The 55,852-nt window shown below is 65.2% G+C and carries 56 protein-coding genes, 1 tRNA gene and 1 pseudogene (1 of these 58 running past the window's edge); 24 read left to right on the top strand and 34 right to left on the bottom strand.

Translation table 11 applies throughout. The annotated features are described in order from the left end of the window. The 9 genes from pal to JQ633_RS28425 form a co-directional block, all read right to left on the bottom strand. Positions 1-344: the 5' portion of a peptidoglycan-associated lipoprotein Pal gene (gene pal / locus JQ633_RS28465; RefSeq protein ID WP_211988419.1), read on the bottom strand. The gene continues 139 nt to the left of window position 1, outside the view; 344 of the gene's 483 nt are visible here — the first part of the coding sequence; the start codon lies at positions 342-344; the stop codon falls past the left edge of the window. Positions 345-659: 315 nt separating this feature from the next. Then, entirely contained in the window at positions 660-1,391 is a 732-nt protein-coding gene (locus tag JQ633_RS28460) for an N-acyl amino acid synthase FeeM domain-containing protein (protein ID WP_211988418.1), read from the bottom strand. A 165-nt stretch (positions 1,392-1,556) separates the two neighbouring features. Further along, on the bottom strand, positions 1,557-3,896 hold the full coding sequence (locus JQ633_RS28455; protein ID WP_211988417.1) for a putative bifunctional diguanylate cyclase/phosphodiesterase: 2,340 nt from the start codon (positions 3,894-3,896) through the stop codon (positions 1,557-1,559). A gap of 179 nt (positions 3,897-4,075) precedes the next feature. Next, on the bottom strand, positions 4,076-5,401 hold the full coding sequence (gene tolB / locus JQ633_RS28450) for a Tol-Pal system beta propeller repeat protein TolB (RefSeq protein ID WP_211988416.1): 1,326 nt from the start codon (positions 5,399-5,401) through the stop codon (positions 4,076-4,078). 73 nt (positions 5,402-5,474) lie between these two features. After that, positions 5,475-6,407 (bottom strand): protein TolA, encoded by a 933-nt coding sequence (locus JQ633_RS28445; RefSeq protein WP_211988415.1) that lies wholly within the window; start codon positions 6,405-6,407, stop codon positions 5,475-5,477. Positions 6,408-6,441: 34 nt separating this feature from the next. Next, positions 6,442-6,909 (bottom strand): biopolymer transporter ExbD, encoded by a 468-nt coding sequence (locus JQ633_RS28440; RefSeq protein WP_211988414.1) that lies wholly within the window; start codon positions 6,907-6,909, stop codon positions 6,442-6,444. Between the two features lie 91 nt (positions 6,910-7,000). Further along, complete coding sequence (gene tolQ, locus JQ633_RS28435; RefSeq protein ID WP_211988413.1) at positions 7,001-7,714, bottom strand: protein TolQ; 714 nt, start codon at positions 7,712-7,714, stop codon at positions 7,001-7,003. A 543-nt stretch (positions 7,715-8,257) separates the two neighbouring features. Further along, a complete protein-coding gene (gene crcB, locus JQ633_RS28430) occupies positions 8,258-8,644 on the bottom strand; it encodes a fluoride efflux transporter CrcB (protein ID WP_211988412.1) in 387 nt (128 codons plus the stop codon). Between the two features lie 187 nt (positions 8,645-8,831). Continuing rightward, positions 8,832-9,431, bottom strand: coding sequence for a superoxide dismutase (locus JQ633_RS28425; protein WP_211988411.1), 600 nt, complete (start codon positions 9,429-9,431; stop codon positions 8,832-8,834). Positions 9,432-9,558: 127 nt separating this feature from the next. Here JQ633_RS28425 and JQ633_RS28420 point away from each other — a divergent pair, with 127 nt between their 5' ends. From JQ633_RS28420 to JQ633_RS28410, 3 genes are all read left to right on the top strand, one after another. Beyond that, positions 9,559-10,089: a GNAT family N-acetyltransferase gene (locus JQ633_RS28420; protein WP_211988410.1), complete on the top strand. Its 531-nt coding sequence runs from the start codon at positions 9,559-9,561 to the stop codon at positions 10,087-10,089. Between the two features lie 153 nt (positions 10,090-10,242). Beyond that, positions 10,243-11,625: an MATE family efflux transporter gene (locus tag JQ633_RS28415; RefSeq protein ID WP_211988409.1), complete on the top strand. Its 1,383-nt coding sequence runs from the start codon at positions 10,243-10,245 to the stop codon at positions 11,623-11,625. A 91-nt stretch (positions 11,626-11,716) separates the two neighbouring features. Continuing rightward, the gene (locus JQ633_RS28410; RefSeq protein ID WP_211988408.1) at positions 11,717-12,160 is read left to right on the top strand and encodes a DUF2147 domain-containing protein; all 444 of its coding nucleotides are present in this window, start codon (positions 11,717-11,719) and stop codon (positions 12,158-12,160) included. 185 nt (positions 12,161-12,345) lie between these two features. On the opposite strand, the gene JQ633_RS28405 is transcribed toward JQ633_RS28410, so the two are convergent. The 5 genes from JQ633_RS28405 to JQ633_RS28385 all read right to left on the bottom strand — a co-directional run bounded on the left by JQ633_RS28405 (position 12,346) and on the right by JQ633_RS28385 (position 19,175). Further along, positions 12,346-13,494: a DUF3095 domain-containing protein gene (locus JQ633_RS28405; RefSeq protein ID WP_211988407.1), complete on the bottom strand. Its 1,149-nt coding sequence runs from the start codon at positions 13,492-13,494 to the stop codon at positions 12,346-12,348. Positions 13,495-13,782: 288 nt separating this feature from the next. After that, positions 13,783-14,988: a zinc metallochaperone GTPase ZigA gene (zigA, locus tag JQ633_RS28400; protein WP_211988406.1), complete on the bottom strand. Its 1,206-nt coding sequence runs from the start codon at positions 14,986-14,988 to the stop codon at positions 13,783-13,785. Between the two features lie 362 nt (positions 14,989-15,350). After that, on the bottom strand, positions 15,351-17,210 hold the full coding sequence (htpG, locus tag JQ633_RS28395) for a molecular chaperone HtpG (protein ID WP_211988405.1): 1,860 nt from the start codon (positions 17,208-17,210) through the stop codon (positions 15,351-15,353). 110 nt (positions 17,211-17,320) lie between these two features. Next, a complete protein-coding gene (locus tag JQ633_RS28390) occupies positions 17,321-18,133 on the bottom strand; it encodes an MBL fold metallo-hydrolase (protein ID WP_211988404.1) in 813 nt (270 codons plus the stop codon). 61 nt (positions 18,134-18,194) lie between these two features. After that, the gene (locus tag JQ633_RS28385) at positions 18,195-19,175 is read right to left on the bottom strand and encodes an AraC family transcriptional regulator (protein WP_211988403.1); all 981 of its coding nucleotides are present in this window, start codon (positions 19,173-19,175) and stop codon (positions 18,195-18,197) included. A 171-nt stretch (positions 19,176-19,346) separates the two neighbouring features. Here JQ633_RS28385 and JQ633_RS28380 point away from each other — a divergent pair, with 171 nt between their 5' ends. The 3 genes from JQ633_RS28380 (at position 19,347) to JQ633_RS28370 (ending at position 22,136) form a co-directional block, all read left to right on the top strand. After that, positions 19,347-19,907, top strand: coding sequence for a sigma factor-like helix-turn-helix DNA-binding protein (locus JQ633_RS28380; RefSeq protein WP_211988402.1), 561 nt, complete (start codon positions 19,347-19,349; stop codon positions 19,905-19,907). Positions 19,908-20,133: 226 nt separating this feature from the next. Continuing rightward, positions 20,134-20,748: a TetR/AcrR family transcriptional regulator gene (locus JQ633_RS28375; RefSeq protein WP_211988401.1), complete on the top strand. Its 615-nt coding sequence runs from the start codon at positions 20,134-20,136 to the stop codon at positions 20,746-20,748. Positions 20,749-20,981: 233 nt separating this feature from the next. Continuing rightward, positions 20,982-22,136 carry an OpgC domain-containing protein gene (locus JQ633_RS28370; protein WP_211988400.1) on the top strand — a complete coding sequence of 385 codons (1,155 nt, stop codon included), beginning with the start codon at positions 20,982-20,984 and terminating at the stop codon, positions 22,134-22,136. A 138-nt stretch (positions 22,137-22,274) separates the two neighbouring features. Here the strand turns inward: JQ633_RS28370 and JQ633_RS28365 are convergent, their stop codons facing one another. The 11 genes from JQ633_RS28365 to JQ633_RS28315 all read right to left on the bottom strand — a co-directional run bounded on the left by JQ633_RS28365 (position 22,275) and on the right by JQ633_RS28315 (position 31,938). Continuing rightward, positions 22,275-22,478 carry a CsbD family protein gene (locus tag JQ633_RS28365; protein WP_097671907.1) on the bottom strand — a complete coding sequence of 68 codons (204 nt, stop codon included), beginning with the start codon at positions 22,476-22,478 and terminating at the stop codon, positions 22,275-22,277. Positions 22,479-22,593: 115 nt separating this feature from the next. After that, complete coding sequence (locus JQ633_RS28360) at positions 22,594-23,679, bottom strand: YihY/virulence factor BrkB family protein (RefSeq protein ID WP_211988399.1); 1,086 nt, start codon at positions 23,677-23,679, stop codon at positions 22,594-22,596. Further along, a complete protein-coding gene (locus JQ633_RS28355) occupies positions 23,676-24,185 on the bottom strand; it encodes a hypothetical protein (protein ID WP_211988398.1) in 510 nt (169 codons plus the stop codon). The genes JQ633_RS28360 and JQ633_RS28355 overlap by 4 nt, the downstream gene beginning before the upstream one ends. 60 nt (positions 24,186-24,245) lie before the next feature. Beyond that, positions 24,246-24,686 carry a hypothetical protein gene (locus JQ633_RS28350; protein ID WP_211988539.1) on the bottom strand — a complete coding sequence of 147 codons (441 nt, stop codon included), beginning with the start codon at positions 24,684-24,686 and terminating at the stop codon, positions 24,246-24,248. A 7-nt stretch (positions 24,687-24,693) separates the two neighbouring features. Continuing rightward, entirely contained in the window at positions 24,694-24,915 is a 222-nt protein-coding gene (locus JQ633_RS28345) for a hypothetical protein (RefSeq protein WP_211988397.1), read from the bottom strand. Positions 24,916-24,948: 33 nt separating this feature from the next. Continuing rightward, positions 24,949-25,797 carry a hypothetical protein gene (locus JQ633_RS28340; protein ID WP_211988396.1) on the bottom strand — a complete coding sequence of 283 codons (849 nt, stop codon included), beginning with the start codon at positions 25,795-25,797 and terminating at the stop codon, positions 24,949-24,951. 466 nt (positions 25,798-26,263) lie between these two features. After that, entirely contained in the window at positions 26,264-26,464 is a 201-nt protein-coding gene (locus tag JQ633_RS28335; RefSeq protein WP_211988395.1) for a hypothetical protein, read from the bottom strand. Between the two features lie 126 nt (positions 26,465-26,590). Beyond that, on the bottom strand, positions 26,591-27,337 hold the full coding sequence (locus JQ633_RS28330; protein WP_211988394.1) for a Crp/Fnr family transcriptional regulator: 747 nt from the start codon (positions 27,335-27,337) through the stop codon (positions 26,591-26,593). Further along, positions 27,338-30,508 carry a CheR family methyltransferase gene (locus JQ633_RS28325; RefSeq protein ID WP_211988393.1) on the bottom strand — a complete coding sequence of 1,057 codons (3,171 nt, stop codon included), beginning with the start codon at positions 30,506-30,508 and terminating at the stop codon, positions 27,338-27,340. It lies immediately after the preceding gene. A 150-nt stretch (positions 30,509-30,658) separates the two neighbouring features. Further along, positions 30,659-30,928, bottom strand: a complete 270-nt coding sequence (locus JQ633_RS28320) for a hypothetical protein (RefSeq protein WP_211988392.1) — start codon at positions 30,926-30,928, stop codon at positions 30,659-30,661. Continuing rightward, entirely contained in the window at positions 30,928-31,938 is a 1,011-nt protein-coding gene (locus JQ633_RS28315; RefSeq protein WP_211988391.1) for a chemotaxis protein CheB, read from the bottom strand. Before JQ633_RS28315 ends, JQ633_RS28320 begins: the two co-directional genes overlap by 1 nt. 98 nt (positions 31,939-32,036) lie before the next feature. Here JQ633_RS28315 and JQ633_RS28310 point away from each other — a divergent pair, with 98 nt between their 5' ends. Beyond that, on the top strand, positions 32,037-32,438 hold the full coding sequence (locus JQ633_RS28310; RefSeq protein WP_249159704.1) for a response regulator: 402 nt from the start codon (positions 32,037-32,039) through the stop codon (positions 32,436-32,438). 16 nt (positions 32,439-32,454) lie between these two features. Here the strand turns inward: JQ633_RS28310 and JQ633_RS28305 are convergent, their stop codons facing one another. Both JQ633_RS28305 and JQ633_RS28300 read right to left on the bottom strand, forming a co-directional pair. Continuing rightward, complete coding sequence (locus JQ633_RS28305) at positions 32,455-32,643, bottom strand: hypothetical protein (RefSeq protein WP_211988390.1); 189 nt, start codon at positions 32,641-32,643, stop codon at positions 32,455-32,457. 126 nt (positions 32,644-32,769) lie between these two features. Further along, on the bottom strand, positions 32,770-33,012 hold the full coding sequence (locus JQ633_RS28300) for a hypothetical protein (RefSeq protein WP_211988389.1): 243 nt from the start codon (positions 33,010-33,012) through the stop codon (positions 32,770-32,772). 391 nt (positions 33,013-33,403) lie between these two features. On the opposite strand from JQ633_RS28300, the gene JQ633_RS28295 reads away from it, so the two are divergent. Continuing rightward, positions 33,404-34,111: a Crp/Fnr family transcriptional regulator gene (locus tag JQ633_RS28295; protein ID WP_249159703.1), complete on the top strand. Its 708-nt coding sequence runs from the start codon at positions 33,404-33,406 to the stop codon at positions 34,109-34,111. 3 nt (positions 34,112-34,114) lie between these two features. Here JQ633_RS28295 and JQ633_RS28290 read toward each other — a convergent pair whose 3' ends face one another. Both JQ633_RS28290 and JQ633_RS28285 read right to left on the bottom strand, forming a co-directional pair. Then, complete coding sequence (locus JQ633_RS28290) at positions 34,115-34,462, bottom strand: response regulator (RefSeq protein WP_211988387.1); 348 nt, start codon at positions 34,460-34,462, stop codon at positions 34,115-34,117. Positions 34,463-34,666: 204 nt separating this feature from the next. Further along, positions 34,667-34,743, bottom strand: a tRNA-Met gene (locus JQ633_RS28285). A 294-nt stretch (positions 34,744-35,037) separates the two neighbouring features. Here JQ633_RS28285 and JQ633_RS28280 point away from each other — a divergent pair. Continuing rightward, a complete protein-coding gene (locus JQ633_RS28280) occupies positions 35,038-36,642 on the top strand; it encodes a GMC family oxidoreductase (RefSeq protein ID WP_211988386.1) in 1,605 nt (534 codons plus the stop codon). Positions 36,643-36,749: 107 nt separating this feature from the next. Here the strand turns inward: JQ633_RS28280 and JQ633_RS28275 are convergent, their stop codons facing one another. Further along, positions 36,750-37,511 (bottom strand): SDR family NAD(P)-dependent oxidoreductase, encoded by a 762-nt coding sequence (locus JQ633_RS28275; RefSeq protein ID WP_211988385.1) that lies wholly within the window; start codon positions 37,509-37,511, stop codon positions 36,750-36,752. Between the two features lie 112 nt (positions 37,512-37,623). On the opposite strand from JQ633_RS28275, the gene JQ633_RS28270 reads away from it, so the two are divergent. From JQ633_RS28270 to JQ633_RS28260, 3 genes are all read left to right on the top strand, one after another. Next, a complete protein-coding gene (locus tag JQ633_RS28270; protein ID WP_211988384.1) occupies positions 37,624-38,139 on the top strand; it encodes a CvpA family protein in 516 nt (171 codons plus the stop codon). 134 nt (positions 38,140-38,273) lie between these two features. Beyond that, positions 38,274-39,056 (top strand): SDR family oxidoreductase, encoded by a 783-nt coding sequence (locus JQ633_RS28265; protein WP_211988383.1) that lies wholly within the window; start codon positions 38,274-38,276, stop codon positions 39,054-39,056. 165 nt (positions 39,057-39,221) lie between these two features. Further along, positions 39,222-40,211, top strand: a complete 990-nt coding sequence (locus tag JQ633_RS28260) for an NADPH:quinone reductase (RefSeq protein WP_211988382.1) — start codon at positions 39,222-39,224, stop codon at positions 40,209-40,211. Between the two features lie 210 nt (positions 40,212-40,421). On the opposite strand, the gene JQ633_RS28255 is transcribed toward JQ633_RS28260, so the two are convergent. Beyond that, positions 40,422-40,835: a DUF3775 domain-containing protein gene (locus tag JQ633_RS28255; RefSeq protein ID WP_211988381.1), complete on the bottom strand. Its 414-nt coding sequence runs from the start codon at positions 40,833-40,835 to the stop codon at positions 40,422-40,424. 119 nt (positions 40,836-40,954) lie between these two features. Between JQ633_RS28255 and JQ633_RS28250 the strand changes: the two genes are divergently transcribed. From JQ633_RS28250 to JQ633_RS28230, 5 genes and pseudogenes are all read left to right on the top strand, one after another. Further along, positions 40,955-41,803 carry an MBL fold metallo-hydrolase gene (locus JQ633_RS28250; protein ID WP_211988380.1) on the top strand — a complete coding sequence of 283 codons (849 nt, stop codon included), beginning with the start codon at positions 40,955-40,957 and terminating at the stop codon, positions 41,801-41,803. 258 nt (positions 41,804-42,061) lie between these two features. Next, positions 42,062-42,904, top strand: a complete 843-nt coding sequence (locus JQ633_RS28245; protein WP_211988379.1) for a fumarylacetoacetate hydrolase family protein — start codon at positions 42,062-42,064, stop codon at positions 42,902-42,904. A gap of 204 nt (positions 42,905-43,108) precedes the next feature. Next, entirely contained in the window at positions 43,109-43,720 is a 612-nt protein-coding gene (locus tag JQ633_RS28240) for a glutathione S-transferase family protein (protein WP_211988378.1), read from the top strand. A gap of 24 nt (positions 43,721-43,744) precedes the next feature. Continuing rightward, positions 43,745-44,935, top strand: coding sequence for a serine hydrolase domain-containing protein (locus tag JQ633_RS28235; protein WP_211988377.1), 1,191 nt, complete (start codon positions 43,745-43,747; stop codon positions 44,933-44,935). A 9-nt stretch (positions 44,936-44,944) separates the two neighbouring features. Continuing rightward, positions 44,945-45,169: pseudogene (locus JQ633_RS28230) on the top strand (MBL fold metallo-hydrolase); the annotation flags it as partial. Between the two features lie 229 nt (positions 45,170-45,398). On the opposite strand, the gene JQ633_RS28225 reads toward JQ633_RS28230, so the two are convergent. Next, positions 45,399-45,941 (bottom strand): methylated-DNA--[protein]-cysteine S-methyltransferase, encoded by a 543-nt coding sequence (locus tag JQ633_RS28225; RefSeq protein WP_211988376.1) that lies wholly within the window; start codon positions 45,939-45,941, stop codon positions 45,399-45,401. A gap of 200 nt (positions 45,942-46,141) precedes the next feature. On the opposite strand from JQ633_RS28225, the gene JQ633_RS28220 reads away from it, so the two are divergent. Next, the gene (locus JQ633_RS28220) at positions 46,142-46,951 is read left to right on the top strand and encodes an alpha/beta fold hydrolase (protein WP_211988375.1); all 810 of its coding nucleotides are present in this window, start codon (positions 46,142-46,144) and stop codon (positions 46,949-46,951) included. A gap of 178 nt (positions 46,952-47,129) precedes the next feature. Here JQ633_RS28220 and JQ633_RS28215 read toward each other — a convergent pair whose 3' ends face one another. Beyond that, a complete protein-coding gene (locus JQ633_RS28215; protein WP_211988535.1) occupies positions 47,130-47,585 on the bottom strand; it encodes a carboxymuconolactone decarboxylase family protein in 456 nt (151 codons plus the stop codon). Positions 47,586-47,696: 111 nt separating this feature from the next. On the opposite strand from JQ633_RS28215, the gene JQ633_RS28210 reads away from it, so the two are divergent. From JQ633_RS28210 to JQ633_RS28190, 5 genes are all read left to right on the top strand, one after another. Next, positions 47,697-48,563: a sigma-70 family RNA polymerase sigma factor gene (locus JQ633_RS28210; RefSeq protein WP_211988374.1), complete on the top strand. Its 867-nt coding sequence runs from the start codon at positions 47,697-47,699 to the stop codon at positions 48,561-48,563. A gap of 63 nt (positions 48,564-48,626) precedes the next feature. Then, the gene (locus JQ633_RS28205; protein ID WP_211988373.1) at positions 48,627-49,883 is read left to right on the top strand and encodes a M20/M25/M40 family metallo-hydrolase; all 1,257 of its coding nucleotides are present in this window, start codon (positions 48,627-48,629) and stop codon (positions 49,881-49,883) included. 207 nt (positions 49,884-50,090) lie between these two features. Continuing rightward, complete coding sequence (locus JQ633_RS28200) at positions 50,091-50,765, top strand: GntR family transcriptional regulator (RefSeq protein WP_211988372.1); 675 nt, start codon at positions 50,091-50,093, stop codon at positions 50,763-50,765. 87 nt (positions 50,766-50,852) lie between these two features. Beyond that, positions 50,853-51,653, top strand: a complete 801-nt coding sequence (locus tag JQ633_RS28195; RefSeq protein WP_211988371.1) for a phytanoyl-CoA dioxygenase family protein — start codon at positions 50,853-50,855, stop codon at positions 51,651-51,653. A 164-nt stretch (positions 51,654-51,817) separates the two neighbouring features. Continuing rightward, on the top strand, positions 51,818-53,125 hold the full coding sequence (locus JQ633_RS28190; protein WP_211988370.1) for an NAD(P)H-dependent oxidoreductase: 1,308 nt from the start codon (positions 51,818-51,820) through the stop codon (positions 53,123-53,125). Between the two features lie 184 nt (positions 53,126-53,309). On the opposite strand, the gene JQ633_RS28185 is transcribed toward JQ633_RS28190, so the two are convergent. Next, positions 53,310-54,395: an NAD-dependent epimerase/dehydratase family protein gene (locus JQ633_RS28185; RefSeq protein WP_211988369.1), complete on the bottom strand. Its 1,086-nt coding sequence runs from the start codon at positions 54,393-54,395 to the stop codon at positions 53,310-53,312. A 300-nt stretch (positions 54,396-54,695) separates the two neighbouring features. On the opposite strand from JQ633_RS28185, the gene JQ633_RS28180 reads away from it, so the two are divergent. Beyond that, positions 54,696-55,784 carry a TRAP transporter substrate-binding protein gene (locus JQ633_RS28180; RefSeq protein WP_211988368.1) on the top strand — a complete coding sequence of 363 codons (1,089 nt, stop codon included), beginning with the start codon at positions 54,696-54,698 and terminating at the stop codon, positions 55,782-55,784. Positions 55,785-55,852 lie beyond the last annotated feature (68 nt).

The following is a 55,852-nucleotide window of genomic DNA, read 5'->3' as shown; positions in this document are numbered from 1 at the left end:
TAGGCGCGGACCGACTGGGCGCGACGAGCGCCGAGCGCGATGTTGTATTCGCGGGTGCCGCGCTCGTCGGCATGGCCTTCAATGGTGAAGGAGTAACGGCTGTAGGACTGCAGCCATTGCGCCTGCTTGTCGAGGGTCGCAGTCGCCTGCGGGGTGAGATCGGTCTGGTCGCTCTCGAAGAAGACGCGATCGCCGACATTCACCACGAAATCCTGCGGGCTGCCCGGGGCCGCGGCGCCCCCGATCGCGCCATTGGCGTCCAACGGGTTCTTGTTGGCACAGGCGCCCATCGACAGCGCCACCGCCAGAACCGCAACCAGCTTCATACCCTGGAGATAATTCATTCCCGGAGCCTCCACGCTCACGCTCTTCGTACTACCCAATCGGTCTACAGGGCGATGGTTAAGCGAACGTTCCGTCAACCTTGACGAGACCTTGCCGGAGCCCATCAAATGCCAGCCAATGGCGAAAAGCGCCCCCGATGGTTAATGGGTGGCAAATGTGGCGCGACGGTGAACAGAAGGCAAGGATCGCCGGAAGCGGGCCACAGGCGGAGGTAATTTCGAAGTTCCGGAGGGCGGGCGGACCGGCGACGGGTCGCGCTCCGGAGCCGAAGGCCCGGCAGCGACGCCGCCATGGGACCGGCTGATTCGCGGAGGTCAGGTGCTCGGGACGATCGAGGGCCGCGCGAAGCGGTCGACTGTCGCCTGCTGGGGGGCGTGGTGTTCCCGTTCGAACAGCATGCGGCGCTCGAACGCCGACGAGCGCATCATCGGGTAACGCGAGAACACCTTGTCGCGCATGGTCGGGAAATCCGCCGCCATCAGGCCGACCGGCTTGATCAGGCCGGGGAACAGGCGCGGCTCGGCAATGGTCTCGTGGAAGAAGACGCGACGGTAGAACGCCTGGTGCTCGGGACGAACGATCGCGAGCCCGAGATCGGCGCTGAAATATTCGCAGGCCATATAGGCGAGGCGGACGGTGACATAGGGCAGCTCGGGCGCGCGCCGGGCACGATCGGGATCGGCGACGAACCGCGCCGGATCGATGATGATCTCGTCGCGATCGAGCCTCGGGTGCAGGATCTCGCCGAACGCCTCCGCCGAGCAGGACTCGCGCCATTGCTGCGTCAGCACGCTGATGCGCACCGAGCTGGCGAGCTCGCCGTCGAGATAGACGCCGAAGGTCCAGGAGTTCGGCAGATCATCATACTGGTCGGTGACGCGCTGCTCGCGCGACTCCTTGACGGCGCCTTCGCGCAAATAGGCGCGGTAGCGCAGATTGTAGATCTCTTCCTTGTCAGCTGGCGATTGGACGAGGCGATAATCGACGTGATCAAGCAGCTCCGACCCCCGCGAAAACGCGGGAGACGCTGCGACGGGGGACCTCATACAAAACTCCGGGCTTCCACACACAACAACTTCTGCGAGCTTGCCGAGAATCTTAACAGTCCCCTAACGAATTTGCAAAACGTTGACTCCATTACAGTTAACCGGCGCCCGCGAAACAGCCGCGCCCGGTTTCCCGACGTTGCAACTTGTCGTTTAGGAAATGGATCAGGCGATCGAGCGCGACGGCAGCGAAATGAGCTTGTCGTCGGAGCCGCGGCGGCCGTGCGAGGCGTTCAAAAGCTGGCGAATCCGCACCGCCGGAACCGGCCTGCTGAACAGGTAGCCCTGCGCTTCGGTGACTGCGCCATCGGCGCTGATCAGCTCGAGCTGATCGTTGGTCTCGATGCCCTCGACCACCACGGACATGCCGAGATCGGCCGACAGCCGCGCCACGCCGCGCAGCAGGGTCAGTGGACGGTCGCTGTCGATGCCCTCGAGGAACGACCGGTCGATCTTGACCTTCTGCAACGGGAAGTTGTGGAGATAGCTCAGCGAGGAGTAGCCGGTACCGAAGTCGTCGAGCGAGATCCGCACCCCGAGCGTCCGCAGCTGGGACAGCACGTCGTGGGTCAGCTGGGTATTGTGCAGCAGCGAGGACTCGGTGATCTCGATCTCCAGCCGGTGCGCCGGCAGGCCGGAGACCTCGAGCGCGTAGCGGACTTCGCTCAGCACGTCGCGCTGGTGGAACTGCTGCGGCGAGAAGTTGACGGCGACGCTGACCGCCTCCGGCCACTTCATGCACTCCATGCAGGCCTTGCGCAGGATCCAGCGGCCGAGGTCGACGATAAGCCCCATGTCCTCGGCGACCGGGATGATGTCGACCGGCGAGACCGTGCCGCGCACCGGGTGGTTCCAGCGCAGCAGCGCCTCGCAGGTCGAGACCTTGCCGGACCGCAGATTGATCAGCGGCTGGTAGAACAGCTCGAACTCCTCGTTGGCCAGCGCCTTGCGCAGGTCGAGCTCGAGGATGCGCCGCGCCTCGACGGTTTGCGCCATCTCGTCGCGGAAGAAGCAGAAGGTGCCACGGCCGTCGGCCTTGGCGCGGTAGAGCGCCATGTCGGCGTTCTTGAGCAGGGTGTCGGCGCTGACGCCGGGCGCCGTCATCGCGATGCCGACGCTGGCGCCGATCTCGACCAGGTGGTTGTCGATCTTGTAGCGCTCGCTGAGTCGGTCGACGATGCGGCGGGCCAGCGCCGCGGCGTCCTCGTGGGAATGGATGTTCTGCTGGAACACGACGAACTCGTCGCCGCCGAACCGCGCCACGAAATCCTCCGGCCGCAGCATCTCGCGCATCCGCTCGGCGACCGCGCACAGCAGCTGGTCGCCGCAGGGATGGCCGAGCGTGTCGTTGACCTGCTTGAACTGGTCGAGGTCGACGAACAGCAGGGCGGAGCGATGCTCGCCTCCCTGCTGGGTGGCGAGCAGCCGGCCGATCTCGTCGCGGAAGTTGACGCGGTTGGGCAGCGCCGTCAGCTCGTCGTAGCGCGCCAGATGGCTGATCCTGGCCTCGGCGTCCTTGCGCTCGGTGATGTCCTCGACCAGCACCACCGTACCGCCGCCCGGCATCGGCTGGAACGTCCAGTCCAGCGAGCGGTTCTTGGCGGGATCCGGGTCGCTGGTGACGAGGTCGCCGGCCTGCGAACTCTCGATTTCCGACAGGATCTGCTGGGCGGTCGCCACCGAGATGGTGCCCGACAGCACGCAGGCATTGCAGATGTCGGACACGCTGGCACCGCGCTGCACGAAATCGTCCGGCAGCTTCATCATCGCGGTGAAGCGCTGGTTCATCACCGCCAGCCGGCCGTCGGCGCGGAACATGCACAGGCCGTGCGGCATGTTGTTGAGCGCGGTATCGAACTGGTTCGCCAGCGCCGATTCGCGGAAGCTCGCGGTCAGCGCCTTGACGAAGATCGCATGCAGGCTGAGGTTGATGCCCTTGAGGCCGTAGAAGAACAGCACCAGCAGGGTCGACAGGCCGATGTAATAAAAGTCGCCGTGCAGCGCCAAGGCCAGCGACATCGGCCCGCAGGCGACCAGCACGTGGAGCTGCAACAGCCGCGGCCGTCCGTAATTGCGGGCGGCGCCGCCGGCGGTATAGCCGACCGTCACCGCGACGCAGAGCATGTGGGCGACGGGGTCATCGCTGCCCATGATGGTGACGAAGCACCAGGCGCCCAGCACCACGGCATAGACGATGGCGCCGATCGAGTAGCGCGGCGCCCAGAGCTTGGCTTCCTCATAGGTCAGCCCGCCGCCCTGCCCCTCGTCGTATTTGCGCATCTGGAACGCGCGGGCGGTGCCGATGGCGATGATCAGGAAGGCGAACGGCCACAGCAGCACGTTGCCGGTCTTGAGCGCGGTCATCACGGCGGCTGAGGCGGTGGCGACGCTGCCGAGGAACATCGCCCAGAAATTCTGGCGCATCGAATCGACAAGCGCAGCGTAGAGCACCGGCTCCAGCTCGTCCTGGCTGCTGCCTCGTCTTTTCTGTTCTGCCAACTGCATCGGCCGGTTTACGCGTCCTATTCAGGTCGCAACTCTTACCGATCGCAGATGAAGTCTTTCTGAGGGAATATCGTTAGCGAGTCCTTGCCGCGTCCTCGAGAGACCGAAAATTCACCACGGAAATCAGTGCGCTAGGTGAGAACTGCCGCCTGACACCGTGGTTACCCGGACATACTGTCTCAGGACAGCAGCGGCGACCAGGCGGGATCGGAGGCAAAGCCCGGCGTCGGCACGCGGAGTTCGTTGCGGCCGGAAACATCGATCGTATAGAGCGACGGCCCGCTGTTCCCGCCGGGATCGCGGAAGAACATCACGACCCGCCCGTTCGGCGCGAAGGTCGGGCCCTCATTGTGGAAGCCCGAGGTCAGGATGCGCTCGCCACTGCCGTCGGTCTTCATGATGCCGATCGCGAACTGCCCGCCGCCCTGCTTGGTGAAGGCGATGTAGTCGCCGCGCGGCGACCACACCGGGGTCGAATAGCTGCCGTCACCGAACGAGATGCGCTGCGCCTGGCCACCGGTGGCCGGCATCACATAGATCTGCGGCTTGCCGCCGCGATCGGATTCGAAGCACAGCCGCGAGCCGTCCGGTGCGTAGGACGGCGAGGTGTCGATCGCCGGCGTGTCGGTCAGCCGCGTCATCGCCTTGGAGCGCAGGTCCATCACGAACAGGTTCGAGTTGCCGCCCTGCTGCAGGCTCATGATGATGCGCTGGCCGTCGGGCGAGAAGCGCGGCGAGAACGACATGCCGGGGAAGTTGCCGACGATCTCGCGCTGGCCGGTCTCGATGTTGAGCAGGTAGACCCGCGGGTCGCCCTGCCCGAACTCCATATAGGTGATCTCCTGGGTCGACGGCGAGAAACGCGGCGTCAGCACCAGATCCGAGCCGCGGGTCAGATAGCGCACATTGGCGCCGTCCTGGTCCATCAGCGTCAGCCGCTTGACGCGGCGCTGCGCGGAGCCGCTCTCGTCGACGAACACAACGCGGGTGTCGAAATAGCCCTTCTCGCCGGTCATCCGCTCATAAACCTGATCGGAGATGATGTGGGCGATACGCCGCCAGAACTCGGCCGAGGTATCGTATTGCTGGCCGGCAAGCTGCTGGCCGGTGTTGACGTCCCAGAGCCGGAACTCGGCCTTGACGCGGCCGCTGCCCTGCCGCGTCATGCGGCCCGTCAACAGTGCCTGCGCGTTGATGCTCTTCCAATTGTTGAAGTTCGGCGCCACGTCGAAGTTGATCGACTTCTCGAGATAGGCGGCCTGGTCGATCGGCGCGAACAATCCGCTGCGCTTGAGGTTGTTGGTGATCACCTGCGCGACGCCGGCACCGACTTCGGTATCGCCAGGCGTGCCGGCAGTGAAATTCGGGATCGCGATCGGCACCGGGGCGAAGTCGCCCTCCTGAACGATCACCTTTTTCTGCGCCAGAGCGCTGCGGCTTCCGATCAGCGCGCCAAGTGCAGCCATTCCGGAAATCATCTGTCGGCGGTTCGGGCGAAATCTCATCACTCGCAAATCATCGCTGTCGGTCATTGTCTGTCTGCAACTTTGTTGGATATCGGCCCAGCCGCAACTGTCCTCAGGACTTTCGCTCCGTGAACACCGGCGCGAAATACTTCCACTCGTCGAAAAAGGCGGCCGGCAAATTGTACGGCTGGCATGCGATGATCGCCCGCAGGGCGCTCTCCTGATAGACGCGCAGATAGGGCGTCCCGGCCGTGCCTTCCGGCACCGGCATGCCTTCGAGCGATCCGTCGCGCTTCAGCTTGATCGCGAACGAGACCTCGGTCTGTTGCGCTTCGATGCCGCCATAGGGCTTCTTCCAGCAGCGCTCGACCTGCTGCTTGAACATCGCGCCCCAGGTCGCGGAATTGTCGGCGGCCTTGCCTTTCGCGGTACCGAGCGCGGCGTTGGCGTTCAGCGCATCGCCGGTCACCGCGGCGTGCGTCGGATCGCGCTTGTCGAGCAGCGCTGCGATCTTGCTCTGGTCGAAGGTGCGCTCCTTCGGCTTCTGCTCCGGCGGCGGCTTGGCGGCCTGCTGCACCGGCTTCGGCGGCGGCTTCTTCTCTTCCTTCTTGATCGCTTCGGCGATCGGGTCGGGCTTCACCGGATCGGGCTTCTTCTCGACCGGCTTCGGCTCTTCCTTCGGCTTGTTCTCGACCTTCTTCGGCGGGTCCGGCTTCTTCTCTTCCGGCTTCTCGACCTTCGGGCTCGGCGCGGGCGCGGTGTCGGTCACGACCGGCGGCTTCTTGTCCTCGATCTTGCCGACGGTGTCGTCGACCGGCTTGGCCTCGGCGACCTTCTCGACCAGCGGCTTGGGATTTTCCTTCTTGCCGTCCTTCTGGCCGGCCATGACATGGGAGAGCTGGTCGGAGGAGATCACGTCGACCGCGACCGTCTCCTCTTCCGGCATCACGAAGGCCTTGGTCGAAAACGACACGAGGCCCCACCCGATCACGAGGACGTGCAGGACAATCGATGCCGCCAGCGTCTTGTCGACCTTGACCTTCAAGTCAGGCTTCCCCGTGCCTTGCCGAACATGGTGGTTAACCGCCTTCCGGGATGATGACGATATTCGCCTTGAATCCCGCGGCCCGGACCTCACCAAGCAATTTCATCATATCCGTGTAACAGACGTCCTTGTCGCCACGGAGATAGACCACTCTTTCAGCTTCCGACCGGGCATCCCCGATCGCCTTGATCTTGGCAGGAAAATCGGCCGCCGTAACCGGCGCGTCGCCGAGATAGAGATCGATGTTCGAGTTGCAACTGCCGTTGGTACGCTTCACCGAGAGCGTCAGCGGCGGCTGGTTCGACGATATCGACTTGCCGCCGCTGGCGACCGGCAGGTCGATATCGATGTTCGACGTCATCAGCGGCGCCGCCACCATGAAGATGATCAGCAGCACCAGCATCACGTCGACCATCGGCGTGACGTTGATCTCGGCCATCACCGGCTTGCGTCCGCCGCGGCGACGCCCGCCACCGCCGGACCCTGCCATGCTCATCGCCATGATCGTGCGCTCGCAGTACTGGCCATCACGCTCTTTTCCTGGAGCATGATCTTCTCGGAAAACCGGCTGCCACTTTTCCGGATCATGCTCGTCATGCCCGCTCGTCGATCTGACGCGACAGGATGGCGGAGAACTCGTCGGCGAACCCTTCCAGGCGCGCGGCCTGCCGGTTCACCTCCGAGGTGAACTTATTGTAGAAAATTGTCGCCGGAATTGCGGCGATCAGGCCGATTGCGGTGGCAAACAGCGCCTCGGCGATGCCGGGGGCCACCACCGCCAAGGAGGTGTTTTTCGAGGCCGCGATCGACTGGAAGCTCGACATGATGCCCCAGACGGTGCCGAACAGGCCCACGAAAGGCCCGGCCGAGCCGACGGTGGCCAGCACCAGCAGGCGCCGCTCCAGCCGCTCCACCTCGCGGGCGATCGAGACGTTCATGACCTTCTCGATCCGGGCCTGCAGGCCGGCAAAGGACCGCGTCTGGCTCTCGAAGGAGCGTTTCCACTCCCGCATTGCAGCAACGAAACAGGCGGCCATCGACTGCGTCGGCTTGGCCGACAGCGACCGGTACAGTTCCTCGATCGACTGTCCGGACCAGAACGCCTGCTCGAAGCGGTCCATGGCCCGCTTGGTGCGCCCGTACAGCAGGATCTTGTCGATCGCGATCGCCCAGACCCAGACCGAGCAGGACAAAAGTCCCAACATCACGCATTTGACGACCCAGTGAGCCTGCCAAAACAGCGCGATCAGCGACACATCGCTCGATGCCAGGGGCAGAGCTGACTGAGCCACGTCGGCGGGATTCATCGGCAATATCCTCTCAACGCAAGTGTCCCAAACAGGCGGGCCGCAATCGGCACCGGTTCCACGGCCGCGCCGGGCGCGGCAAAGACTGCGCAAGAGCCTTTTACATTTGTCGCATGGGGGGCCCGTCCAAAGCCGGGCCCTGCTTCCCCTGCCAACATGTCAAAACGAGGGCTTTTCACGCGTCATTCCGCCCCTAACCAAACGCTAATCATAGTTAAGGCGAGGTTACCAAAGGGAAATTCTGGGGCTGGAAATGCCGGTGGCGGAGGCGGTTGGCGGGTTCCCGGGCGGGGCGGTCGGCGAGACGGCAAGCACCCCCCGCCGTCGTCCTGGCGAAGGCCAGGGAGACAGCGAGTTTGTTGCCCGATCGCCCACCACACAAACGCGGTGTCATCGCCCGGCTTGACCGGGCGATCCAGTATTCCAGAGGCAGTCGTGCTTGAGCGGATAGGCCGCGGCGTACTGGATCGCCCGGTCAAGCCGGGCGATGACAGTTGAGAATGGGCTCGACGCTGCGCAACGGCGTCCGGAATGACGGCAAGCTCACGTCAGATGCCGCACGATCGCCAGGCCCGCGAACAGGCCGGCGATCGACAGCACCACCGAGCCCACCACATAGAGCGCCGCCAGCCCAAGTTCGCCGCGCTCGTACAGCAGCGCGGTATCGAGTGAGAAGGCTGAGAATGTCGTGTAGCCGCCGAGGATCCCGGTCATCAGGAACAGCCGCCAGGGCTGCGAGGCCTCGCCCTTGAAGGCGAGATAGCCGGCGATCAGGCCCATCACGGTCGAACCCGTGATGTTGATGATGAAGGTGCCCCAGGGAAACGCGGTGCCGATGCAGCGCGCGCAGGTGAGATTGATCAGATGGCGCAGCGTCGCGCCGAGACCGCCGCCGAAGAAGACGAGGAGATAGCCGGTGAGTTGCCCCATGCGGGGTTTGTGCCGCAAGGGCGGGACTATCGCAAGGCGCAGAGACAGAAAGGGCGGCAGTTGCAGCTGCCGCCCTTCTCCAAAACTCTCTCATCGTCATTCCGGGGCGATGCAAAGCATCGAACCCGGAATCTCGAGCTTCCGGGTTCAGCCCTGCGGGCTGCCCCGGAATGACAACGCCGCGCGATCAGCCGGCCTTGCCGAACATCTCGTCGACGTAGTCCCAGTTGATCAGGTTCTCGACGAACGCCTTGAGATAGTCGGGACGACGGTTGCGGTAGTCGATGTAGTAGGAGTGCTCCCAGACGTCGACGCCGAGGATCGGCACCGCGCCGTGGACCAGCGGGTTCTCGCCGTTCGGGGTCTTGGCGATCTCGAGCTTGCCGCCCTTGACCTGGAGCCAGGCCCAGCCCGAGCCGAACTGGCCGGCGCCGGCAGCGGCGAAATCGGTCTTGAACTTCTCGAAGCCGCCGAGGTCCTCGTTGATCTTCTTCTCGATCCGGCCCGGCAGCTTGGTGCCGCCGCCATTCGGCTTCATCCACTTCCAGAAATGGATGTGGTTGTAGTGCTGACCTGCATTGTTGAAGACGGCCGCGTTCTTGCCGAACGAACCCTTCACGATCTCCTCGAGGGACTTGCCTTCGAATTCGGTCCCCTTGATCGCGTTGTTGCCGTTGGTGACGTAGGCCTGGTGATGCTTGTCGTGGTGAAACTCCAGCGTTTCCTTGGACATGTAGGGCGCAAGGGCGTCGTGAGCGTAGGGCAGATCGGGTAGCGTGAAGGTCATGGGGTAATGTCCAACAGAGGGTGGGAGACTACACTTAACGGGTCCCCCTTATAGAAGGTTCCACGGCGGAGAAACACCGCATTTTCGGATCGTGTATGACGGAGCGGCAGAGCCGAGGACCGGGACGATGAGCATCGAAATCGACATTCTCAACGGAGACGCATCCTGGCCGCAGGCGAAGCCGCTGCTGGAGGCGGTGTGGCGGCGCGATCCGGCCAAGGCCCAGCCCTGGGCGAACATCGAATGGGCGCATGCCGATCTGCGCGTGCTGCTCGACGCGCCCGACGACGGCGGCCTCGCCTGTCACGTCGGTATCTACTTCCGGACCATCATTTGGAACGGCCACAAGGTGCATGTCGGCGGCATCGGCGGGGTCTCGACCCGCGCGGACTGCCGGCGGCGCGGCTATGCGTCGCTCGCGCTCGACGCCGCCGTACACACCATTCGTGCCAACGATGCGGTGAAATTCGCAATCTTATTCTGCGAGCCGCACAATTACGCATTCTACCAGGCGCGCGGCTGGCATCCCTTCACCGGCGAGGTGCGTTGCGAGCAGCCTTCCGGGCCGATGGTTTTCGAGGCGATGGCGCCGTACGTCTTCGACATCGTCCGCGCCCCGCGCCAGGGCAAGATCGACCTATGCGGCCTGCCGTGGTGACCCCTGCGCGGGGCGAGGTGGCCTGTACGCGATGCGGCCCGTAATATGTTAAGTATCATTTATTGACGGCGGGCTTCACGACGTGACTTTGAACCGCGGCGAGCAGAGTGCGCCCCCTCTCCCGCAGGCGGCAGAGGCGAAGGCACGCAGCGCATGACCATTGAAGCCTCGATGGACGCGCGACCCGCCGCGACCGCGCCCACGGTGCCGGTCAACGCGCTGCTGACCGCGCCGATCCTGCCGACGCTGCTGCGGCTTGCCGTCCCCAACACCATCGCGATGTTCGGCTCGACGCTGGTGGCGGTGGCCGAGACCTCCTATATCGGCCGGCTCGGCACCGAGCCGCTGGCCGGGATCGCGCTGGTGTTTCCGTTCGCGATGCTGACGCAGATGATGTCGGCGGGCGCGATGGGCGGCGGCGTCTCGTCCGCGATCAGCCGCGCGATCGGCGCCGGCGAGCGCGACCGCGCCGCCGACCTCGCGCTGCATGCGGCGATGATCGGCGCCGGCGCCGGGCTGTTCTTCACCGTGCTGATGCTGACCTTCGGCGAGAACTTCTATGCGCTGCTCGGCGGCCGCGGCGGCGTGCTCGAGCAATCCCTGCACTATTCGCAGGTGCTGTTCTCCGGCGCGATCTCGATCTGGCTGGTCAACACGCTCGCCTCCGTCGTCCGTGGCACCGGCGACATGCGGATTCCCTCGATGACGCTGATCGCGGTCTCACTGATCCAGATTGCAGTCGGCGGCGTGTTCGGGCTCGGCTTGCTCGGCATGCCCAGCCTCGGCATGCGCGGCGTCGCCGCCGGCCAGCTCACCGCCTTCACCTGCGGCGCGATCTTCCTCGCCTGGTATCTCGTCAGCGGCCGCAGCCGCCTGAAGCTCGATTTCAAGGCGTTCAGCTTCCAGCGCGCGATGTTCGTCGACATCCTCAAGGTCGGCGCGATCTCTTGCCTGTCGCCGCTGCAGAGCGTGCTGACCATCCTGATCTTCACGAAGATCCTGGCCGGCTTCGGCACCGAGACGCTGGCCGGCTACGGCATGGGCTCGCGGCTGGAATTCCTGCTGATCCCGATCGCATTCGCGGTCGGCGTCGCCTCGGTGCCGATGGTCGGCATGGCTGTTGGAGCGGGCCTCGTGACGCGGGCGCGCAAGGTGGCGTGGACCGCCGGCACCGTCGCGGGCCTCGTGGTCGGTCTGGTCGGACTCATCGTCGCGCTGAAGCCGACGCTGTGGATTTCGCTGTTCACCAGCGATCCCGGCGTGACCGCCGCGGCCTCGTCCTATTTCGCGCTCGCCGGTCCCGCCTTTGGCTTCTTCGGCGTCGGCGTATGTCTTTACTTCTCCTCGCAGGGCGCGGCGAAGGTCGGCGGGCCGGTGCTGGCCGGGACGATCCGCCTGCTGGTGGTCGGCATCGGCGGCTGGTGGCTCGCCTCCGCCGGCGCCCCGGCCTGGACGTTGTTCGCGCTGGTCGGCGGTGCGATGGTGGTGTTCGGCCTCGCGACGATCGTTTCGATCCGGCTGACGCGCTGGGGATAGCGTGCGGCCCGGCGCGCGTCTGTTCGCGCGATTATGACGTTGCAGAAATCGTTCGACTTGCTATGCAGGCCCGCTTTTTTGGGGAACGGTCATGGCTTGGCGATTCGGATACGTGGTGGCAATCCTTGCGGCGACACTCGCTGCGCCGCTCGCGCATGCGCAAAGCGCGCCCGAGCCGACCGGCGTGTGGCAGACCCAGGCAGGTGACGCGCGCGTCAAGATCAGCAAATGCGGCGGCGGCATCTGCGGCGTGATCGTGTCGTTGCGCGAGCCGATCGATCCGATGACCGGCAAACCGCAGGTCGACAACAAGAACCCCAACCCGTCGCTGGTGACGCGCCCGATGATCGGCCTGCCGCTGTTCTCCGGCATGCAGCCGGTCGCGGCCGGAAAATGGTCGGGCCAGATCTACAATGCCGATGACGGCGGCACCTATGCCAGCAGCATCACGGTGACCGGCGACAGCACGCTGCGCGTCGAAGGCTGCGTCGGTGCGCTGTGCGGCGGCGAGACCTGGACGCGCGTGGGGCGGTAAGGGAGGCTATGCTCTCTCCGCCCCCTCTCCCCGCTCTTTCGCGGGGAGAGGGTTGGGGTGAGGAGCTTCCATCCGGCGAGCACCTCGTCGCTTGTCGAGCAGTGTGCCCTGCCCCTCACCCGGATCGCATCTGCGATGCGATCCGACCTCTCCCCGCAAAGCGCGAGGAGAGGTGAAGGAAACGGCTACATCACCCGCGCCTTCAGCACGGTCGCGGCGGCGGCGTAGCCGCCGCTGGCGCCGTCGATGAAATGGACGTGATCGCTTCGCATCACCGACGGCGTGAAGCAGGTCATCATCGCGGCGTCCTGCTCATGCAGGCCGTAGCGCACGATGCCCTGCGCGGAAGCGGCGGCAAGGCGCTGCTCGAGTTCGGCCGCGAGCTCGGCGGTGCAGTCGAGGATCATGCGCAGGCCGTCGTCGAATTTGCGGAAGTCGGAGTTCTCCACCACCTGTTGGAGATAAAGCTTCGGCACGAACTTGCCGACCTTGAGGCCGAGGCGGAACACGACAAAGGCCCAGAACGCAAAGCCGAGCACGGCGGCGCGCCGCAGCGCCAGCGAGCCGCCGCGCCGCATCGCGCGCGCTTCATACTCGATGCCCTGCGGCGGAAAGCGCAGCGGCGGACCGCCTGACGGCACCGGCCGCCCGGCCTCCGGCGTGGTCTCGACGCGCGCGACGATGTCCTCGATCACCTTGCGGAACGCCGCGGGATCGGCGCCCTTCGCCGGCATCACCAGCAGCGAGAGGATGACGCCGCGCGCGGACGGCATCACCTCGAAGCGGCAGGACAGGCCGGACAGATCGGGCTGCGCGCCCTCCGGCGCCGGATCGATCGCAAACTCGCCGCGCTTCATCGCGGCATCGGCGAACGCCAGCCCGCCGCCGGAGAACATCGCATAGGCGAGATTGGCCGACGGCCCGAACCGCGCGACGCGAACGTCGGCGCCCGCCGCGCGGATCGCGGCGACCGGCACCAGCGCCACCCGCATCACGAGGTCGAGATCGTCGCGTACCCAGCGCGCGGTCGCAGCCAGCGCATCGCGCGTCCTGTCGAAATCATCGGGCGCGACCGCGAAGCTGGCGCCATCGCCGCCGAACACGAAGGGGAAGTCGCGGCCGTCGAGCGCGTTGGTCACGGCGGCGACCACCGCGGCGCCGGCCATGTTGACCGCCTTGTAGCGCTGCGCGGCGATCGCCTTGGTGGAATCGACGATGTCGGCGACGCCGACGCTCCAGTCGCCGGGCAGCGGCGCATAGAGCGCGGGGTCCATCAGCCGCGCGAAGCCGCGAAACACCGGAATGCCGCCGTAAAAAATCTCGCTGCCGCTCATCGCACCGCCGCGCAGTTTCGTCGCAAACCGTGTAGCAGATACGAAGCGATTTGGGTTCGGGTTTTGCGGAGGTGTCAGCGACCTTGTCGCGCCATGCTGTCAATCCCGTCATCCTGAGGCGCGAGCCTCTTGGCGAGCCTCGAAGGATCGACGGCCACCGGCCGGGCCGTGCATCCTTCGAGACGCGCTTCGCGCTCCTCAGGATGACGGGGCAGAGAGCCTAGCTCGTAGCCCGGATGCAGCTCCGCGGCGCACGCGCCCCGGAGCTGCATCCGGGCTACGAGAGTCTCACGCCGCCTCGCCGGCCCTTCGCCATGGCGGAAACGGATCGCGCAGTTTTGTCCACGCCTGCACGTCCATGCCTGGCCGGCCCGTGATCAGGCAGGCGTCGAGGCGGCGGCGGATGTCGGCTTCATCCATGCCGGAGCCGATGAAGACGAGTTCCTGGCGGCGGTCGCCGTAGTGATCGTTCCAGCTGCGCTGCATCATCAGCTGGAAATCGGCATGATCGGGCCAATGCTCGCGGGGGATCGCGGCCCACCAGGCGCCCAGGCCTTCGGTGCGCACGATCGCGCCGGCCTGGCTCAGCTCGCCGCACCAGTCCGGGCGCGTCGCGATCCAGAAATGACCTTTGGCGCGGATCACGCCGCGCCAACTCTCGCGCAGGAAGCCGTGAAGGCGCACCGGGTCGAACGGCCGCCGCGCACGGTAGACGAAGCTGGTAATGCCGTATTCCTCGGTCTCCGGCACGTGATCAGCAAAGCCGAACAGCTCCTTGTGCCAGAGCGGATGCGCTTGCGCCCGCTCATAGGCGAAGCGGCCGGTGTCAAGCACGCGGTCGAACGGCACTTGCGCAAAGTTCGCCTCGACCAGGTCGGCATCGGGATTGAGCGCGCGCACGATGGTGCGCGCCGCTTCGCGCTGCGCCGGCGTCGCGGCGTCGACCTTGTTGAGCACGACGACGTCGGCGAACTCGATCTGCTCGACCAGCAGGTCTACCAGCGTGCGTGTGTCACCGTCGAGCGCCTCGCCGCGCTGGCTGAGGAAATCGGTCGAGGCGTAGTCCTTCAGGAGATTGGCGGCGTCGACCACGGTGACCATCGTATCGAGCCGCGCGACGTCGGAGAGGCTATGGCCATCGGCGTCGCGAAATTCGAATGTCGCGGCCACCGGCAGCGGCTCGGAGATCCCGGTGGACTCGATCAAGAGATAATCGAACCGGCCGCTCTCGGCGAGCGCGCGCACCTCCTTCAAAAGGTCGTCGCGCAGCGTGCAGCAGATGCAGCCGTTGCTCATCTCGACCAGTCTTTCGTCAGTCCGGGACAGCTTCGCACCGCCATCGCGGACCAGGTCGGCGTCGATGTTCACCTCGCTCATGTCGTTCACAATCACCGCAACCTTCAGGCCGTGGCGATTGGTCAGCACGTGGTTCAGCAAAGTGGTCTTTCCAGCCCCGAGGAAGCCGGACAAGATCGTGACGGGGAGTTTTTGCATCGAGATCAAACAGTTGCTGGAGGGACGGACGGCGGGGCATGCGGCTCCGGAGTGAATGTTATGTTATAACATAACATCAACATGGTGTGGCCTTGTCAAGCGGGCGAATGCGCGGGGCTCCCGGGTCTTTATTGTTCGAGGTGCGTAGTCCCCCTCCCCGTCATGCTGAGGAGGCTGCGTAGCAGCCGTCTCGAAACATCGACGGCCACCAGCCGGGCCGTGCATGCTTCGAGACGCGCTGCGCGCTCCTCAGCATGACGGGAAATGAAGTACGTAGCCCGGATGGAGCGAAGCGTAATCCGGGTCAGTTCATCCGCATCGCGAGGTCCCGGATTGCGCTTCGCTCCATCCGGGCTACGAAGCTATTTCCCAACGCCGCGCAGCACGAGCTGGTTGAGGCGACCGGCGAAGGCGGCGGGGTCGTCGGGGATTTCGCCGTCGAGGATCTGGGCCTGCTCGAACAGCAGCAGGGACAGGTCCTTCGCCTGATCGGTATCAGCAGCGAGCGCGGCGACCAGCGGGTGGCGCAGGTTGATCTCGAGAATCGGTCTCGTGATCTCGCCGCGGTTCTGCTGGGCGAGCAGCCGCTCCAGCGCGCGGTCGCGGGCATCGCCGCCGGCGACGAGGCAGGAGGCGCTCGCGGTCAGCCGCTGCGAGGCGCGGACGTCGGAGACGCGCTCGCCGAGCGCATCCTTGACGATCGCGATCGTGGTCGCGGCATCGGCGGCGGGCTCGTCCTTTTTCTCATCGGTGTCGGTGAGCGGGATCAGGCCGAAATCGATATCGCCCTGGCTCAGCGACTTCAGCGGCTTGCCGCCGAAATCCAGCGGCGCCGAGGTCCAGAACGCGTCGACCGGATCGGTCAGCAGCAGCACCTCGATGCCGCGGGCGCGCGCCGATTCCAGCTTCGGGTTCGATTTCAGCCGCTCGATGCTGTCGCCGACCAGATAATAGATCTCGGTCTGGTTCGGCTTGAGATCGTCGACATACTGCTTCAGCGTGCGGTTCTCGCCCGACGTCGTGGTGAAGCGCGACAGCGCCAGCAGCTTTTCGCGGCGCTCGAAATCCTCGTACAGGCCTTCCTTGATGACCGGGCCGAACGCGTCCCAGATTTTTGCGAACGCGTCCTGATCCTTCTCGCCGAGCGTTTCCAATTCGCCGATGACGCGGCCGGTGACGGCCCTGCGGATCTGCGCCAGCTGCGGATTGTTTTGCAGCATCTCGCGCGAGATGTTGAGCGGCAGATCCTCGCTGTCGATCACGCCGCGGATGAAGCGCAAATAGGCCGGCAACAGCTCGGCGTCGTCAGCGATGAAGACGCGGCGGACATAGAGCTTGACCTTGCCCTTGCGCTCGACCTGGAACAGGTCGAACGGCTTTTGCGACGGCGCGAACAGCAGCACGGCGTAGGACTGGCGGCCCTCGGCACGGTAATGCAGCGTCATCGCGGGTTCGTCGAAGGCGCCGGCGATCTGCTTGTAGGCCTGCGCATAGTCCTCCGGCTTGAGCTCGGATTTGGACCGCTGCCACAGCGCGCTCGCCGAATTGATCTGGCGCGGCTCGCCCTCGCCCGGCACCAGGAGGATCGGAAACTGGATGTTGTCGGAATATTCGCGGACGATGCGCTCGATCTCGTAAGCCTCGAGATATTTCGCCGCGTCCGGCTTGAGATGCAGCACGATCTCGGTGCCGCGCGCGACGCGCGCTGCCGCCTCCTCGCTGGCGGGAGCAATCTCGAAGCCGCTGCCGCCGGCCGAGGTCCACACCCACACCTCGTCACTGCCGGCGCGGCGGCTGGTGACGACGATCTTCTCGGCCACCATGAAGGCGGCGTAGAAGCCGACGCCGAACTGGCCGATCAGATTGGCGCCGTCCTTGGCCTCGGTCAGCTTCGACAGGAACGACTTGGTGCCGGAGCGCGCGATGGTGCCGAGATTGTCGATCAGCTCCTGGCGGTCCATGCCGATGCCGGTGTCGGCGACGGTCAGCGTGTTCGCCGTCTTGTCGGGCGCGATCCTGATCTCGGGCGGCGCGCCGTCAGTGATCAACTCGGGATGGGCGATCGCCTGGTAGCGCAGCTTGTCGCAGGCGTCGGAGGCGTTCGAGATCAGCTCGCGCAGGAAGATGTCGGTCTCGGAATAGACCGAGTGCACCATCAGGTGCAGCAATTCGGCGACCTCGGCCTGGAACGGCTGGGTTTCGGCGGCAGCAGTGTCGGTCATGGGAACTCGGAAATCCGCGAGGGGTGGGAAAGCCCTGATATAGCGCGGCGCTGCCTGCTGGCAAGATTTCCGACGCACGCCTATGGCGGGGACGCCGGCCGCCGGGTCCGTCAGCCGCGGTCGGAGATCGCGGCGATGTAGCGCTGCACCGAACGATCGAATGCCGCCTTGCCGTCGGCGGCGATGTTCTTGCCCCACCAGGCGCCATAGATGCGGTCGAAGGCGAGCGGCGCCACCCTGTCCGCGATGGTGCGGACCGCGGCGGCGTTGAGCGGAATGTAGTTCGGATAGCTGTACATGAAGCTCAGCGAGCGGCGGTCCATCGCGACCATGGCGATGTCGCCGGTGAGCAGCGCGCCGCGGCCCTCCGCGCCGGCCCGCCAGTGCAGCACGGTGGCGCCGGCGAAGTGCCCGCCGGCCCGCACCAGGAGGATGTCGTCGGAGATGCGATGGCTGTCGCCCTGCCACGGCACGATCGATGGATAAGGCCGCGTCACCCATTGCGCATCGTCGCCGTGCAGATAGACCGGCGCGTTATTGAATGCCGCGCTCCAGTCGGCGACCGCGCCATAATAATGCGGATGCGAGATCGCGATCGCCTTCAGACCGCCGAGCGATCTGACATGCGCGATCGCCTCCGGCGTCGCCAGCGGCACGCAGTCCCACATCACGCAGCCGCCGCCGTCAGGCACCAGCAGTGCGCGCTGCCCGATCGCAAAGGACGGCTCGAGCGCCAGTCCAACAAGGCCGAGATCATCGCGCCAGACCAGCCGGTGCCGCTGCGCGAGGTCATCGCGCGTCAGCCACGTCTGCCCTTTCCAGTTCACATATTGCCGCTCGTCCTCGCATATCGGACAGGCCGCCGGCGGCGCGGCGGCTTCGGGAAATTGCGCGCCGCATTGTTCGCAGGTCCACAGGGGCATGGGGGACTACACACGTTCGGATGGAGCAGGTGTCCTGATCTACATCCGCGGCAGCAGGCGTTCAATGCCTGCGCCCCAATTCCATTTGCATCTCCGCCGGCGCGACGCCGAACTTCCTGCGGAACGCACGATGGAAATAGGAGAGGTCGTTGAAGCCGACCGTATAGGCGACGTCGCTGACCTTGCGGCCGGCGCCCTGCTCATGAAGCAGCAGCCGGCGCGCCAGCAGCAGCCGCTGCTCCAGCACGAACTCCGAGAACGTCGTCCCGGCGGACGCGAACAGGCGCTGCGCCTGCCGCGTGCTCAACGCGTTCGCGCCGGCGACGGCCTCGATCGTAAGGCTGCCATTGTCGAGGTTCTTCAGGATGTCGGCCTTCAGGAGATCGAGCCGCGCCTTCGACAAGCCGCTCCGCGCAGCCAATTCCCTTTTCACCGCGCCGGTGCCCAGAACAAGGCCGACGAGATCGGACAGATGCTGCGCCGCCGCCTGCTGACCCCCGACATCCAGATCGCCGGCCAACTCCGTGCACAGCGCCGAATAGCGCTCGATCATCGCACTCAACGCAAGATCGCCGCCGAGCGGCCGCGCCAGCTGAGTCTCCGCTGACGGCGCGACCTGCAGCAGCAGGCGCCGGGGAAACCGCGCCGTCGTGAACCCGCCGATTTGTGTGAGATCGGCTGTCCCGACGACGTTCATTTCAGTGAGGCACATCTGCCCGCGCGTCACTTCGATCGACTTGCTTCCTTGCGTGACGTGCACCTTGCCGCGCGTCGCCAGGATCATCACCAGATCGTCGCAGCCGTCATCGAGAAGCGCGCGCGTCCGGGCGAAGCGCGCGGAGTGGCCCTGGGGCGTTGCGATCGCAACGGAATGCAGTTGCGTGAACTCGTTGCGGCAGTCGATCCGATCGTCACCGACGGGCGCGACGTCGAGCCGGCAAAAGCCGCGGCAGATGCCCTCGCGCCACGCCTCGTAGGCGGGCCCTCTGGCCAGCCCGTGATGGAAGATCGAGAAGCGGTTCGGCACCTGTGTCGCGGACATGATCCGTGCTCCGAAAGCCCGATCGATCCAGCCAGACGATCATCGATCGTGTTTCCCGGGGTGCGCATGTCGTTGCTGTCCCTACGCTTGGCGCGACGGTCCACGACTCCGGCGGGGAGCCTGATACCACTCGGCCCATTGGCGGTAAAGTCATTCACGAGACGCAACCCAATGATGCGCAGTTCGAAGGTGGGGAATAAAACCGCGCAGGCGTTTCGAGACGCGACGGTGCCGTGGCTCGACGACGTCTATGGGTTTGCGCATGTCCTGATGCGGAACCAGAACGACGCCGAACAAGCCGCCGAGGAATGCTATCAACGCGCACTGCGCCTGTTCGACGGTTTCCGCGGGCCGGCCGTCAAACCGTGGCTGCTCGCCATCCTCAGAACCGTCTGCCAGGAAAGGCTCGCCTTGCGCGCTCCGCCGCAGGATGCTGCCGCGGCGGCAGCATCGGACCGGCGCGGCAAGGCGACGATCCGAGAACTCGTCGACGAACTGCCCGCACTACTCGGCGAGACCATCGCGCTGCGCGATTATCTCGATCTGTCCTACAGGGAGATAGGCGAGGTCACCGGCGTTCCGGTATCCACCGTGATGTCCCGCATCGCAGAGGCTCGCGCGCTGCTGCTCGCAGCCCGGCGCGCCGCGAACGAAGCCGCGCAAGCGCCGCCGGAAGGGCGGACCGCGGGCGGCGCATCGGGGCTGACGGTCTATCGGAGATGCGCCTGCTGAACCGCTGGGGTTCGCGACCGGCGGTTCCCGGCAGGACGCGCGCGAGAAATATTCGGATGCAAACTCGCTGGCCAAGCGTTCGCGCATTCTCCCCGCAACGCGTTCCGTGCTTGACCAACAACGGAACGCACCGCGCCGACACCTGATTACCTTCACTCAACCCGTAATTGAGCTTGGTATTCCCATTTTGCTGCCTTACTGTTTTGCAGGACGCGGGGGGACATCAGTGGCAGCGGGGACGACGCTCAAGCTCAAGCAACAACGCAGCCGCGAACGGCGCGAGCAGATCCTTGCAGCGGCGACCAGGCTGTTCGGCCAGAAAGGAATCGACCGCACCTCCCTCACCGACATCGCCGCCGCGGCGAAGGTGCCGCTCTCGAGCATCTATGATTACTTCGCCGACAAGCGCGCGCTGGTCCTCGAAGTGCCCGAGGGTAATTTCGAGGCGCTGTACCAGAAGACCGAGCCGCTGCTGGTGAAGGGCGACGATGCCGCCGAGCAGCTTCGCATCATCTTCATGACCAACTTCGAATACATCAGCGAGAACCCGAGCTGGGGCCGGGTGTTCTTCCTGGAGATCTGGCCGAGCGTCCTTGCCAGCGAACCGCGGGTCAAGAAGGCGGTCGACAAATATGCGCTGCGCTACGTGCAGCTGATCAAGCAGGCGATCCGCGCCGGCACCTACCGCAAGAGTCTCGATCCCTACACCGCGATGTCGCTGATGATGGGCGGCATGTGCCACCTCACCGCGGTCTGGCTGCTCTACGGCCGCAAATACGACCTGGTGAAGAAGGGCAAGGCGCTGTTCACCACGCTGCACAGCGGGTTCGTGCAGCGCTAGACCCCGGCGTTCGCCGTCGTTCGCAGGGTGGGCAAAGCGAAGCGTGCCCACCATCACGAGCACGCCGGGAATGGCGGGCACGTCGCTAACGCTCCTTTGCCCACCCTACGACGTCGCGGTTGAAGCGATGCTTCCCACCCCCACTACACACTTGTCTCGTTCATGCTCTAATATGACGCCGTGAAGACCTCGCGAGCCTGGTGTCGCGCGGATTGGGCAAGGGGAACGGACCCATGGACGTCAAGGCTGTGCTGCCGCCGCGTGGGCGCGACTATCGGCTCGACCTGCTGCGCGGCTTCGCCAACTGGGCGATCTACCTCGACCATATCCCGAACAACGCGGTCAACTGGGTCACGCAGAAGAACTTCGGCTTCAGCGACGCGGCCGACCTGTTCGTGTTCATCTCCGGCTACACCGCCTCGTTCGTCTATGCGCGGATCATGATGGAGCGCGGCTTCGTGATCGGCGCCACCCGCCTCGTCAAGCGGGCCTGGCAGATCTATGTCGCGCATGTGCTGCTGTTCGTGATCTACATCGCCGAGATCGGCTATCTCGCGCAGCGCTACCACGATCCGAACCTGGAGAACGAGTTCAACGTCGCCGGCTTCATGCACAACCCGGCCGAGACGCTCTATCAGGGCCTGTTGCTCGCATTCAAGCCGGTCAATATGGACGTGCTGCCGCTCTATATCGCGCTGATGGTGGTCTATCCGCTGGTGCTCGCGATGATGCTGCGGCGGCTCAATCTGACGCTCGTGCTGTCGTTCCTGCTCTATCTCGCCGCGCGCCATTTCGGCTGGAATCTGCCGGCCTATCCGGGCGGCACTTGGTATTTCAATCCGTTCTGCTGGCAGTTCCTGTTCGTGTTCGGCGGCTGGTTCGCACTCGGCGGCGCCAGCGAATCGATCAAGTTCATCCGCTCGCAAAGCTTCCTGGTGCTGGGCGCTGCGTATCTGTTGTTCGCGCTGGTGATGACGCTGGCCGGACGCTTCCCCGAGCTTGGGCAGGCGATGCCGGCCTGGCTCTATGACGCGTTCAATCCGAACGACAAGACCAACCTCGCGCCCTACCGCGTGCTGCACTTCGTGATCCTGGCCTTCTTCGTCACCCGCTACCTGCCGCGCGAGTGGGCCGGCTATGAATCACCGATCCTCCAGCCGATCATCAAATGCGGCCAGCAGTCGCTCGAGGTGTTCTGCTCCGGCGTATTCCTTGCCGTGATCGCCCACGTGCTGCTGGTCGAGGTGTCCGGCAGCCTGTCGATGCAGGTCCTGGTCAGCGTGGTCGGCATCGTGCTGATGACCCTGCTCGCCTACTACCGGTCATGGTCGAAGAAGGTCGACAAGGCACCGGTGAAAGCGCCGCCGCCACCGGCACCGGCGGAGTAGACCGCTATTCTCTTTGCCTCTCTCCGTAAGGACGGGGCGAGGGAGCGCACCGCCGACGCGGCAGCTATCCTTGTCAGAACAAGCAAAAGGCCCCGCCGAAGCGGGGCCCGTGCTGCGATCAGGCAGCTGCGATTAGGCTCACCATTTCTGGCGGCCGTACCAGTCGTTCACTTCCTTCGTAGCCTGGTCCTTCGCGTAGCCGTAGCGCTGCTGCAGGCGGCCTTCGAGCTGGTCCTGCTTGCCGGCGATCACATCGAGGTCGTCATCGGTGAGCTTGCCCCACTGCTCCTTGACCTTGCCCTTGACCTGTTTCCAGTTGCCTTCGACACGATTCCAATCCATTGCAATTCTCCCTTGTACAATGTGATCGATCAACGAGCCGGCCGAGGCATCGTTCCTCGCTACCATGCGGCAAGACTTCGCAAGCGGACCAAGACCTGCACGCGCGCGCCATCTGCTATGTCGCCTCGCCGACCGTGTCGGCCATGGTTGCGCCGCGCGCGCCAAGCGGCTCGCGGCGCCCTTCGGTCGAGTCGATCGCCGTCTGGTGCTCGATCTCCGAGTTCAATTCGGCTCCGCACAGCACGATGATCGCGGACATCCACATCCAGGTCATCAGGCCGATGGCCGCGCCGAGCGAGCCATAGGTTGCGTTGTAATCGCCGAAATTCGCGAGATACCACGAGAGCAGCGCCGAACCGATCAGCCACAGCGCGGCGGCCGCGACGGCGCCGACGCTCAGCCACTGCCAGCGCGGCTTGGTCCGGCTGGGACCATAGCGGTAAAGCACCGCGAGCGCGGTGAGGAGCAGCAGCGCCAGGATAGGCCACCGTCCGAACCGGACGATGAGCTCGGCTTTCGTGCCCAGTCCGACCTGCTGCAGCAGCAGCGGGACCACGATCACCGCCGCGACCATCAGCATGATCGAGATCAAGGCTGCGACGGTGAATGCGAGGGATATCAGGTTGAGCTTGAAGAAGCCGCGCTTCTCCTTCTCGTCATAGACGACGTTGAGCGCGTCGAAGATCGCCTTCATGCCGGCATTGGCGCTCCAGATCGCGATCAAGAGGCCGACCGCAAAGGTCAGCCCGAGCGCCGAGTTGCCCTTCGCGAGCACCCGACCGATCTGGTCCTGCACGATCGTGTACGAACCTTCCGGCAGCATCAGTGCGAGGCTCTGCAGATTGGATGAGATCGTGGACGGATCGGCGAACAGGCCGTAGCTCGAAACCAGTGCGGTGATCGCCGGAAAGATCGCCAGCAGGCCGTAGAACACGACGCCGGCGGCGGTCGCCAGCAGCCGGTCCTCGTCGATCTGCTGATAGGTGCGCAGCAGGATATCCTTCCAGCCGGGGCGCGGGATCTGCAGCGGCGTGTCGGCCAGCCGCCCGCGATCCTGCGTTTCGATCGCCGTGGTCGCGGCGCCGCGCTGCCGAGCGGGCGGCGTCTCCGCTCGCGCGACATGTCGATAGAGCGCGAGCGTAGCCAGCGCCGTCGCACCGGCGAGCATCAGGTCGTTGGGCCAAGGGGAGCGTGGCGTCATTGCTGGTCCCGGATGGCGTCGGGCCGACGCCTGAAGCGCGATGCGGCAAACCAGCCGGCCAGCAGGATGACCGCCCCCGCAGCCAGAGCCTTTGTCGTAGTATCTGCTCCCGACCTCGAGGTCGCGATCAGGCGTGCGGCGACCGGCACCGCGACCGCGCGCTTGAGCATGGCGGCCTGTCGGCTTCCGCGCGGTACGTGCGGCGCCGGACGCGCGAGCAGCACGCGGCCTATCACGAGCCCAAGTAGTCCGAGCAACGCAAAGGCGCCGCCGATCGCGGCATAGGCGGTCCAGATTCCGTAATGCAGCTCGATGGCGTGGAAGCCCGCGGCGACTCCGACGCCGATTGCGACCAGAATCGAGACCGCGCCGATCAGCATGAAGCCGCCGGCGAGTGCGTAGCCGCTCACCATCTTCCCGATCCATCGTCGCCAATCGGCCAGATAAGAACTGACGATCAGGCTGAGCGATGACGGCTGGCTGGTGGCGCGCATGGCGAGGTCCATCGTGAAACGGCATCCGACAACCCGGCAGGTTGATCGACGTTCCTGCGCCCGGCCGCGCGGCTAGCTGACTGGAGGGAGATGCGCACGCGGCGGCAGCGTGCTGGGGAATGGCCGCGCCACGATCAGTGTCGCACGCTCGTCGGTTTCCAATGCGATCTTCTGCGCGAGCATCACGTCGCCCGCGACCAGCGAGCCTGCGGGCCGGAAGCACCAGCCGACCACGACGCGGTCGTTGCCGTCCATCTCATAGACATTGGTCGAGGTGCCGTAGCAGATCCGGTATCGCTTGCCGGACTCCGAACCGATGACGTCGAAGCGATTGTACTTCGCGAATTGCGCGCGCTGCTCCGGCGATAGCCAGGCGGTCATCAGCGCGAGCGCGCGCAACTCGATCTTCTCATAGGCCCGCCAGCGCTCCCGGATCGCAGCCAGGGTGGCGCGCAAGGTACCGAAGGCGGCGTGGAGCGCAGACCGCAGCGACACCTCGCGCAGACGAGCCATCATGGCGTCAGCCGCCGACCAGCCTCGGATAGAACAGGGTCTCCTCGGCGGTCGGGTCCAGCGCGCGGACGCGTTCGGCCTCGCCGGAGGACCGCCGCACCGCGGCGGTGTAGCCGTCCGACGTCAGCTCGGCGAACCGGGCATTCGCCCAGGCCAGCTGTTCGCTGTCGTTCGGATCGAACGGCTGCCGCGTGTCACCGGAATGGTCCATCACCACAATCATTGCCATTGCCGTCTCCTTTGAAGGACATCACCAATTGCATCACACCACAGGCACGGCGGTCGTCGGCCTGCCGCCCATCCATTCCGGCAGCGCAGCACCGTCGCGATGCCGGCCGCCCGCGCAGGCGGCGGCCCAGGCCGCGACCGCGCCGAACAGCAACGCCGCTGCGATCGAGAACGCCAGGATCACCGCGCTGCGCCGCGAGCGCTGGATCGCGGTTCGTGCATCGCCCAGGACGCTGTCGACGCGCTTCTCCGCATCGGGAGCGGCGAGACCGGTCGCGGCTGCGACCTGCTGGATCAGATAGCTGTGATCGTCGTTGCTGACGCCGCTGCTGCCGGTGCTGGTCAGCAGGATGCGGCCCGCCTCCGCGCGATCATAGCCGATATCGATATTGGCCGGCCGTCGCACCGAGCGGTACAGCCGGTCGAGCTCGGCGCTGAGCAGCGGCTCGGCCGCCGTCGCGGACGGCCGGGTTTGAATCACCGGACGCGTGGTCGACAGGCCGATCAGCGCGATAAGTGCCGCGCCCATGATGACCGCGAGTGCCCACGCCATCAGTCCATGAAGCCCGTCACGGCTTTCAATCGCATCGGCCGGCATCGCGTCGACCACGCGTTGCACGCGGCCGGCGATGTAGCCGCCGACGCCGAAACTCACCAGCGCCTGCAGGATCAAATACAACCCGGACAGCAGCGCCAGCGACGCCGACGCGTCACGCCATGACGGCGAGGTCGAACTCACGCCCAGACCGACGGCCGCTGCGAAGCCGATCAGGATCACCGACAACGCCGTCGCGGCCAGCGCGCCGGCGAATATGGGGCTCCATTGCAGCCGAAGGCCGGTCCGGTTGGCGGCGGACACGGCAAGCCCATGCTCGCTATCCATGACGGGCCTACCGCAGACCGAAGAATGACAATATCGCCAAAATGACCACGATCAGCCCTACGAGATAAATCACCTGGTTCATGCAAGCCTCCTCCGTCCACGTCGTCCTGACAATCTGGCGGAGGAGCCAAAGTTCCTAGCGCATGAGCCGGCGCGATCCGTGACGGCCGGTGAAGGTTACGGCCGATAAAGAGGCCCTGCCGAGGCGAGGCCCACTCTTCTGCTCACGACCTGATCATCGCGATGTGCGTCGAGCACCGTCAGTCTTCCCCGATCGTGGTTGCGGATTTGGTGCTTGTACCGGCCGCGCGCAGAAGGACCCCGGCTGTGGGGCTTCGAGCCGGGGTCCTGGCGGCTTCTCCTGGTTGAGCCGGCACCCGGCGGGACGCCAGCTACGACAGCCTGCGCCGCTCAGCAAGTTCCGGCACTAACCTTTGCAAAGGTGCAGCGCAAACCGTGCGGGGCTTCAGCGCCACATGGTCGGCACAGTCCGGAGCGCGGCGCGGCCGGCAAGTCTGAGCTCTTCGATCGACGAACGCCCCTCGCGAATAGCCTGCAACAGTCCCGACGCCACGCTCGTCCGCCGCGTCGTGTCGGTTTGCGGTACATCCCCGCAAACCTCGTCAAGCACGGCACGAACCACCGCCGCGGTTTCACTGTCGAGCATTGCCGCCTCCAGCCCTCACGAATTGAGCTGCATCGTAACGCGCGGCGACGCGACGCGATTTCAAGTATGTTAAGTCGACGCGTGGAATTCGCGCCGTCACGCGACAAACGCTGCAAGACGCTGCGCCTAGCCCCGCCGCTTGGTATGCAGATAGTCGGCCGAAAACAACGCCGTGCCCTGCAGGACTTTCAGGTCGGTGATCGTCAGCGTGCGGTCGCGCAGCACGATCAGGCCGGCGCCGCGCAACTCCTGCAGGGTACGGTTGACGTGCACCACGGACAGGCCGGTGGCATCGGCCAGATCCATCTGCGTGATCGGAAACAGGCAGGAGCCATCCTCGATCATGCCGACCGGAAGCAGCCGCTCGTGGAGTTCGCACAACAGATGCGCGATCCGCTCCAGCGCTATGCGACGGCCGATATTGACGGTCCATTCGCGCTGGATCGCGCTGTTCACCATGGTTTCACACCACAGCGCCTCCGCCAGCGAACGGTCGCCGGCCAATAGCTTCTCGAAGGCGGCCCGCTCGATCTCGGCATAGGTAACCGGGGTGAGCGCGCCGATCGAGTGATCCATCACCGAGAGCAGATAGACGCAGGCATCGCAGCTATCGCCCGGCAGGACGAAGTTGACGATCTGGCGGCGGCCGTCCTCCAGCGTCTTGTAGCGGCAGAGCCAGCCCGACAGGATGATCCTGACGCCGTCGACCGGGTCGCCCTCGCTGACGATGTCTTCGCCCGCACGCGCCCGCTGCAGCCCGTCCTGGATTGCCTGTTGCAGCAGCGCGATCCCCCGGTCGGACAACTGGCGCAAGGCGTTGAGCCGCCGGATCACCGGCTGCGCCAGATTACCCTCGAGCATCGGGGGATGCATCTAGCTCCCCATGCTCGGCGTATGGATGGCCTGCGGGCTCATCGGGATCGCGATCGTGCAGTGGAGTCCTGACGGCTCGAAGGCAAGCGTGCTCTTGCCCTTGAATTCGAATGCCAGCGTCCGTTCGAGGAGCTCCGACCCGAATCCCCGGCGGCGCGGCGGCGTCACCGCAGGTCCGCTGCGCTCGCGCCAGTCGAACACGAGCTGCCGTCGATCGGCGGCATCATCGATGTGCCATGAGACTTCGATACGGCCCGCCGTGTTGCTCAGCGCGCCGTATTTCAGCGCGTTGGTGGCAAGCTCGTGGATCGCCAGCGCGAACGTCTCCGCGGCCTTGGGCTGCAGACGGATCTTCGGGCCGGACACCCGCAGTTGCTCGCCCTCTCGGGCGTTGTAGGCCAGCAGTTCCTCGACCACGAGGTATTCGAGGTCGACGCCGCCTTCCGGGTCGCGCGTCACCAGCGACTGGGTCCTGGCAAAGGCGTTGAGGCGGCCATCGAGGTGCGAGGAATATTCCTCGACGCTCGCGCTCGTCTCGGCCGAGCGCCGCGCGATCGAGCGGACCACGCCGAGCGTGTTGCGGACGCGGTGCTGCAACTCGGCGAGCAGCAGCCGCTGCCGCTCCTCGGCCCGGGTGATGGCGGTAACGTCGATGAAGGTGATCACGACGCCGGCGATGAAATTGTCGATGCTGCGGTAAGGCAGGATGCGCACGATGTAGCGCGTGCCGCTGTCGGGCGCCGTCAGCTCGCGCTCGGCGCTCGCCAGCGTCCGCAGCACGCGCCGAACATCGTCATAGAGCTCCTCGATCGGAATCCGCGCCTTGATATGCCCGATCGGGCGGCCGACATCGGTCTCGACCAAGTGCAGCAATTGCGTGATCGCCGGCGTGAAGTTCATCACCTTCAGATCGTTGTCCAGGAACACAGTCGCGATCTGGGTGCTCTCGAGGAAGTTCTTCAGGTCGCTGGTGGCACGGGTCAGCTCCTGCACGCGGTGCGCCAGCTCGCCGTTGACGGTGGTCAGTTCCTCGTTGACCGACTGCAATTCCTCGCGCGAGGTCTCCAGTTCCTCGTTGGCGGATTGCAGCTCCTCATTGAGCGACTGATACTCCTCGTTGGAGGACTTCAGCTCCTCATTGGTGCTCTCGAGCTCCTCGATGGTGGCCTGCAGCCGCTCGCGGGTAGCGCGCAGCTCGCTTTCCAGCCGCTCGACATGCTCGGTCCTGACCAGGATGTTGGGATTGTTCTCCGCGTTATCGACCGGGCGGATCGGGCCGTCCTTGAACAGCACGACGAAATTGCGATGACCAGCGGCGCCGTCCGGGATCGGCTCTGCGGTGATGTCGACCAGCACGCGATGGCCGTTGACGCCGAGTTGCACCTGCTCGGCATGTGCGGCTTCATTGGTCTCAGCGGCGCGGCTCAGCGCCGTCCGCAGCTCCAGCCGAAGGTCGCGATGCACGAGTTGCAGCAGGTCGAGCGTCGCCGTGCCCGCGGTCGGCTCGATATAGCGGCCGGTGCGCCCGGAGAAATGCAGGATGTGGAAACTGTCGTCGGTGATCACATAGGCCGGCGCGTAGCGTTCGGCGATGCGCTGCGCACGGCGCTCGAGGCCGACATCGGGGCCGATGGGGCGCACCGGCGGAATGTCGACCGTGGCCCGCCCTGCCGACGTCGTGATCGGGAATTCCGGGGGCAGCCGTGTTCCGGTCTCGAGCTTCTTGAAGATGCGCGCGCGGCGGTCGACCGGCGCGAACAGCTTCGGATGCCGCGTGACGTTCTCGGAATTGCCGAGAAACAGGAAGCGGTCCGGCAACAGCGCGAAGTGAAACAGCGGAATGACCCGGTTCTGCAGCTCGGCATTGAGATAGATCAGCAGGTTGCGGCACGAGACCAGGTCGAGCTTGGAGAACGGTGCGTCCTTGATAACGTTGTGCTGCGAGAAGATGCACATCTCGCGCAGCTCCTTGACCACGCAATAGGTGTCGCCCTCGCGGACGAACCAGCGCGCCAGCCGCTCCGGCGTCATGTCGCTTTCGATGCTGGTGCGGTAACGCCCGACCCGCGCGGTGGCTAGCGCGCGCCCGTCGATGTCGGTCGCAAAGATCTGCACCTGCGGCACCGAGTCGAGGCTGGCCATATGCTCGCGCAGCAGGATGCCGATCGAATAGGCCTCCTCGCCGGTGGCGCAGCCGAGCACCCAGACGCGGACCTGCTGACCCACGCCTTTTCCCTCGAAGATTTTCGGAATGACCTGGGTTTCCAGGACATCGAATTCCTTCTTGTCGCGGAAGAACTCGGTGACGCCGATCAGGAGGTCGTTGAAGAGATGTTGCGCCTCGTCCTTGTCGTTCCTCAGGAAATCGACATAGCCTGAGATATCGTCGATCTGCACCACCTGCATGCGGCGCTGGACACGGCGCAGGAACGTATTCTGCTTGTAGCCGTGAAAATCGTTGCCGGTCTTGTTGCGAAGGATATCCGCGATGCGGGCCAGCGAGTTGGCGGCCGCCGCCAGCACCTCGTCGAAGCCCTGCTTCTCATCGAGCCGGCGCAGGTGGCGGGCGTAGACGTCGATATGCTCCGGAATCTCCTCGGGCGGTAGCACGAAGTCCGCGATCGCCGCGGCCGAGCTGCCCTCATTGTGAGGATTGGGCGGCTCGGTTTCGGTCCGCTCGGCGATCGCCAGGCCGCCATGATCCTTCAGCGTGGCGACGCCGAGCGTGCCGTCGCCGCCGGTACCCGCCAGCACCACGCCGATCGATTGCTCGGCGCGCTCTTCGGCCAACGAAACCAGGAAGCTGTCGATGGTCGCGCGCTCGCCGCGCGCCTGCTCGGCACGCCGGACGGCGAAACGGTCGCCATGAATCGTGGTGATCATGTCGGACGGGCAAAGATGGATCGCGCCGCCTTCCACGGTCTGGCCGTCGCTGATCTCGGACAGTTTGGCGCCTTCCGAGCGCTGCAGCGCTGCGCGCAGCCGGGTATCCTCGATCGCATCGCGGTACTGCAGCACGAGCACCACGGCCTGGTCCGGATTGAGCCTCAGCCGGGAGAAGAACCGCTCGATGCTGTCGAGGGCGGCGGCGGACGCGCCAACTCCTACGATCAGCGGCGCCTTCGACTGACGCTCTTCGTCTCCACTCTTGGGTTGGCCGACATCATTCATGACTGCAGCGGCTCTCATTCTTTCGCGGGGCGTCTTGCCAGCGCCTGTTGATAGCAGAGTTTAGTCCTATCCCAATGAGATAAGTGGGAATTCTCCGGCTTCCCCGGAACTCGGCGCGGGGGCGATTGCCCTTCAGAGCTGAGACGGCCGCTAGTGGGACGTGACCCGATCCTCGAGGTATGCGACCCTCTGCACGATCAGAGTGCGATGCCGCTCCCATTCGATCAGCGTCTGCTTGAGCAGGCCGACCAGGCGTTCAGCCTGCGCGGTGTCGTGGCCCGCGCGCTGCAGCCAATCCAACAGATCCTGCTGGTCGCGGACGCGCCGCCAACCCTGCTCGATATCGACATCCGCCTTCACCAGCAGCGCACGCTCGGACCGCAACTGTTCGGCCCAGTTCGTGTGCTCAGCGCTGGCCATCACGGTTCCTTCCGCGCCGGTCGCTTCGGATCGAGCGATTGTAGCATGACTTGTCGAATCATATCGCCGTATTCGCGGTATTCGGCGGCACGCGCGTCATACATTTGAGCAACCGCAAGACGCCCGCGCTGACGACCGTCCTCCGCCATCCGGTGCACCAGCTCGGCGCGCTCCTCGATGATGCGCAGCGCGACGCGTAGCGCCTCGTCGACCCGCCCTTCCTGCTCCTTGGCGAGGGCGTCGGCGGTATAGGCGTGGCCGACCTGACAACGAAAGCGCAGCGGATGTCCCACCCCGAGCACGGACAGGACGCCGCCGCAGCCGGGACAGGTCAGCGGCGCTGGGTCGGCAATATCGACCAGGGTATCGCTGCCGATGCGTTCGCCCGCCGCGATCTTCACCTCCAGCACGATCTCCGGCGGGATCGGCAGCACGGCACCGGCGCGTTCGCGGGCCAGATCGGACAGCACGTCGCCAATCCGGGCTCCCGGGACGCAGAGATCGACCGTCGTCGCCTCCAGCGCCCGCAGCGGCATTTCGTCGGAAATGGCGTCCTGCGGATCCTGCACCAACGCGATCCCGCCGCAGCGCTTGATCGCGGTAAGGCCGGCCGCCCCGTCGGACAACAGCCCGCTCAGCACCACGCCGATTACCCGCGGTCCATAGTGCAATGCGGCCGAGCGAAACAACGGATCGATCGCCGGCCGCACCAGGTTCTCGCGCGGGCCGCGGCCCAGCATGAGGTGGCCGTCCTGGATCAGCAGATGGTGGTCCGGCGCCGCCAGATAGACGTGGCTGTTTTCGATCACCATGCCGCTTTCGGCTTGGCGGACCGGCAGCCTGCCGGCCGCGCTCGCGACCGTGGAGAGGATGCCGATGCCGTGAGCCGGTATGTGCAGTACGATGAATACCGCAGCCGGCAGGTCGGGCGGCAGCCGGCCGAGAATGTCCTTCAGCGGTGCCGTCGCTCCGGCCGAGCCGCCGATGACGATGATGTCGCGATTGGGCATGGAACCGGCCCTTTCAACGTTGTTTGCAACAAGGTGAGTTTTCGTCCTATGTTCCAATTTTACGGTGATTTCGCGCTTTGAGCGCGGCCGGAGCCGATATGTCCGAACTCGTTGCTGCTGGCATGCGCGACCGCCCTCTTTTGACCGGACGGCGCGTCCTGATCGTCGAAGACGAATATTTCCTCGCCGATGACATGGGCTGCGCGCTGCGGGCGCTCGGCGCCGACATCGCCGGCCCGGCCGGTGACCTCGACGACGCGCTTCGCATCCTGCACGACGGCGGCACCATCGACGGTGCGGTGCTCGATGTGAATATCCGCAAGCAGATGATCTATCCTGTCGCGCGCGAGTTGCAGATGCGCGGCGTGCCGATCGTGTTCACCTCGGGATACGACAAGATCGTGATCAGCAATGAGTTCGCGGATGTCCCATTGTGGGAAAAGCCGCTCGACCATCGCGCGATGGCGCAGAGCCTCGCCGGTCTGATCCTGCGCGCGTAGGTACATCCCTCCTCGATCAGGCAGGCTCACTGCCCGGTTTGAGCGCAATCACCAGCCTTGCACCTGCCCAGACCTCGACCACCTGGCCATCCAGATATTGCCGCGCCCGAAGCGCTGCTTCGTCATCGTCGGCGCAATCCAGGATGTGCGGCGGCCCGGCGACGCGCCCAGCTTCGTCAAGCACATAGACCCGATACACCGCCACGCACGACACTCCGCCCCAGCTCGCTACTTCGTAGCGGCGAACGGGAGCCTCAGCCATGACACAGGTTAATCGGCCGGCAGCATTGCCCGCGCGGGTGCGCGGATAATCCGCCGGTACTGCGTGATTTCAGGCCGGTCGGCCCGAGCCTTCCGGAATCGCCTCGGAAACCGGCTCAGGCGCGGCGACCGACGTCGCGCCATCGGCAAACTCTGCATGCCGCCGAACGCCCAGGAAGGTCCCGGGCTGGCTTTCCCTCAGAATGTCCAGCGATCGCGCGATGATCCCGCGGGCGCGATGGACGATGGCCGCGTCATGCACGGCCTGTTTGCTGTTGCGGACAATCGTATGAATCGGTTCGGCGTGCGTCACGACGCGCTCCCTCGGCTTTGCAGGCGGGAGCGCGATGGTCTCTCAGCCACCGACGCCTAGCGGACAGCGTGTGCCGGTGATGGTAGGTAACGGGGCAATGGGCGATATAGTTGCTCGTCCGGACGAAGAAAGCGGAATGAGATTGCGCGTCCGCGGTGCGGCCCCGAGTGCCCATTCGAGACCCGCGACCACCAAATCGTCACGTTGCGGCCGGAATTGCGCAGGCAGCGACCTGTCACAAGTTAATGACAAGCTGCACGTCATCACTACGCTCCGTCGCTGACCATTTGCGGGCGGCACCATGCAAGCAGGATCCACGTTCTCAAAACTTGCCGGTCGCCTGGCAAATCTCGTCGAGCTGTCGGCCGACGATCTCGATCTGCTGGCCAGGATGCCGGGCAGCATCGACCACCACCACTCGCGTCATTACCTTCTGCAGCACGGCGAGACGTCAACGCATTGTCATCTGCTGCTGCAAGGATATCTCTGCTGGCTCGATCCTGGGAGCCGTGACGGCAGGATCATCTCGATCCATGTGCCGGGCGATGTGCCGGATCTTCACACGATCCACGATGGCCGCCTCGACTACGATCTGGTCTCGGTCGGGCCGGCGGTCGTCGCATCGGTCCCGCATGATGTGTTTCGGGATTTATGCGGCGTGTCATCGTCGCTTGCGCGCGCACTTCTGCTGATGATGCTGGGCGACGCCGCCGGTTCGCGCAACTGGATCGTGAATCTCGGCAGCCGCGATGCGCTGGAACGCGTCGCGCATCTGCTCTGCGAGATCGCCATGCGGCTTCGCGCCGTCGGCCTGGCAAAGGACTTGCGGATTCCCTCGCCGTTCACGCCATCCGACGTCGCCGGGGCATGCAGCATATCCGCGATGCATGCCAACCGTACCATCGGGGAGCTTCGCCGCAGCAACCTGCTGCAATGGCATGCGAGGATGATCACGATCACCGACTGGAATGGGCTGGTGCATCTGGCCGGGTTCAATCCGGCCTATCTGCGATTGCCCGCGGACGCGACGATCGCGCCGGCGGAAGCGGTCGTCATGCCTACGCTCGACGGGCCCCCGCTTGCGCCGCGGCTGCGATGAGCTTCACCCGGCCGCGTCCATCTGCTTGCGCAGCATCGTGAGGGCCTCCGCACAGCCTCGCGGCTTGGTGACTACGGGAAGGTGCGCATACTTCGCCGGCAGAATGCTTGGATCGTAGCCGGTATACAGCGTAACCGGCGTCCCCATCTCGAGCAGGGCATCGATCAGCTTGTATGACGACGTGCCGTTGACGTTGATGTCGATCAGCGCCCCGGAGGCGCCGGACGCGTGCGGGCGTGCTTCATCGATTGAAGCGAACGGACCGACCACGTGATAGCCGGCCTGCCGTGCCAGCGCGGCGCAATCGTCGGCGATGAAATACTCGTCTTCCACGATCAAGATCGTCCGCATAGCAGTACCTCTGCCAGTTTGATCTTCGCGGATGCCACGAGTTAACGGTTTCCCGCCGGTCGGGTTTCCTGCCAGGCACCTCGCGCGACGCGCCACCATGCCTCAGGACAGCGGCCATGACCTGTTTCGCGCGATGACGGACCGTCCCGGACAAAACAAAACCCCGGCAATCCCATTCGGATTACCGGGGCTTCGTACCTTATTTGGTTGCGGGGATAGGATTTGAACCTATGACCTTCAGGTTATGAGCCTGACGAGCTACCGGGCTGCTCCACCCCGCGTTAAACCGTTGCATGCCTTGCAGAAAGGGAGCCTCAAACGACCGGCCAACGCGTCAACCCGGGCCGAAGCCGTCGGGTGCGGGGCGTATGTATCAATGCAACTTGGATTTGGAAAGCCCCGCGAGCGGTTTTTTGAGGATTTTGTGACGCCGGATTCACCGGTTTCTCCGGCCTGATGGCCGCGCGGAACCGGCGCTTGCCCGAAACCGCGAAAAAGCGGAGTTTCTGCGCCCAACGATCCGTCAAAGGACAGACATTCCCGGAATTGGCGTGACACCGGGAACAGGGGGACACGTGACTGACACATTCGATTTCGTGGTGGTGGGCGCGGGCTCGGGCGGCTGCGCGGTGGCCGGGCGCCTGTCGGAGGATGCGGCAAGCTCGGTGGCGCTGCTCGATGCCGGCGGTAAAAACGACAATTGGGTGGTCACCACGCCGGGCGCGCTGGTGCTGATGGTCGCCGGCACCATCAACAACTGGGCGTTCAGCACCGTGCCGCAGAAGGGGCTGAACGGCCGCATCGGCTATCAGCCGCGCGGCAAGGGGCTCGGCGGCTCCTCGGCGATCAACGCCATGGTCTATATCCGCGGCCACCGCGCCGATTACGACCATTGGGCCGCGCTCGGCAACCCCGGCTGGGCGTTCGCCGACGTGCTGCCCTATTTCAAGCGCGCCGAGCACAATGCCGATTTCGACGGCGAGTATCACGGCAAGGGCGGCCCGCTCGCCGTCAACAAGCTGCGCTCCGGCAATCCGATCCAGCAGACCTTCCTGCAGGCGGCGCAGGAAGCCCAATTCCGCATCCGCGAGGATTTCAACGCCGAGGACCATGAGGGCCTCGGCATCTACCAGGTGACGCAGAAGAACGGCGAGCGCTGGAGCGCGGCGCGCGCCTATGTGCATCCGCATATCGGCAGGCGCGCCAATCTGCGCGTCGAGACCGGCGCGCATGCGACGCGCATCCTGTTCGAAGGCAAGCGCGCAGTCGGCGTCGAATATCGCCAGGGCAAGGAAATCAAGCAGCTCCGCGCGCGGCGCGAAGTGATCCTGTCGGCCGGTGCATTCCAGTCGCCGCAGCTGTTGATGCTGTCCGGCGTCGGCGATGCCGCAGCGCTCGGCAGGCACGGCATCGCGAGCGTGCATCATCTGCCCGGCGTCGGGCAGAATCTGCAGGATCATCCGGACTTCATCTTCGGCTACATGTCCGACAACCCGAACTTCGCCGGCATCTCGCTGAAGGGCATGCCGCGGCTGCTCCGCGCCATCATGCAATACCGGAAAGAACGCCGCGGCCCGCTGACCTCGAACTTCGCCGAATGCGGCGGCTTCCTGAAGACGCGGCCCGACCTCGACATCCCCGACATCCAGCTGCATTTCGGCATGGCGATGGTCGACGACCACGGCCGCAAGCGCCATGGCGGCACCGGCTTCTCCTGCCATGTCTGCCTGCTGCGGCCGAAGAGCCGCGGCAGCGTCGCGCTGGCAAGCGGCGATGCAATGGCCGCGCCGCTGATCGATCCGAATTTCCTCGGCGAGGCCGATGATCTGGAAGCAATGGTCGCGGGCTACAAGACAACGCGGCGGCTGATGGAGACGCCGGCGCTGCGCGCCCTGCAGCAGAAAGACGTGTTCACGTCGGAGGTGCGCACCGACGACGATATAAGGAACATCCTGCGCGAGCGGGTCGACACGGTCTATCACCCGGTCGGCACCTGCAGGATGGGCGCGAATGATCCGCTCGCGGTGGTCGATCCGAAGCTGCGCGTGCACGGGCTCGAAGCCCTGCGCGTGGTCGACGCCTCGATCATGCCGACGCTGATCGGCGGCAACACCAATGCGCCGACCATCATGATCGGCGAGAAGGCCGCCGACATGATCAGGGGTGAGATGCGGGCATAAGCGCCGCGGCAAGACAGCGTAGCCCGGATGGAGCGAAGCGTAATCCGGGGTCCTGTGCGCGTGAATCCCGGATTACGCTGCGCTTCATCCGGGCCACGACGCAACGATCAATTCAGCAGGAACCCGCCGTCCACCGTCACCACCGTGCCCGTCATGTAGCGCGAGGCGTTCGAGGCCAGCAGCATGATTGCGCCATCGAGATCGGACTCCGCGCCGACCCGGCGCTGCGGAATCCGCTTCGCCAGCCGCTCGCCTGATGGCGTCGACCAGAAATCGTGGTTCATCTCGGTGTCGATATAGCCCGGCGCCAGCGCGTTGACGCGGATGTTGTTGCCGGCGAGCTCCAGCGCCATCGCCTTGGTGCCCTGGATCATGCCGGCCTTCGAAATCGCGTAGGGCGAGACCGCCTTCAAAACGCCCTGCCCCAGCACCGAGGCGACGTTGACGATATTGCCCGGCTGCTTGCGCGCAATCATGCGCCGCGCCAGCTCGGTGGCGAGGAAATACGCGCCCTTCAGATTGGCGCCGACCACGGCGTCCCAATCCGCCTCGGTCTGCTCGGTCGCGAGCTTCTCGATCGCGATGCCGGCATTGTTGATCAGGACCGTGACCGGGCCGAGCGCGGCCTCGGCGGCATCGAGCGCCTTGGGCAGTCCAGCGATGTCGGCGACATCCATCTGCACCGCCGCGGCACGGCCGCCCTTCGATTTGATCTCGTCCTCGAGGCTCTTCAGCTTCGCGGTCTGCCGCGCCGCCAACACCACGGCCGCGCCATGCGCGGCGAGCACGCGTGCGAATTGCCGCCCGAGGCCCTGCGAGGCGCCGGTGATGAGGATGATTTCTTTACTGACATCGAATAGGTCGGACATCGTCTGGTTTCCCGAATGAGACTGGGGCGATTGATAGCTACAATTGTCCCGAATGTAAGCCCGATTCATTCATGCGGGACCGCCAGAGAAATCGGGCGGGGAATTCCCTTCCATGAATCTGTTCGACGCTGCCGTCACCATCGGATTGCTGTTTGCTGTCGTGACCGGTTTCACGACCGGCCTGCTGCGCAGCGCGCTCACGATCCTCGCCTATCTCGTCGCCATGCCGCTCGCGGTCGCCGCAATAGCTATGATCGGGCCGCACATCGTGAACCTGCCGTCCTCGCCGTTTCCGCAGAACGGCGTGCTGCTGTTCGGCCTGTTCCTCGTGATCGGCGCCGTGCTCGGAAAGATGGCGCGGATGATGTTGGACGATGTGGTCGGCTCGGAGATCGGGATCTTCGACCGGCTCGGCGGGGCGCTGCTCGGCGGGGTCAGGGCGGCGCTCGTCGTCACCACCCTGGTGCTGATCTTCGACCAGCTGATCCCGCTTGCCAGGCAGCCGCAATTCCTCAACGGATCGCAATTGCGGCCGCTGTTCTCGGCGGTCGGGCAGAGCGGAATCCGCTCATTGCCGCCCGAAGCCACCATGGCGATCGAGCGGCTGCGGCGCGAGCGGCACATCTAGGGTCGCCTTCGCCCGGCCGTTCCTGCCCGGCATGCACTTATGCATTGCACATCCCTTATCGGCGGCGCCGAGCTTGGCTAGAATGGCGCTATCGTATCTGACAGAAACCACCCGACATCACAGGGAGCGAAATCGTGGATCTCGGAATAAAGGGCCGCCGCGCCATCGTCTGCGCATCGAGCAAGGGACTGGGCCGCGCCTGCGCGATCGCGCTCGCCAATGAGGGCGTGCATGTCACGCTGACCGCGCGCGGCGCCGAGGCGCTGAAGCAGACCGCGGACGAGATCCGCAAGGCGCATCCCGGCCTCACCGTCAACGAGATCGTCGGCGACATCACGACGCCGGCCGGCCGCGAGGCCGCGCTGAAGGCCTGCCCCGATCCGGACATCCTGATCAACAATGCCGGCGGCCCGCCGCCCGGCGATTTCCGCAACTGGACCCGCGACGACTGGATCAAGGCGATCGACGCCAACATGCTGACGCCGATCGAGCTGATCAAGGCCACCGTCGACGGCATGATGGCGCGCAAGTTCGGCCGCATCGTCAACATCACCTCGGCGGCGGTGAAGGCGCCGATCGAGATCCTCGGCCTGTCCAACGGCGCCCGCGCCGGCCTCACCGGCTTCGTCGCCGGCCTGTCGCGCAAGACCGTGATCAACAACGTCACCATCAATGGCCTGTTGCCCGGCCCGTTCGAGACCGACCGTCTGCGCAGCACCGGCAAGGCCGAAGCCGAGAAGCGCGGAATTCCGATCGAGCAGGTGATGGCCGAACGCGCCAAGCTCAACCCAGCCGGACGCTTCGGCCAACCCGACGAATTCGGCGAGGCTTGCGCCTTCCTGTGCAGCGCCAGGGCCGGCTTCATCACCGGGCAGAACATCCTGCTCGACGGCGGCGCCTTCCCGGGAACGCTCTAGTGCCGCCGATTTGAAGTTCCTGCACTGTACGCGGCGAGGGTGATTGGGAACTTCAAATCGATAAGCGGCACTAGAGACTCATGAGTCTTCCAGCGCCCTCTTGCTTTCCGAAGTTCGCGCGCGAGGTCGCTGTACGAGTTCACGAACTTCGGAAAGGGGCGCTGGATGAGGGCGGTCTGGTACGAAAGAACAGGCGCGGCGCCGACGGTGCTCACCGTCGGCGAGATGCCGACACCTGATGCGGGCCCCGGCGAGGTCCGCATCCGGCTGGAAGCATCCGGCGTCAATCCGGCCGATGTCGGCCGCCGCAGTGGCAATTATCGCGCGATGGAATTTCCGCGCGTGATCCCGAACAGCGACGGCGCCGGGATCGTCGACCAGTGTGGTGAAGGCGTCACGCGCTTTGCCGTCGGCGACCGGGTCTGGCTGTTCAACGGCCAGCGCAACGGCCGCGCCTTCGGCACCGCGGCCGAATACATCGCGCTCGCCGACTATCTGGTGACGCCGCTGCCGGCGGATGTGTCGTTCGCGGCCGGCGCGACGCTCGGCATTCCCTGCATGACCGCGTGGTGCGCGCTGTTCGCGGACGGACCGATCGCGGGCCAGACGGTGCTGGTCACCGGCGGCGCCGGCGCGGTCGGCCACTATGCCGTGCAACTGGCGAAATGGGGCGGCGCACGGGTGATCGCCACCGTGAGCTCGGAGGTCAAGGACATCGAGGCCCGGCTCGCCGGCGCCGACATGGTCGTCAACTACCGCACCGAGGACGTCGCCGCCAAGGTGATGGCGTTCACCGAGAACCGCGGCGTCGACCGCGTGATCGATGTCGATTTCGGCGGCAACCTCGCGACCACGCTGAAGCTGATGGCGCAGAACTCGATGATCGCGGTCTACGCCACCAACGGCAACCGCACGCCTGTCGTGCCGATGCGCGAGCTGATGGAGAAATGCATCACGGTGCGCTCGCTGGTGCTGTTCGCGCTGCCGCCGACGCTGCTCGCCGCCGCGCAGGCCGATATCACCCAATGGCTCGCGTCCGGCACCCGCGTCCACAACATCGCCGGCCAGTTCGCGCTGGCCGAGACGGCGGAGGCTCATCTCGCCGTCGAGAAGGGCGACAAGATCGGCACCGTGATCGTGGATTGCGCAAGGTGATGCGCGCCCAGCTCTCACCTCTCCCTCTCCCCGTTCTTACGGGGAGAGGGTTGGGGTGAGGGGCTGCATCCGGCGAGCACTTTGCGCCTTGTTGAGCACCGCGCCCCGCCCCTCACCCGGATCGCATTCCGCTACGCTGCATACGATCCGACCTCTCCCCGTAAAGGACGGGGAGAGGTGAAGTGGCTGCGGCCCTTGCTGCGCTTCCTTCTACTGCACCGGCGTTGTCCGCTCGGCGCTCGGCGCGATACCGAACTCGTCGAGCCCTTCGGCGAGGAGATCGCCGAGCATCGGTTCGCCCAGCAGATAGCTCGCGGTGCGGCCGTTGCGCCCGCGCGCCGCTTCGCGGCGCAGGTCGGTCCATTCGTCGATGGTGCCGTCACCGCGTCCGAGCCGCATCAAGGCGACGAGATCGACCTGCTCGTCCTCGCTGAGCGCGTTGATGAAGCCGGTGATCTCGCGCGCCACCGGATCGGTGCCGTCGTCCTCGAGCACGTCGACCATGTCGTCGTCGATGCCGTTCGAGCCGGAGGCAGGATCGACCGTGGCTTCCTTGACGTCGAATTCCCGTGCCTTCTCGATCAGGAAGCCGACCTTTTCGGGGGAGATCGTGAGTTCCGGCATGCATGCACTCCTTGGTCCAATGAGGCGCTAACGCCGGACGCGCCGACTTGATCCATTGCGCCGCCGCGCGGAAACCCGCATGGTCCGGACAGAGCAACAAGAAACGGAGGGCACGCCGCATGCACTGGACGGTAGGCAGGGTCAGGATCACCAAGGTCGTCGAGCTCGAGACCGTCGGCAGCACCCGCTTCATCCTGCCGCTGGCCGGCCGGGAGGAGATCCAGAGCCTGCCCTGGCTGATCCCGCATTTCGCCAATGAGGACGGCCGGCTGAAGATGTCGATCCACTCGCTGCTGGTGGAAACGCCCGAGCACCGCATCATCGTCGACACCGGGCTCGGCAACGACAAGCAGGGCCGCAACGTGCCGACCTGGAACAACCGCAACGATCCGTTCCTGGAGCGATTGACCGCGGCCGGCTTCGCCCCCGACAGCATCGACACCGTGCTGTGCACGCACCTGCATGTCGATCACGTCGGCTGGAACACGAAACTCGCCGGCGGCCAATGGGTGCCGACCTTCGCCAAGGCGCGCTACGTGTTCGGCCGGACCGAATTCGAGCACTGGCGCGACCACAGCATTGACCCCGTGCACGCCGCCGTGTTCGCCGATTCGGTGAAGCCGATCGCCGACGCCGGCAAGGCCGAGCTGGTGGCAAGCGATACCAGGCTGACCGAGGAGATCACGCTGATCCCGACGCCGGGCCACAGCCCGGGCCATATGAGCATCCATATCAAGTCCGGCGGCGAGGAAGGGCTGTTGACCGGCGACGTCGCCCATCATCCCTGCCAGATGTATCATCTCGACTGGTCGTCCACCGCGGACTCCGACCAGAAGCAATCGGCGGCGACGCGGCGCGAGCTGTTCTCGCGTTTCGCCGACACGCCGACGCTAGTGATCGGCGGGCATTTCAATGCCGGCCACATCAAGCGCGACGGCGACGCCTTCAGGTTCGTTGCATTGACCTGATAGGACCGAAACAGAAATGTAGCCCGGATGAGCGGAGCGACATCCGGGGCGGAGATCCCGCATATCGCTTCGCTCATGCGGGCTACGCCTTTACACCGCCCGCGAGCTCGCTGGCTTGATAGGTCCGAAACAGCCTTGAAATATAGGTTGGCAGCAATGCAGCGCGCTCATGGCGGTTGAATTTCCGCCCGCGCTGTTCCATGAAGCGTGTCGAGGTATACCAGCAACAATCCTCAGGACATCGTAGGGAGTGATCACATGAAGCTTGTTCGTTACGGCGAAAAGGGTGCGGAAAAGCCCGGTCTGATCGACAAATCCGGCCAGCTCCGCGACCTCTCGGCCCATATCAAGGACCTGACCGGCGACGCCTACACGCCGGATTCGTTGAAGAAGCTGGCCGGCCTCGATGCCGCCTCCCTGCCTGCCGTCTCCGGCAAGCCGCGCTTCGGCTCCCCGGTCACCGGCATCTCCAAGTTCGTCGCGATCGGCCTGAACTATTCCGACCACGCCAAGGAAACCGGCGCTGATATCCCGACCGAACCGATCATCTTCATGAAGGCGTCCACCTCGCTGTGCGGCCCGAACGATGCGGTCGAGAAGCCGCGCGGCTCGACCAAGCTGGACTGGGAAGTCGAGATCGCCGCGATCATCGGCACCCGCGCCAAGTACGTGTCGGAAGCCGATGCGCTGAACTACGTCGCCGGCTATTGCGTCTGCAACGACGTCTCCGAGCGCGCCTTCCAGACCGAGCGCCTCGGACAGTGGACCAAGGGCAAGTCGCACGACACGTTCGGCCCGGTCGGCCCCTGGCTCGCCACCAGGGACGAGATCGCCGACGTGCAGAACCTGTCGATGTGGCTCGACGTCAACGGCCAGCGCCGCCAGACCGGCTCGACCAAGACCATGATCTTCTCGATGGCGCAGTGCATCTCCTACGTCTCGCAGTTCATGACCCTGCTGCCCGGCGACATCGTCACGACAGGCACCCCGCCCGGCGTCGGCCTCGGCATGAAGCCGCAGCAGTTCCTCAACGTCGGCGACGTCGTGACACTCGGCATCGAGGGCCTCGGCGAGCAGCGCCAGGAAATCATCGCAGCGTGAGCTGAAGGTCGGCATTCCGAGGAGGGCAATGCGCGCTCCTCGGAGAGTGTGAATTCGTCGATTCCGGCATCTCCCCACACGTCGTCCCGACGAAAGCCGGGACGACGTGTGGGTGGTTCTCGCACACTCTGCTCTTCGTTCTGTCGGCAAAAGATTCACAGCTCCTCACGATAACGGCCGCGTCCCCGGAAAGAGGTTATCTCCATGAAACTCACCTTCTCTCCCGCCTCCCCGTTCGCCCGCAAGGTTCGTATCGCCGCGATCGAGCTCGGCCTGATCGACAAGATCGAGTTCGTGCCGGCGACCGTTGCGCCCGGCACGGCCAATGACGAATATTCGAAGATCTCGCCGCTGAAGAAGCTGCCGGTGCTGATCCTCGACCACGGCGATGTGATTCTCGATTCCTACGTCATCGTCGAATATCTCAACGAGCTCGGCGGCGGCCGGCTGATCCCGGGCTACGGCCCGCGGCGCTGGCAGGTGAAGAGCGACCATTCGTTGATCAACGGCATGCTCGATTCCATGCTGCTGTGCCGCTACGAGAAGATGGTGCGGCCGCAGGGGTCGCAGTGGCAGGCCTGGCATGACGATCACTGGAACCGGGCCTGGACCGGCATGGCGCGGTTCGAGAACCGGCCCGAGGTGCTGGACGGCCCGTTCGACATCGCACAGATCGGCCTCGTCTGCGTGCTCGGCTACGCCGACTTCCGCTTCGCCGATTGCGGCTGGCGCAAGGCCTATCCGAAGCTCGATAAGTTCTACCAGAAAATGCTGGAGCGGCCGTCGGTGAAGATCTCGGCGCCGCCGGCGGCGTAACGGCGACCGGCGGGAGAAACGGCGATGCGCGATCGCTTCCCCCGCCGCCTTGTTCTGGGCGCGAGCCTCACGCTCGCGCTGGCGGCCTCAACCACGAACGTGTGGGCCGATAGCATGACGCCTGGACAAAAAGACCAGCCCTGCGGAGCGCCGGCGGCGCTCGACGACGGCTGGACGATCGCCTCGCCCGACAGCGTCGGCATGGACGGTGCACGGCTGTGCGGCATCGCCGTGCGGCTGAGCTTGCGCAGCAGTCAGGTCCATTCGGTCGTCGTGGCGCGTCACGGCAGACTGGTGTTCGAGCAATATTTTGCCGGCATCGACCAGCCGTGGGGACAGCCCGAGGGCCGCACCGAATTCACGGCCACCACGAAACACGACATGCGTTCGGCAACCAAGAGCGTGACCTCGCTGCTGGTTGGCATCGCCATCGACCGCAAGCTGATCGCCGGCGTCGACGCATCGGCGGTGAAATTCTTTCCCGAGTATCAGTCGGTGAAATCAGCGGGATGGGACGCCATCACGCTGCGCCATCTGCTGACGATGTCGTCCGGCTTCAAATGGGACGAGACGCTGCCCTGGAGCGATCCGAACAACGACGAACCTCATCTAGCGTTCGATGCCGATCCGATCGGCTACGTCCTCGGCAAGCCGATCGCGGCGCCACCGGATACGTTATGGAACTACAGTGGCGGCGCAACGGATTTGCTCGGCAATATCGTCGAACGCACCGCCGGCAAGCCGCTCGAAGCATTCGCGCGCGAGACGCTGTTCGAGCCGCTCGGCATCACCGATCTCGAGTGGAAGACCTACAAGAACGGCAAGATCGCAGCCGCCGCCGGGCTCCGCCTGCGGCCACGCGATGCCGCCAAGATCGGCCAGCTCGTGCTCAATCGTGGCCAATGGAATGACAAGCAGATCGTCTCAGCGGACTGGATCGCGCAGTCGATCACGCCGCGGTTCCAGGCGGTCGGCTATTTCGGCGGCACGCTGTTCTACGGCTATCAATGGTGGGTCGGACGTTCCTTGTCAGAGGGCAAAGAGGTGAAGTGGGTCGGCGCCTTCGGCTGGGGCGGCCAGCGCATCATCGTCGTGCCCGATCTCGACCTTGTGATGATGACGACGGCCGCTCAGTACGGCCAGGCCAAGGAAGGCCTTGCGGCGATGGATATACTTGCCAACGTCGTGATCCCCGCCGTGCGCGACGCGCACTGATCTCCATGCGCGGTGTTCGCCGGCGACTTGATGCACTCGCCGATCCAGACGCTCTATCCGGAGCTGTCGCCGAAGTTCGACGTCGACCAGGCGCAGGCGGCGAAGACGCGCCGCAGCTTCCTGGAGCGCTATTGCGACACCGACGCGCTGTGCTGCACCGCGCATTTCCCCTCGCCGTCATCGGGCAGGATCAAGCGCAAGGGCAACGGGTTCGTGTGCGAGATGGCAAGATAGGGCCGACTGCCGGCTTCGTAGGGTGGGCAAAGGAGCGAAGCGACGTGCCCATCATTCTCGGCGTGCTCGCGATGGTGGGCACGCTTCGCTTTGCCCACCCTACGGTCCTGCGGCCCACTTCGGAATAATGGAATATTACCCCTGAGTTGCCCGACGTGTCAAGTTGCCATGTCGGATACCGGCCCGCCGGCTACTTTGCATGGGGTTGTTTTCGCCATTTCGGCGGCGCTCAATCGAACAGGCTCGGCGTGTGGTTCACCACCGCGCCTTCGATCTGCAGCATCTTCAGCTTGGTGACCACGCCGCCATTGGCGGAGAAGCCGCCGGGCTTGTTGCCGGCCGCCAGCACGCGGTGACAGGGCACGACGATCGGGCACGGGTTGCGGCCGAGCGCCTGGCCGACGTCGCGCGACAGTTCGACGCCGCCGAGCTGCTTGGCGATGTCGCCATAGGTGATGGTCTTGCCCGGCGGGATCTTGCGCGCGATGTCGTAGACGTTGCGGTTGAAGTCCGGCACGCCGTCGAAATCGAGCGCGATGTCGGCAAGGTCGTTCGGCTTGCCGGCGAGCAGCTCGATCATGCCGTCGATCGCATGCCGCACCTCGGCCGGCGGGGCCGCCTCGGTGACCTCGCCGTTGCGCTGGAAGATCCGCTTGCGGGTCTTCTCCTCATCGCCCATCGGCAGCTGCACGCCGGTGATGCCGTGCCCGCCCCACACGACGCCACAGGCGCCGATCGCGGTGTCGAAGATTGCATAATGCTGGCCGGTCATGGCTCGCTCCTGAAATTCCGTGGCTCCAAGCATTGTTTGAGCATGATCTTTTCGGAAAGCCGCTTCGCACTTTTCCGGATCATGCTCCAGAGCCTGCTGTTGACCCGGAATCTAGGCTTGGAGAATGTTGCTATCCACCCGAATCCTGTGGGAACTTGCCGAAAATCAACAAGATCCCTGCCCTACCGCGAGCCCTCCAGATGCAAATCCTCCACGTCAACGGTTTCGACATGCCCTATCTCGACGTGGGCGAAGGGCCGCCGCTGGTCTGCGTGCACGGCTCGCTGTGTGACTTCCGGATCTGGTCGGCCGTGCTCGGCCCGCTGACGCGCAAGCACCGCGTGATCGCGGTCAGCCTGCGGCATTTCTTCCCGGCGCATTGGGACGGCGTCGGGGACACCTATTCGATCGCCCAGCATGTCGACGATGTGATCGCCTTCCTCGCGGCGTTCGACACGCACCCGGTCAACCTGATGGGCCACTCCCGCGGCGGCCACATCTGCTTCCGCGTCGCCCAGCGCCGGCCGGACCTGCTGCGCAAGCTGGTCCTCGCCGAGCCCGGCGGCGAGCTCGACGGTTCGCTCGATCCGGATTATCGGCCTGGTCCCTCGCCGCTGGCGGCGCGGATCGCAGCCTCGGCCGACGTGATCGCCAAGGGCGATATCGACGGCGGCTTGCAGATCTTCATGGACACACTCGAAGGCCCTGGCGCCTGGAAGCGGCTTCCGGCCACCGCCAAGCAGCTGTTGCGCGACAACGCGACCACGCTGATCGGCCAGACCCGCGACCAGCGGCCGCCATTCTCGAAGTCGGATGCTGAATCAATCAAAACCCCGACGCTTTTCATCGGCGGCGCCAACACCAGAGGCGTGCTCCCGAAAGTGCTGCACGCGCTCGCCGCCAACGTCGCCGGCGCGCGCACCGAGCTGATCCCGGGCACCACGCATCCGATGTTCGAACAGGCCCCGCAGCGCTACTGCGAGATCGTGCTGGAGTTCCTGGCAAGCTGAGCGCCGGCTGCGGCTTTCTTACCTCGCCCCGCTTGCGGGGAGAGGTCGGATCACATGCAGCGAAGCGGAATGCGATCCGGGTGAGGGGGTACAGGTCTAACCACGATCATCACTCGCGGATAGAGCCCCTCACCCCGACCCTCTCCCCGTGAGGAACGGGGAGAGGGAGAACAGCAACTCACACCTTCCATGCACCGACCGGCTGGCGCACGGCGACGTTCAGCCGGTTCCAGACGTTGATCGCCGCGATCGACAGCAGCAGATTGGCGAGCTCATGCTCGTCGAAGTGCCTCGCGGCCTCGTCCCACACCGCGTCCGGCACCGGGTCGGCGCGGTCGCTGAGCCGGGTCATCGCCTCGGTCAGCGCCAGCGCGGCACGCTCGCCCTCGGTGAAATAAGGCGCGTCGCGCCAGGCGCCGACGGCGAACAGCCGCTCGTCGGTCTCGCCAGCGCGCTTGGCGAGTTTCGGGTGCATGTCGACGCAGACGCTGCAGCCGTTGATCTGGCTGGCGCGCAGATGCACCAGCTCGATCAGCTTCTCCGGCAGGCCCTGCTTGCTGGTCTCGCTCAGCGCCTGCAGCGCCTTCATGGCATCGGGAACAACCATCACCGGGTGGTTCATGCGGGCTTTCATCATGTCGCTTCTCCTGATTTGCCTTTTGACGCGGCCGTGCCGATTTGTTGTCACATCGGCTGGGTTTCGTTCGTCATGGCCATGACGGAGCGGACAAAGGGAATGTGACCGATGCACGAGAAAAAGTTTCTGGCCGAGCAGTTCGAGGCCAACCGGCAGCGCCTGCGGGCGGTGGCCTACCGCATGCTGGGCTCGACCGCCGAGGTCGACGATGCCGTGCAGGAAACCTGGCTGCGGTTGAGCCGCACCGGGGCTGCAACCGTCGACAATCTGGGCGGATGGCTGACCACGGTGATCGCCCGAATCTGCCTCGACATGCTGCGCTCGCGCAAATCGCGCCGCGAGGAGCCGATCGGCCCGCACGTGCCCGAGCCCATCGCTGACAACGCGCACGAGCGCGAGACCGAGATGGCCGACTCCGTCGGCGCCGCGCTGCTGGTGGTGCTGGAAACGCTGGCGCCGGCGGAGCGGCTTGCGTTCGTGCTGCACGACATGTTCGCGGTGCCGTTCGAGGAGATCGCGCCGATCGTCGGCCGCACGCCGTCTGCCGCGCGCCAGCTTGCAAGCCGCGCGCGGCGCCGCGTGCAGGGCACCGCGCCGGCGCCGGATGCCGATCTCAGCGAGAAGCGCGAGATCGTCGAAGCTTTCCTTGCGGCATCGCGCAATGGCGATTTCGAAGGGCTGCTCGCCGTGCTCGCGCCCGATGTGGTGGTACGCGCCGACGAGGCGGCGCAGCGGCTCGGCTCACTGCCGGAAATCCGAGGCGCAGCGGCGGTCGCCGAAACCTTCAAAGGCCGCGCGCAGGCGGCGAAGCCGGCGCTGGTCGACGGCGAGATCGGCGTTGCCGTCATCCTCGGCGGCCGGCTGCGCGTCGTGCTGCGGGTCACCACCGAAGGCGACCGGATCGCGGCGATCGACGCGATCGCCAATGCCTCGGACATCGAGATGATCGACGTCGAGGTGCTCGATCGCAATTGATGCGGCTGGAGACGCATCATCTGCAATGCTAGTGTCTTCCCACGCGCAGCAAGGGAGGACACTATGAAACCAGCAATCAAGCGGCTTGCGTCGGTCGGCCTGTTTTCGCTCACCCTCGCCGCCTCCCCCGCCTTCGCCGCGGCTGACGAGAAGCTGCGCACGGCGGCCGAGCAGGCCAAGCCGGCGGTGATCGAAAGCCTGCACGACATGGTGATGATCGAGTCCGGCTCCGCCGACGTCGAAGGCCTGAAGAGGATGGCCGACTTCACCGAAGCGCGGCTGAAGGCGCTCGGCGCGAAGACCGAGCGGCGCAAGACCACGCAGGGCGCCGGCGCCGACATCGTGATCGGCACCTTCGAGGGTACCGGTACGAAGAAGCTGATGCTGATCGCGCATATGGACACCGTCTATGAACACGGCATCCTCGCCTCGCAGCCCTACAAGGTCGACGGCAACAGGGTCTACGGACCCGGCATCGCCGACGACAAGGGCGGCATCGCCGTGATCCTGCATTCGCTGAAGATCCTGAATGACGCCGGCTGGCGCGACTACGCAAAACTCACCGTCGCGTTCAATCCGGATGAGGAGGTCGGCTCGATCGGATCCGGCGAGATCATTGCCGAGCTCGCCGACCAGCACGACGTGGTGCTGTCCTGCGAGCCGACAGTCGCGCCACCCGTCGCCAGGAACGAAAGCCTGCTGTTGGGTGCGAGCGGCACCGCGACCGGCACGATGGAAGTGAAGGGCAAGGCCTCGCATGCCGGCGCCGCGCCGCAGCTCGGCCGCAACGCGCTGCTCGAGCTCGCGCATCAACTGCTGCAGACCCAGGACATCGCGAAGACGATTCCGGGCACGCAGCTGAACTGGACCACCGCGAAGGCCGGCACCGTGCGCAACCAGATCCCCGAAAGCGCCACCGCCGGCGCTGACATTCGCCTCACGATTCCAGACGGCGTGCAGAAGCTGCAGGCCGCGCTCGACGAGAAGATCAAGACCAGGCTGATCCCGGACACCGAGGTGAGCGTGAAGGTCGTCGCGGGCCGTCCGCCATTCGTAGCCGACGATCGCGGCCGCGCGCTGGCCAAGGAGGGCCAGGCGATCTATGGCGAGATCGATCGCCAGCTTGCGATCGCCGAGATGACCGGCGGCGCCACCGACGCCGGCTACGCCGCGCGCAGCGGCAAGGCGATCGTGGTCGAGAGTTTTGGCCTCGCCGGCTGGGGCTATCACGCCCGCGACGAATACATCGACACCGACTCGATCGTGCCGCGGCTCTATCTGATGACGCGGATGCTGACCGAACTGGGGAAGAGGAAGTAGCGGCGTAGCTTGCTCCCAAGGCGATCGGCTAGCTGATTGAGCAGGCTTGATCCCTCACGCCGGCACCCGGACTTATGTCACGACTGGAATATCTCTTATTTCCAGACCTTAGCGGACGACCAATCAGAGGCTTGACGGTTGGTCGCCCGGGCAGTAGCTTGCGGCTCCGAACACGGAATTCCGTATTCCAAATAGGACGCCGCCGGTATGATCCCGTTGGACCCGCTTCCGAACCTGATCGACCAGGTCTATGCGCGGATTTCCGAGGCGATCATCGATCGCACGCTGCTGCCGGGACAGCGCATCACCCAGAACGAACTAGCGGAAAAGCTCGGCGTTTCGCGCCAGCCGATCTCACATGCGCTGCATCTGCTGCACCGGCAGGGCCTCGTCGCAGAGAGCGGCAAGCGCGGCTTCGAGGTGACGCAGCTCGATCCACAGCGCATCCGCGAGCTCTATGAGGTCCGCGGCGCGATCGACGCGCTGGCGGCGCGACTGGCGGCCAGCCGCGTGAAGGAAGATCCCGCGGGACGTGCGCAGCTCGAGGCCGCGCTGGAGGCCGGACGCGCAATCGACGACCGCACCCCGCTGGCGCGCCTGATCGCGCTCGACGTCGACTTTCATAGCGCGATCTATCGGCTCGCCGGCAATTCCGCGATCGAGGAGATGATCGCGCCGCAGTGGCCGCATATGCGCCGCTCGATGGCGACCGTGCTCGCCGAGCTCGATTATCGCGGCAGCGCCTGGACCGAACACGAGACCATCGCCGCCCATGTGCTCTCCGGCAACGCTACGGCCGCGGAGGCCGCGGCGCTGGCGCATGCACAGACGGCCGGGCGGATGACCGAGGAAAAATTGAGATCGATCGACGTGGCGGCGTGACTATAGCCGTCATTCCGGGAGCGCGCGCAACGTGAACCCGGAATCTCGATGACGACAACCGGCAACAACAAACACGGAGGAAGCACCATGAAACTGAGCCCGGATCAGGTTGAATTTTTCCATCGCGAAGGCTGGCTGTTCCTGCCCGAGCTGTTCAGCCAGGAAGAGGTCGACTTCCTCGCGCGCGAGGCCGTCTCGATCTATGACGCCAACCGGCCTGAGGTATGGCGCGAGAAGAGCGGCGCACCGCGCACGGCATTTGCCGCGCATCTCTATAACGAGGCGTTCGGCCTCCTTGGCGCGCATCCACGCATGATCGATCCGATCGAGCAGCTGTTCGGCGAGAAGGTCTACATGCACCAGTTCAAGATCAACGCGAAGGCGGCCTTCACAGGCGACGTCTGGCAGTGGCACCAGGATTACGGCACCTGGAAGCGCGACGACGGCATGCAGGAGCCGCGCGCGATGAACATCGCGATTTTCCTCGACGAGGTGATGCCGATCAACGGCCCGCTGATGCTGGTGCCGCAGAGCCAGACTGCCGGCGATCTCAAGGCCTCGCACGACCTCGAAACCACGTCGTACCCGCTGTGGACGCTCGATGAAGACACCGTGACGCGGCTCGTCAAGCAGGGCGGCATCGTCGCGCCGACCGGCAAGCCCGGCGGCATGCTGATGTTCCACGGCAATCTGGTGCACGGCTCGAGCGGCAACATCACGCCCTATCCGCGCAAGATCGTCTACCTGACGCTCAACGCGGTCTCGAACTATATCCGCACCCCGACCCGGCCGGACTACATCGCGCACCGCGACTTCACGCCAATCCAGACCGTGGCCGACGACGCGTTGCTGCGGCTGGCCCGCGCGCCACGCCAGGCGGCGGAGTAAGATTCGAGGACGCCGTCATTCGGGGACGACGCGCCAGCGTCGAGCCCGGAATCCATTTGCCGCACGTTACGTATACGATGGATTCCGGGCTCGCGACTTCGTCGCGCCCCGGAATGACGAGCTTTGAGTAATCGCGCGCCCACGCGCAAATAGGTAACCAGCACATGAACCTGCATCACCTCCTCCAAACTCGTGCGGCCGCCGGCAAGCCGGTCCGCGTTGCCTTGATCGGTGCCGGCAAATTCGGCTCGATGTTCCTGTCGCAGGTGCCGCATACGCCGGGGCTAGAGGTATCCGTCATCGTTGACCTCGATCGCGATCGTGCGCGCGAGGCATGCCGCACGGTCGGCTGGGACGACGAACGGATCAAGGCGACCGCGTTCACCGACGACGGCGCGCGGGCGATTGCCGGCGGCGCCTTCGACGTGGTGGTGGAAGCGACCGGCAATCCCGCCGTCGGCATCCGCCATGCCCGCGCGGCGATCGCAGCGGGCAAGCATGTCGTGATGGTCAATGTCGAGGCCGATGTGCTGGCGGGGCCGCTGCTGGCCGAGGAGGCGCGCAAGGCCGGCGTGGTCTATTCGCTCGCCTATGGCGACCAGCCTGCGCTGACGGCGGAGATGGTCGACTGGGCACGCGCGACCGGTTTTCGTGTCGTCGCCGCCGGCAAGGGCACGAAGTATCTGCCCGTCTATCACGACGTGACGCCGGAGGGCGTCTGGCAGCACTACGGGCTGACCGCGGGCGAGGCGCAATCCGCCGGCATGAATCCGCAGATGTTCAATTCCTTCCTCGACGGCACCAAATCCGCCATCGAGATGGCCGCGATCGCCAATGCCTGCACCCTCGACGTGCCGTCGGAGGGCCTGCTGTTTCCGCCCTGCGGCGTCGACGACCTGCCGCATATCATGCGGCCGCGCGAGGCAGGCGGCGTGCTGGAAAGGTCCGGCATCGTCGAAGTCGTGTCGTCGCTGGAGCGTGACGGCCGCCCGGTGTTCCGCGACCTGCGCTGGGGCGTCTATGTGGTGCTGGAAGCGCCGAACGATTACGCCGCCGACTGCTTCAGGCAGTACGGCCTCAAGACCGATGCGTCCGGCCGCTATGCGGCGATGTACAAGCCGTATCATCTGATCGGGCTGGAGCTGAACATCTCGGTCTTGTCTGCGGCGCTGCGCAGCGAGCCGACCGGCCAGCCGCGCGGCTTCCGCGGCGACGTCGCCTCGGTGGCGAAGCGCAACTTGCGTGCCGGCGAGATGCTCGACGGCGAAGGCGGCTACACGGTGTGGGGCAAGCTGATGCCCGCCGCCGCCAGCCTCGCCGCCGGCGCGCTGCCGATCGGCCTCGCGCATCGCGTCAAGCTGAAGAACGACGTCGCCCACGGCGCGGTGGTGCGCTGGAGCGATGTCGAGGTGGATGAGGCCAACGATACGATCAGGACGCGCAAGGCGATGGAAGCAGCGTTCTCGCGGTAGTGCAGTTTCACCTCTCCCCGCTCTTCTGCGGGGAGAGGTCGGATCGCATCGCAAGATGCGATCCGGGTGAGGGGCGAGGCAGTCTGCTCAACAATCGGCAAACTGCTCGCCGGATGGAGGCCCTCACCCCGCCCCCTCCCCGCAAGAGCGGGGCGAGGGAGACGAGAGAGCGGGGGTTTGATCACTACGGCAGCAGCCTGCTCGCCTGCGCGAGCTTGAACCACTTCCTGAACATCGCTTCGGTATCCATCATCTCGGTGAAACCGGCCTGGTTGATCTTGACCGTCGAGACGATCGAGGGCGGACCGGACTCGGTCTGCCCGTAGCGCATGCTGTAATCGGCATACTGGAACGAGAGGCCGACGAATTCTTCGAGGCCGGGCGCGATCAGATCGCGCTTCTTGCGCAGCTCGTCCCAGGGCGCGATCCATTTTGGATATTCCTGCGCCAGCGACAACGGCACGTGCTTGCCTGGCTTCATCTCCAGCGCGTCTGATATCGCCGGCCAGATGTTCTCCCAGGTGAAGACGTCGCCATTGGTGACGTTGAAGGCTTCGTTGCGTGCAGTCTCGGCTTCGCCCGACCAGGCGATCGCGCGCGCCAAGAGATCGACATCGACCGCTTGCGCGACGCGGGCGGCGCCGCCGGGGTAATCGAGCGGCCGCCCCTGCTCGCGCAGCATGGCGGCATAGACGCCGAGCGGCGGGATCAGATCCATCGCGCCGCCCATCGCTTCGCCGATGATCAGCACCGGACGCAGGATGCTCCAGTGCCAGCGCTTGCTCTTCTGCAACTCGCGCAGGAAGTTCTCCTGCGCCCAATAGAAGTTCGGCTGCTCGTACATTTCCGAGCGGCCCTCGCGCGCCGGCACCGTGAGCGGCCGGACGTGCACGCCATAGGCCTTGGTCCCCTGCAGCAGCGCGACATGTTTCAGATCGGGCGCGACCGGCTCGAGCGCAGCCATCAGATTGCGTAGCATCCGGTCGTTGGTTGCGATCTGCTGCGGATCGCGCCAGCCCTCGACCAGGCTCGGCGCTTCATAGAGCGCCGCATAGACCAAATGGGTCACCCCGCGAAGCTCTTCCGCCACACGTCCGCAATCCTCCGCGCTGGTGAGGTCGACCGGCACGTGCCGGGCGCCGTAGAGTTCGCGCGGCTTGCGCCGCGACAGCGCCATACGCTCGCAACCTGCAGCTGCGCCGAAGTGTCGCAAAGCGGCACTCCCCACCAGGCCGGTTGCGCCGGCAACCACGACTTTCTTGTTGGCCATGTCCTGAAAACTCCCACCATGCGTCCGCCTTAAGTAGCAGATCACAGCGTCTTGGGCAGTGCGCGGGACAGCAACGCCGGCCAGCGCTGTGCGCTCTTCGCACCTGCGGTGGAGGCGACGCTTGATTCTGCCGGGGCGAACGATCATCCTGATCGCGGAACCGGACAAACTCGGAATTCCACAAGAGCCCGTCGAGGGCCACCGGACACATTTCACATATCAACGTCGATCGTTCGGCGAAGAAAAGACGACACCAAGATCGTTCCCTTGTCGAAGCATCGGCACATTGGAGGGAATCGCATGAAGCGTCGTGAATTCTTGAAAGCAGGCGGCGTCGGTTTGGCCGCAACCGCGGTGGCCGCACCGGCGGTTGCACAATCGATGCCGGAGGTGAGGTGGCGGCTCGCCGCGAGCTGGCCGAAGGCACTCGATACGCTCTATGGCGGCTGCGAATTTTTCTGCAAGCGCGTCGCCGAGATCACCGACAACAAATTCCAGATCCAGCCGTTCGCGTCGGGCGAGATCGTCCCGGGCCTGCAGGTGCTGGATGCCGTCTCCAACGGCACGGTCGAGATGGGCAACACCGCGCTGTATTATTACTGGGGCAAGAACCCCGCCTTCACGTTCGGCACGTCGTTGCCGTTCGGCCTCAACACGCGCCAGCATATTTCCTGGCTGCAATGGGGCGGCGGCACCGAGCTGCTCAACGACCTGCTCAAGGAATACAAGTGCATCGGCATTCCGACCGGCTCGACCGGCGCCCAGATGGGCGGCTGGTTCCGGAAGGAGATCAAGTCGATGGCGGATTTTCAGGGCCTGAAATTCCGGGTCGGCGGTTTCGCCGGCACCATCATCGCCAAGGTCGGCGGCGTGCCGCAGCAGATCGCCGGCGGCGACATCTATCCGGCACTCGAGAAGGGCACCATCGATGCCGCCGAGTGGGTCGGCCCCTACGACGACGAGAAGCTCGGCTTCGTGAAGGTCGCCAAGTTCTACTATTATCCGGGCTGGTGGGAAGGCACCGGCCAGGGTCACAACGTCATCAACATGGAGAAGTGGAACACGCTGCCGAAGAACTATCAGGCGGCGATCCAGGCGGCCTCCGAGGACGCCTTCACCTGGGTGACCGGCAAGTATGACAACGTCAATCCGCCGGCACTCAAACGCCTGATCGTGGCCGGCGCGCAGCTGCGGCCGTTCCCACAGGAGGTGCTGGAAGCCTGCTACAACGCCGCCAACGAGATCTACGCCGATCTCGCCAAGACCAACCCGCATTTCAGCAAGATGTATGCGAGCCTGTCGGCCTATCGCAACGAATCGCTGGCGTGGATGCAGGTCGCCGAGCTTTCGTTCGACAGCTTCATGATGCGGATGCGGACGCGGACCTGAGCCAAGCCGGCAACAAGGCACAAAAAAGCCCCGGAGGATCACTCCGGGGCTTCATCATTTTTGGTCAG

Source organism: Bradyrhizobium tropiciagri (genome assembly GCF_018130505.1).
GTDB lineage: Bacteria > Pseudomonadota > Alphaproteobacteria > Rhizobiales > Xanthobacteraceae > Bradyrhizobium > Bradyrhizobium tropiciagri_B.
This window is presented reverse-complemented; position numbering and strand designations above follow the sequence as displayed.

Coding starts and splice junctions, on each gene's coding strand:
- JQ633_RS28460 (WP_211988418.1), bottom strand. CDS start 1,391: ATGAGGTCCCCCGTCGCAGCGTCTCCCGCGTTTTCGCGGGGGTCGGAG.
- JQ633_RS28455 (WP_211988417.1), bottom strand. CDS start 3,896: ATGCAGTTGGCAGAACAGAAAAGACGAGGCAGCAGCCAGGACGAGCTG.
- tolB (WP_211988416.1), bottom strand. CDS start 5,401: ATGAGATTTCGCCCGAACCGCCGACAGATGATTTCCGGAATGGCTGCA.
- JQ633_RS28440 (WP_211988414.1), bottom strand. CDS start 6,909: ATGGCGATGAGCATGGCAGGGTCCGGCGGTGGCGGGCGTCGCCGCGGC.
- tolQ (WP_211988413.1), bottom strand. CDS start 7,714: ATGAATCCCGCCGACGTGGCTCAGTCAGCTCTGCCCCTGGCATCGAGC.
- crcB (WP_211988412.1), bottom strand. CDS start 8,644: ATGGGGCAACTCACCGGCTATCTCCTCGTCTTCTTCGGCGGCGGTCTC.
- JQ633_RS28425 (WP_211988411.1), bottom strand. CDS start 9,431: ATGACCTTCACGCTACCCGATCTGCCCTACGCTCACGACGCCCTTGCG.
- JQ633_RS28420 (WP_211988410.1), top strand. CDS start 9,559: ATGAGCATCGAAATCGACATTCTCAACGGAGACGCATCCTGGCCGCAG.
- JQ633_RS28415 (WP_211988409.1), top strand. CDS start 10,243: ATGACCATTGAAGCCTCGATGGACGCGCGACCCGCCGCGACCGCGCCC.
- JQ633_RS28410 (WP_211988408.1), top strand. CDS start 11,717: ATGGCTTGGCGATTCGGATACGTGGTGGCAATCCTTGCGGCGACACTC.
- JQ633_RS28405 (WP_211988407.1), bottom strand. CDS start 13,494: ATGAGCGGCAGCGAGATTTTTTACGGCGGCATTCCGGTGTTTCGCGGC.
- zigA (WP_211988406.1), bottom strand. CDS start 14,988: ATGCAAAAACTCCCCGTCACGATCTTGTCCGGCTTCCTCGGGGCTGGA.
- htpG (WP_211988405.1), bottom strand. CDS start 17,210: ATGACCGACACTGCTGCCGCCGAAACCCAGCCGTTCCAGGCCGAGGTC.
- JQ633_RS28390 (WP_211988404.1), bottom strand. CDS start 18,133: ATGCCCCTGTGGACCTGCGAACAATGCGGCGCGCAATTTCCCGAAGCC.
- JQ633_RS28385 (WP_211988403.1), bottom strand. CDS start 19,175: ATGTCCGCGACACAGGTGCCGAACCGCTTCTCGATCTTCCATCACGGG.
- JQ633_RS28380 (WP_211988402.1), top strand. CDS start 19,347: ATGATGCGCAGTTCGAAGGTGGGGAATAAAACCGCGCAGGCGTTTCGA.
- JQ633_RS28370 (WP_211988400.1), top strand. CDS start 20,982: ATGGACGTCAAGGCTGTGCTGCCGCCGCGTGGGCGCGACTATCGGCTC.
- JQ633_RS28365 (WP_097671907.1), bottom strand. CDS start 22,478: ATGGATTGGAATCGTGTCGAAGGCAACTGGAAACAGGTCAAGGGCAAG.
- JQ633_RS28360 (WP_211988399.1), bottom strand. CDS start 23,679: ATGACGCCACGCTCCCCTTGGCCCAACGACCTGATGCTCGCCGGTGCG.
- JQ633_RS28355 (WP_211988398.1), bottom strand. CDS start 24,185: ATGGACCTCGCCATGCGCGCCACCAGCCAGCCGTCATCGCTCAGCCTG.
- JQ633_RS28350 (WP_211988539.1), bottom strand. CDS start 24,686: ATGGCTCGTCTGCGCGAGGTGTCGCTGCGGTCTGCGCTCCACGCCGCC.
- JQ633_RS28345 (WP_211988397.1), bottom strand. CDS start 24,915: ATGGCAATGATTGTGGTGATGGACCATTCCGGTGACACGCGGCAGCCG.
- JQ633_RS28340 (WP_211988396.1), bottom strand. CDS start 25,797: ATGGATAGCGAGCATGGGCTTGCCGTGTCCGCCGCCAACCGGACCGGC.
- JQ633_RS28335 (WP_211988395.1), bottom strand. CDS start 26,464: ATGCTCGACAGTGAAACCGCGGCGGTGGTTCGTGCCGTGCTTGACGAG.
- JQ633_RS28330 (WP_211988394.1), bottom strand. CDS start 27,337: ATGCATCCCCCGATGCTCGAGGGTAATCTGGCGCAGCCGGTGATCCGG.
- JQ633_RS28325 (WP_211988393.1), bottom strand. CDS start 30,508: ATGAATGATGTCGGCCAACCCAAGAGTGGAGACGAAGAGCGTCAGTCG.
- JQ633_RS28320 (WP_211988392.1), bottom strand. CDS start 30,928: ATGGCCAGCGCTGAGCACACGAACTGGGCCGAACAGTTGCGGTCCGAG.
- JQ633_RS28315 (WP_211988391.1), bottom strand. CDS start 31,938: ATGCCCAATCGCGACATCATCGTCATCGGCGGCTCGGCCGGAGCGACG.
- JQ633_RS28310 (WP_249159704.1), top strand. CDS start 32,037: ATGTCCGAACTCGTTGCTGCTGGCATGCGCGACCGCCCTCTTTTGACC.
- JQ633_RS28295 (WP_249159703.1), top strand. CDS start 33,404: ATGCCGGGCAGCATCGACCACCACCACTCGCGTCATTACCTTCTGCAG.
- JQ633_RS28290 (WP_211988387.1), bottom strand. CDS start 34,462: ATGCGGACGATCTTGATCGTGGAAGACGAGTATTTCATCGCCGACGAT.
- JQ633_RS28275 (WP_211988385.1), bottom strand. CDS start 37,511: ATGTCCGACCTATTCGATGTCAGTAAAGAAATCATCCTCATCACCGGC.
- JQ633_RS28270 (WP_211988384.1), top strand. CDS start 37,624: ATGAATCTGTTCGACGCTGCCGTCACCATCGGATTGCTGTTTGCTGTC.
- JQ633_RS28260 (WP_211988382.1), top strand. CDS start 39,222: ATGAGGGCGGTCTGGTACGAAAGAACAGGCGCGGCGCCGACGGTGCTC.
- JQ633_RS28255 (WP_211988381.1), bottom strand. CDS start 40,835: ATGCCGGAACTCACGATCTCCCCCGAAAAGGTCGGCTTCCTGATCGAG.
- JQ633_RS28250 (WP_211988380.1), top strand. CDS start 40,955: ATGCACTGGACGGTAGGCAGGGTCAGGATCACCAAGGTCGTCGAGCTC.
- JQ633_RS28245 (WP_211988379.1), top strand. CDS start 42,062: ATGAAGCTTGTTCGTTACGGCGAAAAGGGTGCGGAAAAGCCCGGTCTG.
- JQ633_RS28240 (WP_211988378.1), top strand. CDS start 43,109: ATGAAACTCACCTTCTCTCCCGCCTCCCCGTTCGCCCGCAAGGTTCGT.
- JQ633_RS28235 (WP_211988377.1), top strand. CDS start 43,745: ATGCGCGATCGCTTCCCCCGCCGCCTTGTTCTGGGCGCGAGCCTCACG.
- JQ633_RS28225 (WP_211988376.1), bottom strand. CDS start 45,941: ATGACCGGCCAGCATTATGCAATCTTCGACACCGCGATCGGCGCCTGT.
- JQ633_RS28220 (WP_211988375.1), top strand. CDS start 46,142: ATGCAAATCCTCCACGTCAACGGTTTCGACATGCCCTATCTCGACGTG.
- JQ633_RS28215 (WP_211988535.1), bottom strand. CDS start 47,585: ATGAAAGCCCGCATGAACCACCCGGTGATGGTTGTTCCCGATGCCATG.
- JQ633_RS28210 (WP_211988374.1), top strand. CDS start 47,697: ATGCACGAGAAAAAGTTTCTGGCCGAGCAGTTCGAGGCCAACCGGCAG.
- JQ633_RS28205 (WP_211988373.1), top strand. CDS start 48,627: ATGAAACCAGCAATCAAGCGGCTTGCGTCGGTCGGCCTGTTTTCGCTC.
- JQ633_RS28200 (WP_211988372.1), top strand. CDS start 50,091: ATGATCCCGTTGGACCCGCTTCCGAACCTGATCGACCAGGTCTATGCG.
- JQ633_RS28195 (WP_211988371.1), top strand. CDS start 50,853: ATGAAACTGAGCCCGGATCAGGTTGAATTTTTCCATCGCGAAGGCTGG.
- JQ633_RS28190 (WP_211988370.1), top strand. CDS start 51,818: ATGAACCTGCATCACCTCCTCCAAACTCGTGCGGCCGCCGGCAAGCCG.
- JQ633_RS28185 (WP_211988369.1), bottom strand. CDS start 54,395: ATGGCCAACAAGAAAGTCGTGGTTGCCGGCGCAACCGGCCTGGTGGGG.
- JQ633_RS28180 (WP_211988368.1), top strand. CDS start 54,696: ATGAAGCGTCGTGAATTCTTGAAAGCAGGCGGCGTCGGTTTGGCCGCA.